Source organism: Caenimonas sp. SL110, assembly GCF_001044395.1.
Lineage (GTDB): Bacteria > Pseudomonadota > Gammaproteobacteria > Burkholderiales > Burkholderiaceae_C > Ramlibacter.
Map to the genome: position 1 here is coordinate 57,672 of NZ_JANU01000031.1, position 56,658 is coordinate 114,329.

At 63.9% G+C, this 56,658-nt stretch carries 54 protein-coding genes (2 of these 54 running past the window's edge); 24 read left to right on the forward strand and 30 right to left on the reverse strand.

The features are described from left to right. A protein-coding gene (locus tag AQ12_RS14720) for a 3-(methylthio)propionyl-CoA ligase (protein WP_048440693.1) crosses the window boundary here: on the reverse strand, window positions 1–813 show its 5' end (the start). 816 nt of this gene lie to the left of the window's left edge; the window shows 813 of its 1,629 coding nt (coding positions 1–813); its start codon is at window positions 811–813; the stop codon falls past the left edge of the window. Window positions 814–1,002: 189 nt separating this feature from the next. On the opposite strand from AQ12_RS14720, the gene AQ12_RS14725 reads away from it, so the two are divergent. Both AQ12_RS14725 and AQ12_RS14730 read left to right on the forward strand, forming a co-directional pair. Beyond that, entirely contained in the window at window positions 1,003–2,469 is a 1,467-nt protein-coding gene (locus AQ12_RS14725) for a YdiU family protein (protein WP_048440694.1), read from the forward strand. A 59-nt stretch (window positions 2,470–2,528) separates the two neighbouring features. After that, complete coding sequence (locus tag AQ12_RS14730) at window positions 2,529–3,572, forward strand: fatty acid desaturase (protein ID WP_048440695.1); 1,044 nt, start codon at window positions 2,529–2,531, stop codon at window positions 3,570–3,572. Here AQ12_RS14730 and AQ12_RS14735 read toward each other — a convergent pair. Genes AQ12_RS14735 through AQ12_RS14750 form a run of 4 tightly spaced genes read right to left on the reverse strand, consistent with a single transcriptional unit; the run spans window position 3,490 to window position 7,883 of the window. Next, entirely contained in the window at window positions 3,490–4,710 is a 1,221-nt protein-coding gene (locus AQ12_RS14735; RefSeq protein ID WP_082151612.1) for a hybrid sensor histidine kinase/response regulator, read from the reverse strand. The genes AQ12_RS14730 and AQ12_RS14735 overlap by 83 nt on opposite strands. Before the next feature lie 13 nt (window positions 4,711–4,723). Continuing rightward, on the reverse strand, window positions 4,724–7,210 hold the full coding sequence (locus tag AQ12_RS14740; RefSeq protein ID WP_161799034.1) for a response regulator: 2,487 nt from the start codon (window positions 7,208–7,210) through the stop codon (window positions 4,724–4,726). 26 nt (window positions 7,211–7,236) lie between these two features. Further along, window positions 7,237–7,653 carry an N-acetyltransferase gene (locus AQ12_RS14745; protein ID WP_238587729.1) on the reverse strand — a complete coding sequence of 139 codons (417 nt, stop codon included), beginning with the start codon at window positions 7,651–7,653 and terminating at the stop codon, window positions 7,237–7,239. Next, window positions 7,584–7,883 carry a hypothetical protein gene (locus tag AQ12_RS14750; RefSeq protein WP_152682818.1) on the reverse strand — a complete coding sequence of 100 codons (300 nt, stop codon included), beginning with the start codon at window positions 7,881–7,883 and terminating at the stop codon, window positions 7,584–7,586. Before AQ12_RS14750 ends, AQ12_RS14745 begins: the two co-directional genes overlap by 70 nt. A gap of 204 nt (window positions 7,884–8,087) precedes the next feature. Here AQ12_RS14750 and msrB point away from each other — a divergent pair, with 204 nt between their 5' ends. From msrB to AQ12_RS14770, 4 genes are read left to right on the forward strand one after another with little or no spacing between them, the layout of a single operon-like run. Then, the gene (gene msrB / locus AQ12_RS14755; protein WP_048440698.1) at window positions 8,088–8,501 is read left to right on the forward strand and encodes a peptide-methionine (R)-S-oxide reductase MsrB; all 414 of its coding nucleotides are present in this window, start codon (window positions 8,088–8,090) and stop codon (window positions 8,499–8,501) included. A 6-nt stretch (window positions 8,502–8,507) separates the two neighbouring features. After that, on the forward strand, window positions 8,508–9,056 hold the full coding sequence (locus AQ12_RS14760) for a septation protein A (protein ID WP_048440699.1): 549 nt from the start codon (window positions 8,508–8,510) through the stop codon (window positions 9,054–9,056). Window positions 9,057–9,070: 14 nt separating this feature from the next. Then, window positions 9,071–9,337 carry a BolA family transcriptional regulator gene (locus AQ12_RS14765; protein WP_048440700.1) on the forward strand — a complete coding sequence of 89 codons (267 nt, stop codon included), beginning with the start codon at window positions 9,071–9,073 and terminating at the stop codon, window positions 9,335–9,337. A 32-nt stretch (window positions 9,338–9,369) separates the two neighbouring features. Further along, window positions 9,370–10,149 carry a peptidylprolyl isomerase gene (locus AQ12_RS14770; protein ID WP_048440701.1) on the forward strand — a complete coding sequence of 260 codons (780 nt, stop codon included), beginning with the start codon at window positions 9,370–9,372 and terminating at the stop codon, window positions 10,147–10,149. Window positions 10,150–10,212: 63 nt separating this feature from the next. Here the strand turns inward: AQ12_RS14770 and AQ12_RS14775 are convergent, their stop codons facing one another. Further along, on the reverse strand, window positions 10,213–10,983 hold the full coding sequence (locus AQ12_RS14775; RefSeq protein ID WP_048440702.1) for a DUF1624 domain-containing protein: 771 nt from the start codon (window positions 10,981–10,983) through the stop codon (window positions 10,213–10,215). A gap of 408 nt (window positions 10,984–11,391) precedes the next feature. Here AQ12_RS14775 and AQ12_RS14780 point away from each other — a divergent pair, with 408 nt between their 5' ends. Next, complete coding sequence (locus AQ12_RS14780; protein WP_048440888.1) at window positions 11,392–12,132, forward strand: ABC transporter substrate-binding protein; 741 nt, start codon at window positions 11,392–11,394, stop codon at window positions 12,130–12,132. 20 nt (window positions 12,133–12,152) lie between these two features. On the opposite strand, the gene purL is transcribed toward AQ12_RS14780, so the two are convergent. Further along, window positions 12,153–16,325: a phosphoribosylformylglycinamidine synthase gene (gene purL / locus AQ12_RS14785; protein WP_048440703.1), complete on the reverse strand. Its 4,173-nt coding sequence runs from the start codon at window positions 16,323–16,325 to the stop codon at window positions 12,153–12,155. A 113-nt stretch (window positions 16,326–16,438) separates the two neighbouring features. Here purL and map point away from each other — a divergent pair, with 113 nt between their 5' ends. Then, window positions 16,439–17,242, forward strand: a complete 804-nt coding sequence (gene map, locus AQ12_RS14790; RefSeq protein ID WP_048440704.1) for a type I methionyl aminopeptidase — start codon at window positions 16,439–16,441, stop codon at window positions 17,240–17,242. Between the two features lie 19 nt (window positions 17,243–17,261). Continuing rightward, window positions 17,262–19,856 carry a [protein-PII] uridylyltransferase gene (locus AQ12_RS14795; protein ID WP_048440705.1) on the forward strand — a complete coding sequence of 865 codons (2,595 nt, stop codon included), beginning with the start codon at window positions 17,262–17,264 and terminating at the stop codon, window positions 19,854–19,856. Here AQ12_RS14795 and AQ12_RS14800 read toward each other — a convergent pair. Continuing rightward, window positions 19,853–20,551, reverse strand: a complete 699-nt coding sequence (locus AQ12_RS14800; RefSeq protein ID WP_048440706.1) for a methyltransferase — start codon at window positions 20,549–20,551, stop codon at window positions 19,853–19,855. The genes AQ12_RS14795 and AQ12_RS14800 overlap by 4 nt on opposite strands. A 145-nt stretch (window positions 20,552–20,696) precedes the next feature. Between AQ12_RS14800 and AQ12_RS14805 the strand changes: the two genes are divergently transcribed. Beyond that, window positions 20,697–20,921, forward strand: coding sequence for a transcriptional regulator (locus tag AQ12_RS14805; protein ID WP_048440707.1), 225 nt, complete (start codon window positions 20,697–20,699; stop codon window positions 20,919–20,921). Then, window positions 20,918–21,310, forward strand: coding sequence for a type II toxin-antitoxin system death-on-curing family toxin (locus tag AQ12_RS14810; RefSeq protein WP_048440708.1), 393 nt, complete (start codon window positions 20,918–20,920; stop codon window positions 21,308–21,310). Before AQ12_RS14805 ends, AQ12_RS14810 begins: the two co-directional genes overlap by 4 nt. 28 nt (window positions 21,311–21,338) lie before the next feature. On the opposite strand, the gene def is transcribed toward AQ12_RS14810, so the two are convergent. Beyond that, on the reverse strand, window positions 21,339–21,884 hold the full coding sequence (def, locus tag AQ12_RS14815; protein ID WP_048440889.1) for a peptide deformylase: 546 nt from the start codon (window positions 21,882–21,884) through the stop codon (window positions 21,339–21,341). Between the two features lie 53 nt (window positions 21,885–21,937). Between def and AQ12_RS23020 the strand changes: the two genes are divergently transcribed. Next, window positions 21,938–22,237: a hypothetical protein gene (locus tag AQ12_RS23020; protein WP_161799035.1), complete on the forward strand. Its 300-nt coding sequence runs from the start codon at window positions 21,938–21,940 to the stop codon at window positions 22,235–22,237. A 65-nt stretch (window positions 22,238–22,302) separates the two neighbouring features. Here the strand turns inward: AQ12_RS23020 and AQ12_RS14825 are convergent, their stop codons facing one another. The 4 genes from AQ12_RS14825 to smc are packed head-to-tail and all read right to left on the reverse strand — an operon-like array spanning window position 22,303 to window position 29,250. Further along, a complete protein-coding gene (locus tag AQ12_RS14825; protein WP_202967509.1) occupies window positions 22,303–22,617 on the reverse strand; it encodes a hypothetical protein in 315 nt (104 codons plus the stop codon). Between the two features lie 44 nt (window positions 22,618–22,661). After that, entirely contained in the window at window positions 22,662–24,722 is a 2,061-nt protein-coding gene (gene ligA / locus AQ12_RS14830; RefSeq protein ID WP_048440710.1) for an NAD-dependent DNA ligase LigA, read from the reverse strand. Beyond that, window positions 24,719–25,738, reverse strand: coding sequence for a cell division protein ZipA C-terminal FtsZ-binding domain-containing protein (locus AQ12_RS14835; RefSeq protein WP_048440711.1), 1,020 nt, complete (start codon window positions 25,736–25,738; stop codon window positions 24,719–24,721). The genes ligA and AQ12_RS14835 overlap by 4 nt, the downstream gene beginning before the upstream one ends. Continuing rightward, on the reverse strand, window positions 25,735–29,250 hold the full coding sequence (gene smc / locus AQ12_RS14840) for a chromosome segregation protein SMC (protein ID WP_048440712.1): 3,516 nt from the start codon (window positions 29,248–29,250) through the stop codon (window positions 25,735–25,737). The genes AQ12_RS14835 and smc overlap by 4 nt, the downstream gene beginning before the upstream one ends. Window positions 29,251–29,344: 94 nt before the next feature. On the opposite strand from smc, the gene dapC reads away from it, so the two are divergent. The 9 genes from dapC (at window position 29,345) to AQ12_RS14885 (ending at window position 39,928) form a co-directional block, all read left to right on the forward strand. After that, complete coding sequence (gene dapC / locus AQ12_RS14845; RefSeq protein WP_048440713.1) at window positions 29,345–30,556, forward strand: succinyldiaminopimelate transaminase; 1,212 nt, start codon at window positions 29,345–29,347, stop codon at window positions 30,554–30,556. Between the two features lie 23 nt (window positions 30,557–30,579). After that, window positions 30,580–31,404 carry a 2,3,4,5-tetrahydropyridine-2,6-dicarboxylate N-succinyltransferase gene (dapD, locus tag AQ12_RS14850; protein ID WP_048440714.1) on the forward strand — a complete coding sequence of 275 codons (825 nt, stop codon included), beginning with the start codon at window positions 30,580–30,582 and terminating at the stop codon, window positions 31,402–31,404. Between the two features lie 27 nt (window positions 31,405–31,431). Next, on the forward strand, window positions 31,432–32,589 hold the full coding sequence (locus AQ12_RS14855; protein WP_048440715.1) for a PilT/PilU family type 4a pilus ATPase: 1,158 nt from the start codon (window positions 31,432–31,434) through the stop codon (window positions 32,587–32,589). Further along, window positions 32,586–33,731 (forward strand): succinyl-diaminopimelate desuccinylase, encoded by a 1,146-nt coding sequence (gene dapE, locus AQ12_RS14860; protein ID WP_048440716.1) that lies wholly within the window; start codon window positions 32,586–32,588, stop codon window positions 33,729–33,731. Before AQ12_RS14855 ends, dapE begins: the two co-directional genes overlap by 4 nt. Further along, window positions 33,728–34,603 carry a 50S ribosomal protein L3 N(5)-glutamine methyltransferase gene (gene prmB, locus AQ12_RS14865; protein WP_048440717.1) on the forward strand — a complete coding sequence of 292 codons (876 nt, stop codon included), beginning with the start codon at window positions 33,728–33,730 and terminating at the stop codon, window positions 34,601–34,603. The genes dapE and prmB overlap by 4 nt, the downstream gene beginning before the upstream one ends. A gap of 108 nt (window positions 34,604–34,711) precedes the next feature. Next, window positions 34,712–35,959: a cystathionine gamma-synthase family protein gene (locus tag AQ12_RS14870; RefSeq protein ID WP_048440718.1), complete on the forward strand. Its 1,248-nt coding sequence runs from the start codon at window positions 34,712–34,714 to the stop codon at window positions 35,957–35,959. Further along, complete coding sequence (locus AQ12_RS14875) at window positions 35,956–37,908, forward strand: ABC-F family ATP-binding cassette domain-containing protein (RefSeq protein ID WP_048440719.1); 1,953 nt, start codon at window positions 35,956–35,958, stop codon at window positions 37,906–37,908. The genes AQ12_RS14870 and AQ12_RS14875 overlap by 4 nt, the downstream gene beginning before the upstream one ends. A gap of 19 nt (window positions 37,909–37,927) precedes the next feature. After that, window positions 37,928–38,425 (forward strand): hypothetical protein, encoded by a 498-nt coding sequence (locus AQ12_RS14880; protein WP_048440720.1) that lies wholly within the window; start codon window positions 37,928–37,930, stop codon window positions 38,423–38,425. Between the two features lie 48 nt (window positions 38,426–38,473). Further along, window positions 38,474–39,928 (forward strand): class I adenylate-forming enzyme family protein, encoded by a 1,455-nt coding sequence (locus AQ12_RS14885; RefSeq protein ID WP_048440721.1) that lies wholly within the window; start codon window positions 38,474–38,476, stop codon window positions 39,926–39,928. Between the two features lie 6 nt (window positions 39,929–39,934). On the opposite strand, the gene AQ12_RS14890 is transcribed toward AQ12_RS14885, so the two are convergent. The 16 genes from AQ12_RS14890 to AQ12_RS14965 all read right to left on the reverse strand — a co-directional run bounded on the left by AQ12_RS14890 (window position 39,935) and on the right by AQ12_RS14965 (window position 53,607). Beyond that, window positions 39,935–40,189 (reverse strand): hypothetical protein, encoded by a 255-nt coding sequence (locus AQ12_RS14890; RefSeq protein WP_048440722.1) that lies wholly within the window; start codon window positions 40,187–40,189, stop codon window positions 39,935–39,937. A gap of 36 nt (window positions 40,190–40,225) precedes the next feature. Further along, window positions 40,226–40,468, reverse strand: a complete 243-nt coding sequence (locus tag AQ12_RS14895) for a hypothetical protein (protein WP_048440723.1) — start codon at window positions 40,466–40,468, stop codon at window positions 40,226–40,228. Further along, window positions 40,465–41,358: a LytR C-terminal domain-containing protein gene (locus AQ12_RS22205; protein WP_053076751.1), complete on the reverse strand. Its 894-nt coding sequence runs from the start codon at window positions 41,356–41,358 to the stop codon at window positions 40,465–40,467. The genes AQ12_RS14895 and AQ12_RS22205 overlap by 4 nt, the downstream gene beginning before the upstream one ends. Before the next feature lie 19 nt (window positions 41,359–41,377). Beyond that, a complete protein-coding gene (locus AQ12_RS14905) occupies window positions 41,378–42,322 on the reverse strand; it encodes a type II secretion system F family protein (protein WP_048440724.1) in 945 nt (314 codons plus the stop codon). Window positions 42,323–42,338: 16 nt separating this feature from the next. Further along, window positions 42,339–43,310, reverse strand: a complete 972-nt coding sequence (locus AQ12_RS14910) for a type II secretion system F family protein (RefSeq protein WP_048440725.1) — start codon at window positions 43,308–43,310, stop codon at window positions 42,339–42,341. Between the two features lie 2 nt (window positions 43,311–43,312). After that, the gene (locus tag AQ12_RS14915) at window positions 43,313–44,671 is read right to left on the reverse strand and encodes a CpaF family protein (protein WP_048440726.1); all 1,359 of its coding nucleotides are present in this window, start codon (window positions 44,669–44,671) and stop codon (window positions 43,313–43,315) included. A gap of 28 nt (window positions 44,672–44,699) precedes the next feature. Further along, complete coding sequence (locus tag AQ12_RS14920; protein ID WP_048440727.1) at window positions 44,700–45,866, reverse strand: AAA family ATPase; 1,167 nt, start codon at window positions 45,864–45,866, stop codon at window positions 44,700–44,702. A gap of 22 nt (window positions 45,867–45,888) precedes the next feature. Beyond that, window positions 45,889–46,326 carry a TadE/TadG family type IV pilus assembly protein gene (locus AQ12_RS14925; RefSeq protein ID WP_048440728.1) on the reverse strand — a complete coding sequence of 146 codons (438 nt, stop codon included), beginning with the start codon at window positions 46,324–46,326 and terminating at the stop codon, window positions 45,889–45,891. Beyond that, window positions 46,323–46,763 carry a TadE/TadG family type IV pilus assembly protein gene (locus AQ12_RS14930; protein WP_048440729.1) on the reverse strand — a complete coding sequence of 147 codons (441 nt, stop codon included), beginning with the start codon at window positions 46,761–46,763 and terminating at the stop codon, window positions 46,323–46,325. The genes AQ12_RS14925 and AQ12_RS14930 overlap by 4 nt, the downstream gene beginning before the upstream one ends. Continuing rightward, window positions 46,760–48,040: a pilus assembly protein TadG-related protein gene (locus AQ12_RS14935; protein ID WP_161799036.1), complete on the reverse strand. Its 1,281-nt coding sequence runs from the start codon at window positions 48,038–48,040 to the stop codon at window positions 46,760–46,762. Before AQ12_RS14935 ends, AQ12_RS14930 begins: the two co-directional genes overlap by 4 nt. A gap of 16 nt (window positions 48,041–48,056) precedes the next feature. Then, window positions 48,057–48,344, reverse strand: coding sequence for a hypothetical protein (locus AQ12_RS14940; RefSeq protein WP_048440731.1), 288 nt, complete (start codon window positions 48,342–48,344; stop codon window positions 48,057–48,059). A gap of 32 nt (window positions 48,345–48,376) precedes the next feature. Next, window positions 48,377–49,891 (reverse strand): type II and III secretion system protein family protein, encoded by a 1,515-nt coding sequence (locus AQ12_RS14945; protein WP_082151614.1) that lies wholly within the window; start codon window positions 49,889–49,891, stop codon window positions 48,377–48,379. Between the two features lie 19 nt (window positions 49,892–49,910). Then, window positions 49,911–50,774, reverse strand: a complete 864-nt coding sequence (gene cpaB, locus AQ12_RS14950) for a Flp pilus assembly protein CpaB (RefSeq protein ID WP_048440732.1) — start codon at window positions 50,772–50,774, stop codon at window positions 49,911–49,913. A gap of 20 nt (window positions 50,775–50,794) precedes the next feature. Further along, window positions 50,795–51,334 carry a prepilin peptidase gene (locus tag AQ12_RS14955; RefSeq protein ID WP_048440733.1) on the reverse strand — a complete coding sequence of 180 codons (540 nt, stop codon included), beginning with the start codon at window positions 51,332–51,334 and terminating at the stop codon, window positions 50,795–50,797. Between the two features lie 37 nt (window positions 51,335–51,371). Continuing rightward, a complete protein-coding gene (locus AQ12_RS14960) occupies window positions 51,372–51,593 on the reverse strand; it encodes a Flp family type IVb pilin (protein WP_048440734.1) in 222 nt (73 codons plus the stop codon). A 277-nt stretch (window positions 51,594–51,870) separates the two neighbouring features. Next, window positions 51,871–53,607: an alpha/beta hydrolase gene (locus tag AQ12_RS14965; RefSeq protein WP_048440735.1), complete on the reverse strand. Its 1,737-nt coding sequence runs from the start codon at window positions 53,605–53,607 to the stop codon at window positions 51,871–51,873. A 135-nt stretch (window positions 53,608–53,742) separates the two neighbouring features. On the opposite strand from AQ12_RS14965, the gene AQ12_RS14970 reads away from it, so the two are divergent. Genes AQ12_RS14970 through AQ12_RS14980 form a run of 3 tightly spaced genes read left to right on the forward strand, consistent with a single transcriptional unit; the run spans window position 53,743 to window position 55,750 of the window. Then, window positions 53,743–54,183, forward strand: coding sequence for a universal stress protein (locus AQ12_RS14970; protein WP_048440893.1), 441 nt, complete (start codon window positions 53,743–53,745; stop codon window positions 54,181–54,183). 58 nt (window positions 54,184–54,241) lie between these two features. Then, entirely contained in the window at window positions 54,242–54,436 is a 195-nt protein-coding gene (locus AQ12_RS14975) for a DUF2892 domain-containing protein (RefSeq protein WP_048440736.1), read from the forward strand. A gap of 33 nt (window positions 54,437–54,469) precedes the next feature. After that, complete coding sequence (locus AQ12_RS14980) at window positions 54,470–55,750, forward strand: MgtC/SapB family protein (protein WP_082151615.1); 1,281 nt, start codon at window positions 54,470–54,472, stop codon at window positions 55,748–55,750. Here the strand turns inward: AQ12_RS14980 and AQ12_RS14985 are convergent. Next, window positions 55,691–56,658: the 3' portion of a SulP family inorganic anion transporter gene (locus tag AQ12_RS14985; RefSeq protein WP_082151616.1), read on the reverse strand. 823 nt of this gene lie beyond the right edge of the window; 968 of the gene's 1,791 nt are visible here — the last part of the coding sequence; the start codon falls outside the window, past its right edge; the stop codon is at window positions 55,691–55,693. The genes AQ12_RS14980 and AQ12_RS14985 overlap by 60 nt on opposite strands.

Here is a 56,658-nt window from a genome sequence, read left to right on the forward strand (position 1 = left end):
AGAGACTTTCTCGGACTCCATCAGCTCATAGATCGACTTGCCGTCCATGGCCGGGCCGGGGAACACCAGCTTGCAACCGGTGAGCGCCGCCGAGTAGGGAATGCCCCAGGCATTGACGTGGAACATCGGCACGACCGGCAGCACACAGTCGCGCGCCGACAGGCACATGACGTCAGGCAACGCGGCCGCGTACGCATGCAGGATCGTCGAGCGGTGGCTGTAGAGGGCCGCCTTCGGGTTGCCGGTAGTGCCACTCGTGTAGCACATGCTCGATGCAGAGTTTTCGTCGAACTTTGGCCATTCGTAGGTTGTGGGTTGACCGCCGATCCAGGACTCGTAGGCAACGAGATTGGGGATGCCGCTGTCGGCGGGCAGACGGTCTGCGTCGCACAGCGCCACGTACTGCTTGATGCTCGGGCTACGCGCATGAATCGCCTGCACCAGCGGCAGGAACGTCAGGTCGAAGCACAGGACCTGGTCTTCTGCGTGAGTGGCGATCCAGGCGATCTGGTCGGGGTGCAGGCGCGGGTTGATGGTGTGCAGGACGTGGCCCGAACCGCTGACGCCAAAGTAGAGCTCCAGGTGGCGGTAGCCGTTCCAGGCCAGCGTGGCGACCCGGTCAGAAAACAGCAGGTTGGAAGCGCCCAGGGCGTTGGCGACCTGACGCGATCGCTTGGCCACATCGGCCCAGGTGTAGCGATGGATATCGCCTTCCACGCGTCGCGAGACGATTTCGGCGTCCCCGTGGTGGCGTTCTGCGAACTCGATCAGCGACGAGATCAGCAGGGGTTGGTCTTGCATCAGGCCCAGCATCGTTTGCTCCTATGTTTTTGAAATGCGTTCGCCGGCCATCGTAGCGAGGTTTGCGGTGCATGCCCACCAGATGTCATGCCGGACTCGATCCGGCATCCACCGCGAAGCGGCTACGGCGGTCGAAGTCATGGATTGCGGATCAAGTCCGCAATGACAACCATGCATTGAGCTTGCGGGGACAATTGCGCGATGACACCTACACCCGTGTGGCGCAGCAGCTTTTCCTCGCTGGGTCCGGCGTTCTTTACTGAACTGCAGCCGACCCCGCTTCCCGAGCCCTATCTAGTCTCCGCGAACTCTGCCGTGGCGGACCAGCTGGGTCTTGATCTGAATTGGCTGGCGTCACCTGCAGGCATAGACGCCTTCACCGGCAACGTCGTCATGCCGGGCAGCAGGCCGCTCGCCAGTGTGTACAGCGGTCACCAGTTCGGCGTGTGGGCCGGGCAGCTGGGCGACGGCCGCGCCATCCTGCTGGGCGACCTGCCCTCTGCCGACGGACGGCAAGAGGTTCAACTCAAGGGCAGCGGCCTGACGCCGTACTCGCGCATGGGCGATGGCCGCGCGGTGCTGCGATCGAGCATCCGGGAATACCTGTGTTCCGAGGCGATGCACGGCCTGGGCGTTCCCACGACCCGCGCCCTGTGCGTGACGGGCTCCCCCCAACCCGTCCGGCGCGAAGAAATTGAAACGGCTGCCGTGGTCGCACGCGTGGCGCCCAGCTTTGTGCGCTTCGGTCACTTCGAGCATTTCGCGGCCAGGGGCCAGACTGCAGAACTCAAGCAGCTCGCGGATTTCGTCATCGACGGCTACTACCCGCAGTGCCGCACATCCGATCGCTACCACGGCAATCCGTATGCAGCATTGCTCGAAGCAGTGACCGCGCGCACGGCGGCGATGGTGGCGCAATGGCAGGCCGTCGGCTTTTGCCACGGCGTGATGAACACCGACAACATGAGCATCCTGGGCCTGACGATCGACTATGGCCCCTTCCAGTTCCTGGATGGGTTCGATCCCGGACACATCTGCAATCACAGCGACGAGCAGGGCCGATACGCGTTCAACCGGCAGCCCAACGTCGCTTACTGGAATCTGTTTTGCCTGGGCCAGGCGCTGCTGCCGTTGATCGGGGAGCAAGACGATGCGCTGGCGGCGCTTGAGACTTACAAGACTGTTTTTCCCCATGAGCTGCAAGCTTGCATGCTCGCCAAGCTGGGCCTGACGGATGCCCGCGAAGGCGACCGCGAACTGATTGAAAACACGCTGCAGCTGCTTGCGAAAAATCGCACCGACTTCACGATCTTCTGGCGCCGGCTGTCGCGCTTCGTCGAGGGAGCAGCCGTCGATACGGTGCGCGACCTGTTCCTGGAACCGAAGGATTTCGACGCGTGGCTGCCGCAATACCTGGACCGTCTGCCGGGCGACCGCGCGGCGATGACTGCCATTGCCGCAGCGATGCTGCGCACCAATCCCAAATTCATCTTGCGCAACCACCTCGCCGAAATCGCCATCCGGCAGGCCAAGCTCAAGGATTTTTCCGAAGTCGAGGCCTTGCTGGCTGTCTTGCAGGCGCCCTTTGATGAACATCCCGCGCATGAGGACAAGGCTGGCTTTCCGCCTGACTGGGCTTCGCAGATCGAGATCAGTTGTTCGTCGTGATGGCCATACGAAATTGGCTGATCGGATTTGCCTGACTCTGGGATATTCTTGAAGAGCCCATGACAGAGTCTGCAAAATCCCCCTCCCTCCACGCCCCCACTGCGGATTCGCAACCGCGTGAACTCCAGCTTCGCACAGCACGCGCCGCAATTGCGAAGACCCTGGGCGCCGACCAGCTCGCGAAGCTGCATGTAGAGAACCTGGCACTGGACCTCGCCGCGATCTTCGGCTCGATCGCCCTCTTCCTGCTTCTGGCTTGGCAGCTCGCAACGGGTTCTGCCAGTTCCGTGCTCTGGTGGCTGTGCCTGGCGCTGCAGGGCAACCTGATCGTGGTGATGGGCATCATCAACCATGACGTGTTCGTGCACCGCAAGCGGCTGCCCACGCCATGGCGCTGGATCGTGTCTTCGATGCTGGCCTGGCCTGCCCAGTTGCGCGCGTCGGTGTACGAAAGCCAGCACATGGCGCATCACAGGGGCCTGGGCACTGACAACGACACCGAGATGCACAAGCATGGGCTCGATTCGGCCATGCGGCGCGTGTTCTACGCCACACCGGCACTGCTCGTTTTTCGGGCGCTGTTCTACCGGGGGGTTTACGCCAAACCGCCAGCCAGGGCAGTCCACGGCGGCGACCAACGCGTGCGTATTGAAAGGAACACGCGATTCGTGCTCATCGGTCTGTCGCTGTTGACGCTTGCGTTTGACTGGCGCTTGCTGGTGCTGGGTTACCTGCTGCCCTTGCTGGTGGTGTCACCCATGATCAACACACTTCGCATCGTGCTCGAACACTTCGACCTGGATGCGCGCAACCCTTTTTGGGTCGGGACGTTCTATCGCACCGGCTTCATCACGCGTCCGATGTTCTGGTGGGGTGCGGGCGATTGCCACATGGTCCACCACTTCTACGCCAATATTCCCTTCTACCGGATGCCGGCGGCGCTGCGCCTGTTCCGGCCCATCCTGCAACGCGAAGGCGTGTACGAGCACCGGTCACTCGCGCCGCTGCTCGCCGACTGGTTCAAGGCGTCCCGGGGACACTGGTCCTTGCCAGCACACGCGCAGGAACAGGCGAATCGTCGGGCGCAGACGGCGGCGCCCTGAAGTACAGCGAGACCACTGTTCCGCTGCCGAGGTCAGACGACACTTCGACGCTTCCGTTGATCGACTCCATCACCCGGCGGCAAAACATGAGACCCATGCCGTTGCCACCCGAGCTGGCGCGTGAAGTGACCGGTTCACGCAGCAGCCGGCTGAGGATTTCGGGCGGAATCCCGGGGCCGTTGTCCTGGAAGCGGATCCACCTGGGCCGTGCCACATCGTTGCCCGTGCCGACGATGATCTTGAGCCTGTGCGAGCTTCCATGCTGGCCCCGCAGGGCGATCAAGGCATTCTTGGCGAGCGTGCACAGCACCAGGTACAAGAGATCGCGACGGCCGTCCAGCACAAAGTCGCCGACGATTTCGCTGGTGACCCAGCTGCGCTCGTCGTCCTCAAACGGAAACTCATCGAGTAGCGCTTCAACCAGGCCACGCGCACTCACTGTCTGGGGGACGGCTCCGGGGTAGGCATCCCTTGCGGACTGCACGAAGGTTGAAACCAGTGACTGGCAATAGAGCGCGCGTCGTTCGGCGCGCTCCAGGGCGGCCATCAACTGCCCCGGTTCGTCCTCGGTGAAACGCGCGACGCCGGCCTTGTCGCCATCTTCCGGCGGCAGGTAGCGCGCCGCCACACTGGCCACGCTGCCCCTGACGGTTGCAAGCGGTGTATTGAGCTCGTGCGCGAGAAAGCCCAGGGTCTCGCGAAGCGCAGCCGCGCGGCGCTCGTTGGTGGAGCGCTCCGTTTTTTGCGTGCGGTACAGGTCCATCGCTTCGAGCACGGCTTCCCGGGTCACGTCGTCGGTCAGCGGTTTTTCCAGGATTCGCATCACCCTGCCCTGGTTGATGGCGGCGATGGCAACATCGCGTTCGGCGTAGGCAGTTGCGAGCAAGCGGATGATGTGGCGGTGCTCGCGCTGCACCACACGCAATAGCTTCATGCCGTCGCGCTCGGGCATGCGAAAGTCAGTGACCAGCACTGCAAACTCGCGTTCGCCCGCAGCAAGGATCTCGAGCGCCTCGGTAACCCCCGAGGCCGTCACGACGTCAAATTCGTCTGCGAACACCCGCGCGAAAATCTTGCGGGTGAATTCCTCATCGTCAACGAAGAGAACGGAAAGTGATTTGTCGGCGGCTACTGGCATGGGCTGCTGGACTCTACCCGATGGCTGCGGCTCCCTGAGCTCGCAGCCACTCACGCAGTGCCGTGTTGCTGGTTTCGGTGAGTTCTCCCAGATGCGTGACCCACAGGTCTTCCGCCGGCCACTGGCCGGTCTCGCGAAGCGCCACGTACAGTTCGCGTGCGTAGCGGTGAAGCGACTTGGCTCCGCCCTCGCCGCTCATGCCGACCAGTGAATGCATGGCATCGAGCGCAGCCTGCATGTCGCGCGCGTCGCTGGCGCGGCGCACCTGGCCCACGAGAGCCATGCTTCGCGGCACGAAGTCATCGACGAGTTCGGCCAGCATGCCCAGCCGGAGGTAGTTCGCAAGACGGCCCTCGTCCAGCAGCACAGGCTCCTGCGCCTGGGCATGGACGACCGGTGCCGCCGAAGCCGTCCGCAATCCGAGTAGCTGCGCCAGCTTCGACTGCAAGGCTGCCTGATCGACGGGCTTGGTGATGAAGTCGGATATGCCAGCTGCGCTGCCCTCGGCAATGACCTGCGGTCCGGCATAGCCGGTGATGGCAATGATGGGAATGCGCCTTTCGCCCGCAGCGCCGGACCGGATCGCACGGGCGGTTTCCATGCCGCCCATGCGCGGCATCTGCAGGTCCAGCAAGACCGCATCGACCGTGCCGCCTTGCGACAGGAGCGCGAGCACTGCTTCGCCGTCGCTGGCTTCAATTACCGTCGCTCCCAGGTGTCTGAGCGTTCCCGCCACGCTCATGCGGTTGTAGGCGTTGTCGTCCGCCACCAGGATGGTGCGGTCGTGCAGGGAACCAGCCATGCGCTCGGGAGCGGATGCGCGCTGGGTCACCGCCAGCTGCAAGGCCTCTATGAACGCCACCGGGTCGGCCGGCTTGGCCACAAAACCGTCGAAACCCGCCTTGGCCGTCTTGACCCGCGCCACGTGCTCTGGTTCTGCCGTGTGGGCGAGCAGGCAGGTGTCGCGGTTCAGAGGAGCGAGCTGGCCACGCACCGATTCGGCAATTTCGTACCCGTCCATGCGCGGCATGTTGAGATCCAGCACGACCATGTCGAACTTTGTTTCGCGCAGCGCCTGCAGCGCCTCGATTCCATCGGCGGCTTCCCGCACCGAGCACATCAGCGACAGCAGCAGCTGGCGGGTAGAGGCGCGAATGCCGGCGTCGTCATCCACCACCAGAACCAGCTTGTTGGCGAACTCCCGCCGTGCCTGCGCAAACACACGCTCGCGCCCGGTTTCGATTTCCTCGCGGCTGACCGGCGGCATCTCCATCACAAAGGAAGTGGTGCCCGGGGCGCAATTGCAGCTGATCTTTCCGCCGATGGCTTCCACGGCGCGACGGCAGTACGCCAGGCCCAGCCCCGTCCCGCTGGACTTGCCGCTGGTGTTGAACGGCTGGAAAAGTTCGGCAAGCGCTTCTGCGGGAATGCCCGGACCCGTGTCGGTCACGCAAATGCGTCCCTCATCGACTTCGAGCCTGACGTGCATACCCGGATAAGCCGGCAGATAGTGCAGAGCATTCTTGAGCAGGTTGAAGAGCACGAACAGGAATGCAGTCTCGTCGGCGCGAAAGACAAAGTCGCGCTTGACCACGACGCTGACGCTGGAGCGCTGCACTTCGTCTTCATAGCCGAATTCGGCGACGGCCTTCCTGCACAGTTCTTCGGCCGATGCATAGCTCAGCCGTTCGGTGTTCAGCGCCTTGGCGTTGACTTCGTCCAGTGTCATCGTGATGACCTGCAGGCCGCGGCGCACGGCGGTCTCGCCCTGCGAGACATGGCGATAGAGCTGCTCGACGCTGTGCGCATCGATGACCTGCTCTTGCGCCCGGGCGCTGGGCAACGGAAGCGATTGGCGTATCTGCTCCAGGCTGTGGCGGACCTGAGCGAGCGGGTTGCGCATTTCGTGTGCGATGGATCCGGCCAGAGACGCGTAGGCCTGCCGAACCCTCTCGGCGGCGCCCTGCTCCAGCGCGAACTTGAAGACGCTGCCACCGATGATGCTGATGAGCAGCAGTGGCAGGCGCATCACGTAATCCATGGGCACGCGAGGCTCCGGGCTCACCATGACGTAGAGCCCCGCCGCCGCCCCGAAACCTGCCAGCAGCATGACGATGAGGTTGCGCCAGTCGGTGAGCAAGAGAAGCATGAAGACGGCCATGAACGTGTTGCCCACGGCACCCGGTCCGCCGCCGTTCATCAGCGAGCTGAAGACAAAGGTCATCGGCAGCGATACCGTCATGACGAAGTACGAAAAATGGAGGTAATACGGCTTGGCCCTGTCAGGCCAGTAGGCGCGCAGCGCCAGCACGGCAAGGATGGCGACATCGAACAGCCGCAGCAGGATGTCGTCGTAGGTGGATGGACTGCGCAGGAACCGCAGCATGTACATCGCGGGCAACCCCACGATGCCAAAGACGATCATGTAGCGCAGCAACAGCGGACTTGGCTGGTGGTAGGCCCTGTAATAGGAAAAGATCCGGCTGAACCAATGAGTCATGGTGGACTTTGTGACAGTGGTGTTCTTCATTGCGTTGCCATCCCTGCGACGCCGAGCGCAATCGCCATGTCGCGGGCGCCACCGCGAATCAGCGTATAGACCTTTGCGGTACCTGGCAGTGGTACATCGCGAGCCAGTACGCTGAAACCGAACCGGCGATAAAGACGACTGAGCGAATGCGTGCACGTGGCCCAGAGCCCATCAACACGAGCCTGGGTGCAGGCGTATTCGAGGGCCAGATTCATGCAGTGACGAAGCGCGTTCACATCACTGCGGTATTCAGGCGCAAGAACCAGCCGGCCTACTTCCCATTCACCTTTCTGGATCGACGGAGCACTGCCACCGGCCTGCGGCAGCAGCTGCTCCGTCAAGGTCAAACCGTAGCCCAGTGGCACGATCCGAATCGTGCCGAGCCGCTCACCATGAAGGTCGAATGCGACCACGATTCCGCACTCGTCTCTTTTTTTTCGAGACACTCGAACAGCGGCCCTGCGGCCGCTCCTGCGCTCTTGTGCACGGAAAGGTCGATCTCGTCGCGCAAATGCATGACCGAAGCAACCTCATCAGGAGGAACGCGAACCAGTTGAACGGCATCCAGAAAAGACTGGGACCCGAAAGGCAGTGCGCCGCCGGCGAATGCCATCGGCCCGGATGAGGTGATTTGTAATTGCATGGCTGCGTACTCCACAGGTTTGAATCAATCGTCACATAATCGCCATACCGGCGTAGCGCCACCCCTGTTAGTTCTGACAGGGGGTCATATACGGCATTTCCCTATAAAGCGGTCCTGCGAGGCATCTCCCGATTCCTCACCAGCACGACACAACTTCACGTGTCGGAACTTTAGCACTAACACTAATCATTTTGTGGCGCACCCATGAGTTACACCATCGAGAAAACCGACGCCGAGTGGAAAGCACTGCTTGCCGAAAAGAATGCCGAGCGCGGCGCATTCGAAGTGACCCGCCACGCAGCGACCGAGCGGCCGTTCACAGGCAAGTACGAGGCGGTCTGGGCTGATGGCAGCTACCACTGCGTTTGCTGCGGCTCCAAGCTGTTCGACTCCACCACCAAGTTCGATGCGGGTTGTGGCTGGCCGAGCTTTTCGCAGGCCGTCCCCGGCTCGATCAAGGAAATCCGCGACACCAGCCACGGCATGGTTCGCGTTGAAACGGTGTGCGCCCAATGCGGTGCGCATCTGGGCCATGTGTTCCCGGACGGTCCCACCGACACGGGCCTGCGCTATTGCATGAACTCCGCGTCTCTCGATTTCAAAGGCCAGGACCGGTAAGAACCCATGAAACTTCTGCTCGATTTCTTCCCGATCATCCTTTTTTTCATTGCGTTCAAGTTTGCGGGTATCTACGTCGCTACAGCCGTGGCCATTGTCGCCACGATCGCGCAGATCGCATGGCTGCGGTACAGCCGCGGCAAGGTCGAACCCATGCAGTGGATCAGCCTGGGGATCATCGTGCTGTTTGGCGGAGCGACCATCATTTCGCAGAACGAGACCTTCATCAAGTGGAAGCCGACCGTGCTCTACTGGCTGATGGCCGCTACGCTCGCCTCGGGACAGCTTTTCTTTCGCAAGAACCTGCTCAAGTCGTTGATGGGTGCGCAGCTTGAACTCCCGGACAACGCATGGCGGGTCATGAACTGGAGCTGGATCGGCTTCTTCACGCTGATGGGGATCATCAACCTCTGGGTGGCGTACAACTTCGACACCGACACGTGGGTCAACTTCAAGCTGTTTGGCGGGCTCGGGCTCATGGCGGTATTCGTGGTGGGCCAGGCGCTGTACCTCGGTCGCTACATGAAGTCTGACGAATCGCCCAAGCAGCCCTGAAGTCAGGCCCAGACATGCCCACCGGAATCACTGCGCAGGCCATCGAGGCCCGCCTTGCGGAACTCCTGGCCCCGACTTCGCTCGAAGTGGTGGATGAAAGTGCCGCTCACGCGGGCCACGCCGGGGCCGACGAGAGCGGATCCGGCACCCACTTCAGGGTGCGTATAGCCTCCCCCCAGTTCGCCGGCATCTCGCGCGTCGCGCGTCATCGCCTTGTGTATGATTCGCTGCGCCAATTCACCGACCAGGGCCTGCACGCGCTCGCGATCGAAATTCTCTGATCCGTTTTACCCATCCCCACAGGGCATTCCCAATGAAGCAAGTCATCCTGTCCGCAGTTGCAGCGGCCGTTCTCAGCGTCGCCGTGCCGGCGTTCGCGCAAAACATCGCCATCGTCAATGGCAAGGCCATCCCCAAGGCGCGAATGGACCAGCTCGCCGCTGAGATCACCCGGACGGGCCGGCCGGTCGGCCCCGAAATGCAGGGCCAGATGCGCGAAGCCGTCATTACCCGCGAAATCTTCATGCAGGAAGCCCAGCGCCGTGGCCTTGACGGCAGCGAAGACTTCAAGGCGCAGCTCGAGCTGGCTCGCCAGAACCTCATGATCCGCGAGCTGTTCATGGAGTATGCAAAGGCGAACCCCGTCACCGAAGCTGAAATCAAGGCCGAGTACGACAAGTTCGCAGCAGCGAACGGCGGCAAGGAATATCGCGCTCGCCACATCCTGGTCGAGAAGGAAGAAGAAGCCAAGGCCATCATTGCTTCGCTCAAGCGCGGCGGCAAGTTTGACGACATCGCCAAGAAGCAGTCCAAGGACCCTGGATCAGGCGCCAACGGCGGCGACCTCGACTGGGCCAATGCCGGCAGCTACGTCCCCGAGTTCTCGGCCGCGCTGGTCAAGCTGAACAAGGGCCAGCTGACGCAAGAGCCGGTCAAGAGCCAGTTCGGCTATCACGTCATTCGCCTGGACGACACGCGCGATGCGCAGCTGCCCAAGTTCGATGAAGTCAAGCCACAGATCGCCCAGCAGTTGCAGCAGCAAAAGCTCAGCAAGTTCCAGGAAGACCTGCGCGGCAAAGCCCGGGTGGAGTGATTCCAGCGTCTGGCTCCCGCATTTGTGCGGTGACCTGAGCAAAGCGGCCTGCGGGCCGCTTTTTTATGGGCCCGCCGGTCGCCCGACAAGCATCAGGACCCCGATCAGCACGGGCTGGTGCAGCATGTACCAGCTCAGGCTCCAGCGGCCCAGCCACGCTAGTGGCGATGCGCCGCGCGCAATGGCGCCGGTCACCCACTGCCTGCGATGGCGCAACAGCCATTGCCCCGTGGCCATCCCCCACCAGATCACGCCTATCCACGGGATGACAGGCACATAGTCTTCGGTGATCGGCTTGCGGCTCACCAGGCCCAGCCAGTTGAAGGCCCTGTCATTGAGGAAGTCGAGCGCAGGCCACACCTGGTGCGCGAACCCGGCGGCGGGCTTCAGTGCCAGGCAGACCGCGCCCGCGATCCAGAGCCAGCGGCCCCAACCGGCTGACAGGCGCACCACGATCAACATCACCGCAATCGCGTGCAACACGCCGAAGTAGATAAAGCTCTTCGGGTACATCCACAGCGATCCCGCCGTGACAAGCAACGCACAGGCTGCCACCTGAGCCCATCGTTTCCAGAACCTCGACCAGCCCTGCCCCTGTTCGACCGCGATCGCCTGCCCGCATCCTGCGCAAAAGAGAAACAGGCTGACGATGAACGTGCGCTGCCAGGTCCACAAAGGATCGGCATAGAAGTTCTGGTGCAGCCAGCCGAAGTGATTCAGGTCGAAGCAGAAATGAAAGACTGTCATCCAGGCAATCGCCACGCCGCGCAGCGCATCGATCCGGTCGTATCGTTGCCGGTGGTCCTGGGCTGGGCGTTGGAGTGCGGCGGGCATGGGCTGCAAGTCTAGAGCTTTCGGTCGCTCGCACTCTCCCGGTTGACGCATGTGCGCCCCCGGGCTCCAATGCAAACCATGCAAGAACAAGTTGTCAAACAAACCGTCTTCCCACCGCAGGTCACGCAGGCGCTAGAGCGCGGAGACCTGATGGGCGCCATCAGGCTGCTTCGCGCCAGCGGCTTCGGCCTAAAGGAAGCAAAAGACGCGCTCGATGCACACGTGCGCGCCACACGACCCGGCGCGACGGACATGAAGCAGCGATTCGATGCGCCCCGGCCAGTGGATGCGACGAAGATCGTCTCGGAACTGTCGCCCGGCCAGGTTCGCAGCATGGGCGAAAGCACCTGGCTGTTGATTGCGATCGTCATCGGGGTGCTGGTTTCGCTCTTGCTCACCGGCTGCGCAATGGCGCCTGCGTCTCAAGGCGTGCCGGCAACAACCGTGGCCCAGATCGCCCCGAGCGGAAAGCTGCGCGCTGCGATCAACTTCGGCAACCCGATCCTGGCTACCAGGGACCCGGTGACCGGTGAGCCCCGCGGCGTCTCGGTTGATCTTTCGCGCGAACTCGGCAAGCGGCTTGGTGTGCCCGTCGAGCTGGTGACGTTTGAAGCAGCAGGTCGCGTGGTCGATGCAGTGAAGAACGCGCAAGTCGATATCGGGTTTGTCGCCATCGATCCGGTGCGCGGCGCGGACATCCTGCAGACGCCGGCCTACGTGATCATCGAAGGCGCGTATCTCGTGCGAGACAACTCGCCGATCCGGCGCAATGAAGAAGTGGACCGTCCGGGCATCCGCATTGCAGTGGGCAATGGCAGCGCCTACGACCTGTATCTCACGCGCGAGTTGAAGAACGCGAAGCTTGCGAAGGCGCAAACCTCGCCGACCGTCGTGGACTACTTTCTTGCCCAGAACCTGGAAGTTGCAGCCGGCGTCAAGCAGCAGCTCCAGGCCGATGCGAAGCGCCTCGCGGGGCTGCGCCTGCTCGACGGCCGCTTCATGGTGATCCAGCAGGCGATGGGCTTGCCGAAAGGCCGTGATGCGGGCGTTGCATACGTCAGCCGGTTCGTGCAAGAGATGAAGGCGTCTGGTTTCGTTGCCGCTGCGCTGGCCCGGCACCGGATCGAAGGCGCGCTGGTCGCGCCCTGATCCACGGGCTCTGCTCTGCCCTAACCCACCCAGCGACGCGCGTTACGCCAGATCTCCATCCACGGACTGAACGCGTTCTTGTCACCGTCGGTCCAGCTCATCTGGATATTGCGGAACACCCGCTCCGGGTGCGGCATGAGCGCGGTGAAGCGGCCGTCTGCCGTGGTCACTGAGGTGAGCCCGCCGGGGCTGCCGTTCGGGTTGAACGGATAGGTCTCGGTCGGCGCGCCGTGGTTGTCGGTGAATCGCATGGCAGCAATCACCTTTGACTGGTCTCCGCGATACGCGAAGTTGGCATAGCCCTCGCCGTGCGCGACGGCGATCGGCGCGCGCAAGCCCGCGAGTCCTGCAAAGAACAGGCTGGGCGACTCCAGCACTTCGACTTGCGACAGGCGCGCCTCATAGCGTTCGCTGCGATTGGTGGTGAATCGCGGCCAGGCCTGCGCACCGGGAATGATGTCCGCGAGTTCCGCCAGCATCTGGCAGCCATTGCAAACGCCCAGGGCGAAAGTGTCTTGGCGGTCGAAGAATGCCTTGAACTGATCGGCCAGCCTGGGGTTGAACATCACGCTGCGAGCCCAACCGATGCCCGCACCCAGCGTATCGCCGTAGCTGAATCCGCCGCAGGCGACGAAGCCCTTGAAGTCTTCGAGCCGGGCACGGCCTGATTGCAGGTCGGTCATGTGCACGTCGTAGGCGTCGAAGCCTGCTTCGGTGAAGGTATAGGCCATCTCGACGTGCGAATTCACGCCTTGTTCGCGCAGGATGGCGATGCGGGGACGGGTGGCGAGGATGGCTGGTGAGGAAACCCCCTCACCCCTGCCCTCTCCCGCGCGCGGGAGAGGGAGAGAGTCTGCATGGCTCCCTCGCCCCTCTGGGGAGAGGGTTGGGGTGAGGGGCAGCCGCACGTGCAGCCCCGGATCCGCCTGATCCCCCGTCGCCGCATGTTCCAGATCCGCCCCCACCGGGTTGTCCCGCTGCTGGCAGATCTTCCAGCTCACGCTGTCCCACACCTGGTGCAGGTCGGCCAGCTTCGCCGAGAACACCACCTTGGTGTCGCGCCACACCTGGACTTCGCCCTTGCCGTTGTCGATCTTCGACGACGCCGGACGGGTCGTGCCCACGAAGTGGCTGTGCTTTGCGAGGCCGTGCGAGCGCAAGACCTGCATGACCTCATTGCGCCCTTCGGTCGGCACTTGCAGCACAACGCCAAGCTCTTCGTTGAACAGCGCCTTGAGCGTCAACTCGTCACGGCGCGGCCCCACCTGCGAGGCCCAGTTCTTGGCGTCGCCGAAATCGGCGCGGCTGTCACTGATGCCATCGCCTTCGGTGATCAGCATGTCCACGTTCAGCGCCACGCCCACATGGCCCGCAAAAGCCATCTCGCATGCCGCCGCAAAGAGGCCGCCGTCACTGCGATCGTGGTACGCCAGGATGCGCCCCTGCGCGCGCAATTCGTTGACTGCATGCACGAGATCGGCGAGGTCTTTGGCCGCGTCGAGGTCCGGCACTTCATTGCCTACCTGCCCCACGACCTGCGACAGGATGCTGCCGCCCATTCGATTGCGGCCCTTGCCCAGGTCGACCAGGACCAGCGTCGTCTCTTGCGTCGCGTTGAGTTGCGGCGTGAGCGTGCCGCGGACATCGGCCAGCGTTGCAAAGGCAGAAACGATCAGGCTGACGGGTGATGTCACCTTCTTTTTGTCATCGCCATGCGACCACTGGGTACGCATCGACAGGCTGTCCTTGCCGACGGGAATAGAGATTCCCAGGGCCGGACACAGTTCCATGCCCACCGTCCGCACGGTCTCGTAGAGCGCGGCGTCTTCACCCGGCTCGCCGCAAGCGGCCATCCAGTTGGCAGAGAGCTTGACACGAGACAAATCAATCGGTGCCGCGAGCAGATTGGTAATGGCTTCAGCCACGGCCATGCGGCCCGATGCCGGCGCATCAATTGCGGCGATGGGCGTGCGTTCGCCCATGCTCATCGCCTCGCCTGCAAAGCCCTTGTAATCGGCCAGCGTGACTGCGCAATCGGCCACCGGCACCTGCCACGGGCCCACCATCTGGTCGCGATGCGACAGGCCGCCCACTGTGCGGTCGCCGATGGTGATGAGGAAGCGCTTGGAGGCCACCGTGGGGTGGCTCAGCACCTGGATCGCCGCGTCCTGCAGCTTGATGCCGGTCAGGTCGAGCGGCTTGAAATCGCGTTGGACGGACTGCACATCGCGGTGCATGCGCGGGGGTTTGCCCAGCAGCACGTTCATCGGCATGTCGACGGGTGGCCGGCCCTCACCCCGACCCTCTCCCCCGAGGGGAGAGGGAGAAGTGGATTCGGACCCTCCGTGCCTGAACGCGGACTCGCTCTCCGACTCCCTCTCCCGCTTGCGGGAGAGGGCTGGGGTGAGGGCCAAATCCACATCGCCAACCACCAGATGGCGCTCCTGCGTTGCAACCCCTACCACCGCAAACGGACACCGCTCCCGCTCGCAAAATGCCTTGAACTGCGCGAGCGACTCCGGCGCGATCGCCATCACGTATCGCTCCTGGCTTTCGTTGCACCAGATCTCTTTCGGCGCAAGACCCGACTCTTCCAGCGGAACACTGCGCAAGTCAAACCGGGCACCTCGCCCCGCATCGTTGCTCAACTCGGGAAACGCGTTGGACAAGCCGCCCGCGCCCACATCGTGGATCGCCAGAATCGGATTGCCCGCGCCCTCGGCCCAGCAATGGTTGATGACTTCCTGCGCACGACGCTCGATCTCGGGATTGCCACGCTGCACCGAATCGAAATCAAGCTCCGCCGCGTTCGCGCCGGTCGCCATCGAGCTGGCAGCGCCACCCCCCATGCCGATCCGCATGCCGGGACCGCCCAGCTGGATCAGCAAGGTGCCTGCGGGAAATTCGATCTTCTTCGTCTGCCCGGCTTCGATGGTGCCCAGGCCGCCCGCAATCATGATCGGCTTGTGATAGCCGCGCATCACGCCGCCGGCCTCCTGCTCATATTCGCGGAAATACCCCAGCAGGTTCGGCCTGCCGAATTCATTGTTGAACGCTGCGCCGCCCAGCGGTCCCTCGGTCATGATCTGCAACGGACTTGCGATGTGCTCGGGCTTGCCACCCACTTCGTCGGACCAGCCGCCCCACAGTTTGGATACCGTGAAGCCCGTCATGCCCGCCTTGGGCTTGGAGCCGCGACCGGTTGCGCCCTCGTCGCGAATCTCGCCGCCCGCGCCAGTCGATGCGCCGGGAAATGGCGAGATCGCCGTGGGATGGTTATGCGTTTCGACCTTCATCAGCACGTGATGAAGCGCCTCGCCCTTTTGATACAGAGCCTTGTCCTGCGCACTGGGCAGGAACCGTTCGACCTGCGAGCCTTCCATGATGGATGCGTTGTCGGAGTACGCGACCACCGTGTACTGCGGATTGAGCTGGTGCGTGTTGCGGATCATGCCGAACATGCTCTTGTCCTGAGGCACACCGTCGATCGTGAACTGCGCGTTGAAAATCTTGTGGCGGCAGTGTTCGCTGTTGGCCTGCGCAAACATCATCAGTTCGACATCGCTCGGGTTGCGCCCGAGGCCAGTGAAGGCATCGACCAGGTATTCGATCTCGTCTTCTGCCAGCGCCAGGCCGAACTGCGTGTTGGCCTTCTCCAGCGCCGCGCGACCGCCGCCCAGCACGTCGACGTGCTCCAGCGGCGCAGCTTCGAGTTCGGTGAACAGTGCGTGCGCAGTTGCGCGGTCCAGCATGGCGCTTTCGGTCATGCGGTCGTGCAGCAGCGCGGCGACGGCTTGCAACTGCGTGGGCTCCAGAGACCCCTTGCTGAAAATCCCGCCTTTGACATGAACCCGGAACTCGGTGATGCGCTCGATACGCTTGAGCGCGATGCCGCAGTTATGGGCGATATCGGTGGCCTTGGAAGCCCACGGCGAGACCGTGCCAAATCGCGGCGTGACCACGATGAGCGCGCCATCGCCGCCTTGCGACGCCGGATCGCCATAGGTCAGCAATGCCGCCAGGCGTGAGGTTTCATCGGGGGAAAGGGGATGATCGGTCGCGACCAGGTGCACGAACCGGGCGCTGATGCCTGCGATGCGGTCATGGACCGCCTGCAGGCGTGGAAGAAGTTGCTGGACTCGAAATTCGCCGAGGGCATTGCCGCCCTCGAACTCGGTAATGTGCAGGGTCACTGTGGGGCCTGTGGGGTCGGGAATTTTGGCACGCGTGGGCCGCTGACTGGGGCTGCGCGTTAACCCTCGAATTGTACCTGCGCGAGATCACGCGCTCTGGGATAATCCCGGCCATGAGTATCACGTACAAGGACGCAGAAGGCGTCCAGGGCATGCGCACCGCCGGACGCCTCGCGTCGGAAGTGCTGGACTACCTCACGCCCCACATCAAACCCGGAATCACCACCCGCGAGATCGACCGTCTGGCGGCCGAGTGCATGAAAAAGCAGGGCAGCGTCTCGGCGACGCTGGGCTACCAGCCGTCAGGCTATCCGCCCTACCCGGCTTCGCTTTGCACTTCGGTCAACCACGTGGTCTGCCACGGCATCCCCAACGACAAGCCGCTCAAGAAGGGCGACATCGTGAACGTCGACGTCACAGTCATCAAGGACGGCTGGTTCGGCGACACCAGCCGCATGTTCATGGTCGGTGAAGTTTCCATCGCGGCCAAGCGCCTGTGCCAGCTCACCTATGACGCCATGTGGCACGGCATCGTGCAGGTCAAGCCCGGCATGCACCTGGGCGACATCGGCGCTTCCATCCAGAAGTTCGCCGAGAGCAATGGCTTTTCGGTGGTGCGCGAATTCTGCGGCCACGGCATCGGCCGCACATTCCACGAAGACCCGCAGGTGCTGCATTACGGCAAGCCCGGCACGCTCGAAGAGCTCAAGCCCGGCATGACCTTCACCATCGAGCCCATGATCAACGCGGGCCGCAAGGAAGTGAAGGAACTGGGCAGCGACGGCTGGACCATCGTCACCAAGGACCACTCGCTGTCCGCCCAATGGGAGCACACGGTGCTGGTGACCGAGACGGGCTACGAGGTCATGACGCTGTCGGCCGGCAGCCCTCCCCCGCCGCCCTTTGTCAACGCGTGATGCCCGGCGCCTGACCTGAATGCATGATCTCGCGGCCCTTCGCGACGACTATCGTGATCGCAAGACCCGGCTGCTGACATCCCTGCAGTCGCTGGGCTCTTCCACACGCGGCATCCGGTCGCTGCTCCAGAAGCTGGCGCATGAGGCCGATGTGACGCTCACGGCGCTTTGGAATGCAGCGCAGTTCCCCGACAGCTTTTCGCTGCTGGGCGTAGGCGGGTTCGGTCGCGGCGAGCTCTTTCCGTATTCGGATGTCGATGTACTGCTGCTGATGCCCGACGGCACCTCGGTCGAAGAAGACCCCGAACTCAAGCGCAAGGTCGAAGGCTTCATCGGCAACTGCTGGGATACGGGACTTGAGATCGGCTCCAGCGTTCGCACCCTGTCCGAATGCATCGCCCAGGCAAAGTCCGATGTCACCGTCCAGACCTCGCTGCTGGAATACCGCCTGATCACCGGCAGCCAGAAACTCTGCGTGGCATTCCAGAAGCAGTTCATGCAGGCGCTGGACCCCAAGGCCTTCTTCGTTGCAAAAACGCTGGAGATGCGCCAGCGCCACACCAAGTTCGAAAACACGCCCTACTCGCTGGAGCCCAATTGCAAGGAGTCGCCCGGCGGGCTGCGCGACCTGCAGGTGATCCTGTGGGTGGCCAGGGCTGCGGGCCTTGGCAAGAGCTGGGACGACCTGGCGCGCAAGGGACTGGCCACGCCCTTCGAGGCACGCCAGATCAAGCGAAACGAGGCGGTTCTCAACCTGATCCGCGCCCGCCTGCACCTGATCGCGCACCGACGCGAAGACCGGCTGGTGTTCGACCTGCAGACGGCCGTAGCAGAGTCCTTCGGCTACACCACCAAATTCAACCCGGACACCGGGCGAGTCACGGCTCGTGCCAGTGAGGCGCTGATGAAGCGGTTCTACTGGGCTGCCAAGGCGGTCACGCAGCTCAACCAGATCCTGCTGCTCAACATCGAAGAGCGCCTGAACCCGAGCACGCACGCGCCGCAGCCAATCAACGAACGTTTCCTGAACAAGGCCGGCATGGTCGAAGTCGCGAGCGACGACCTCTACCTGAAAAATCCGCACGCCATCCTGGAGACATTTCTCGTCTACCAGACAACGGTCGGAGTGAAGGGCCTGTCGGCGCGCACCTTGCGGGCGCTCTACAACGCACGCACGGTCATGGACGGCAAGTTCCGCAGCGACCCGGTGAACCACGCGACTTTTCGCAAGATGCTGATGGAGCCCACCGGCATCACGCATGCGATGCGGCTCATGAACCAGACCTCGGTGCTGGGCCGCTACCTGTGGGTGTTCCGGCGCATCGTCGGGCAGATGCAGCACGACCTGTTCCATGTGTACACGGTGGACCAGCACATCCTGATGGTGCTGCGCAATGTGCGGCGCTTCTTCATCCCCGAGCACGCGCACGAATACACGTTCTGCTCGCAGCTCGCGGCCGGATGGGACAAGCCGTACATCCTGTATATCGCCGCTCTTTTTCACGACATTGCCAAGGGACGCGGTGGCGATCACTCGGAGCTGGGCGCGCGCGAGGTGCGCCAGTTTTGCAAGCAACACGACATCGCAGCCGAAGACTGCAAGCTCATCGAATTTCTGGTGCGCGAACACCTGACCATGAGCCGCATCGCCCAGAAAGAAGACTTGAGCAACCCGGACGTCATCGCCGCATTCGCCAAACGCGTGGGCAATGAGCGCTACCTCACGGCGCTGTACCTGCTCACGGTGGCCGACATCCGCGGCACCAGCCCCAAGGTCTGGAACGCGTGGAAGGGCAAGCTGCTCGAAGACCTCTACCGCTACACCCTGCGCACGCTGGGCGGACGCGCACCCGACCGCGACGCCGAGATCGAATCACGCAAGCGCGAATCGCTGGTGCAGCTGGCGCTGTACGCGCTGCCGTTCGAGGGCCACAAGAAGCTCTGGGACTCACTGGACGTGGGCTACTTCATGCGCCACGACGCGTCAGACATCGTCTGGCACACGCGCCACCTGGCGCGGTTTGCCGGCCAGTCGAAGGTCATCGTTCGCGCACGCCTGTCGCCGGTGGGTGAAGGCTTGCAGATCCTGGTTTACACCCCGGACCAGAGCGACCTGTTTGCACGTATTTGCGGGTACTTCGACCAGGCGGGCTTCAGCATTCTTGACGCCAAGGTTCACACGACCAACAACGGCTACGCGCTCGACACCTTCCAGGTCGTGAGCTCCATGCTGCCCGAACACAACCGCGAACTGGTGTCGATGGTCGAATCAGACCTGCAGCACACGATAGAAAAAGCCGGCCCCTTGCCAGCGCCGAGCCGCGGCCGGGTGTCACGCCGGGTACGCAGCTTTCCGATCACGCCACGCGTGCATCTGGCGCCTGACGAGAAGGCGCAAAAGTGGCTGCTCTCGATTTCCGCGAGCGATCGCGTCGGCCTGCTCTACTCGGTTGCGCGCGTACTGGCCCGGCACAACATCAACCTGCAACTGGCCAAGGTATCGACGCTGGGCGAACGGGTGGAAGACACCTTCCTGGTCGATGGTCCCGAGCTGCAGCAAAACAAGCGGCAGATCCAGATCGAGACGGAACTGCTGGAAGCGCTCAACGCCTAAAGGCCGAAGGACGTGCGCCGGTAGTTGTGCAAGCGGCCCTTGTAAGGACCACCGTCTGCAGGGAGCGAAGTCACGCGCTGCTCCGAATGCGCATATCCCAGCACTGCCATCTTGCGGCTGAAGGGTGACTGGTTTCCGCGATCGGGGTCTGCGATCAGCACTTCGACCGTCGCAGCCGAGTGCCGGTCGATGAACTGCGACAGCACCTCGGGTTGATCGCGGTCATAGAGGACATCGCTGCCGATGATCACGTCGAACAGACCCAGGGCAGGATTGGCACGGCCCCAGTTCGCCAGCTCGTACTTCATGGGCAGCATGCCGTTGAGCTTGAGGTTCTCGATCAGGAACTCGCCTGCGAGCGGATGGCAGTCGCTGGCTGTGATGTTGCCGCCTCTTCTGTGGACGATCAAGCTGGCCAACGCCAGCCCACAGCCGAGTTCGAGCACGCGGCGTCCGTCAAGCTCAAACGTCTGCATCGCCAGCGAAAGCACGCGGCCCGTCGGCCAGATCAGGCCAAAAAGCGGCCACTGCGCATCCGAGATTCCCTGCATCGCCGCTTCGCCCAGCGGGTCGTAGTACTGCTGGCGATCGAGCAGCGAACGCACTTGCAGATTGGCTCCAGCGCCGCTGACGGTTTGTTGCTTGACGAGGTAGCCGACCGGGATCGCAGGCGGGGGGATGGGAGGCGGTGACATGCAGGTAACTTCCTGCGTGCATCACGCCTGGGGGAACGAAGGGTTGCGGCGAACCCTGTGGAGCCAGTGTACGGTACCTGTGGCGCTTGATCCGGGTCAGCGCTCATCATAGTATTACACTTGTAATTACAAAATTGAGCAGACCATGTACACATTGAAGTTGACCCAGGTAGGAAATTCGGTCGGAGCCGTGTTTCCAAAGGACTTGCTTGCCAAACTGGAACTGGCAAAAGGAGACGAGCTGTACTTGACGGACACACCAGACGGATTTCGGATCACCAAACACAACCCGGAATTCGAGCAGCAGATGACTGTGGCGCGCGAGATCATGAAACGGCGTCGCGCGGTCTTGCGAGAACTCGCCAAGTGAGGCGATGGATCTGGCTGAACCGTGAAGTCATCCTGGCCGTCCATGGTGCCCAGCTCGCTGAGCATGGCGGCGCGGCGGGCGTGCGCGACATCCACCTGTTTCTGTCCGCACTGACGCGCCCTGAAAACCTTGCGGCCTACGGTAAGCCTGATGCAGCCGACCTGGCCGCCGCTTATGGATACGGGCTATCGCGAAACCACGCATTCATCGACGGAAACAAGCGCACCGGCTACGTGGCCGCCGAATTGTTCCTTGAGCTCAATGGGTTTTCGCTGACAGCGCAGGACGCGGACGCTGCGCTCACCATGCTGGCCGTTTCCGCAGGGGACATCACGGAACCGGAATTCGCCGCCTGGCTGCGCATGCATCTCGTTGACCTGGCCGCCTGAATACGGTGCGGTCCTCGGCGCGTGAAAGCTAGTCGTCTTCGCCCGCATCCAGCCCAGGAAACAGCACTTCAGTAAACCCAAACTGCGTGAAGTCGCGCACCCGCATCGGGTAGAGCTTGCCAATCAGATGATCGCACTCATGCTGCACGACGCGTGCATGGAATCCATCCACCGTGCGGTCAATCGGGTCGCCGTACTGATCGAAGCCTGTGTAGCGAATCTTCGACCAGCGCGGAACCACGCCTCGCAAACCGGGCACCGAGAGACATCCCTCCCAGCCGTCTTCTTCGGCATCTCCGATGGGCGTGATCTCCGGATTGAGAAGCACCGTGCGCGGGACGAGGGGCGCATCAGGGTAGCGAGGATTGGGCGCATCGGTGCCGAAGATCACGAGTTGCAGATCAACACCGATCTGCGGGGCTGCGAGTCCGGCCCCATTGACCGCGCGCATCGTGTCGAACATGTCCGAGACGAGCAGGTGAATGGCGTCGGAGTCGAAGTCGCCTTCTGGCACCGGTGGTGCGACGCGCAAGAGGCGCGCATCGCCCATTTTCAGGATTTCACGGACTGTCATTTCGCCATTGTGGCCGCTTTCCACGCTGCGGCTGCCCGATGAACGAGACTCGCGTGAAGCACGCCGAGCTTGGGGTTCTCGCCAAAAGGTCGGTGCGGCGCAGGCTTGAACCAGGCGTTGTTGAAATCGAGTTCAACGGCATCCCGCAAGCAGAATTTGGTGTCCGATTGGAGCCCGGCCATGCGATATGCGGCGGTGTCCGCGATGCCGACAACAAACTCACCGGCGCGCAAGCTAGTGAGCTTCTGACTCGTACCGTAGGCCACCCGCACGCGCAACTTGCCCGGATCAATTTCGCGGACTTCCAGGACAAGCGCTGGCCTGGGCTTTGGGCCAGGCTCAAGACCGGGTAAATGGGGGAAATGGCACCAGACGATGTCGCCGGCCAGGGGCTCCTGCCACCAGACTCTCGCGTTCGTCAAAACAACGTGGATTTCAACTTGCCCTGGCCGGGCACACCGCCGGCCTTGCGAATGGCACCGAGCTGCTTTTGGGTCAGCGGGCCATCGTCAAGCTCGTACTTGGGAAGCACCTCATCGGCCAGCTTGCGAAGGGCGTAATGCAAAACCTCCGACTCGCGCTCGTAGCCGAGCTGTCGTGCAATCTGCGTGAGCGTATCGCGGCTCACGCCCGTGGCCGAATCTTCGCGAAATCTCATCAGGAGCGCGGCGCCCTTTGGAGCGGGCTGCGCCGAGGCCTTGCCTGGTGAGCGACGACTGGAGGAATGCTGCATCGAGCCACTTTAGCACATGATATCGAATTGATATCAACCGGCCGTCACCCAGCCAAAAGCACCCGCAAGCCATCCTCGTCCAGCACGGTGACGCCCAACTCGCGCGCCTTGTCCAGCTTGCTGCCCGCCTCGGCCCCGGCGACGACGTAGTCGGTCTTCTTGCTGACCGAGCCCGCGACCTTGGCTCCTGCGGCTTCGAGCATGTCCTTGGCCTGGTCACGCGACAGCGTCGGCAGCGTTCCGGTCAGAACAATGGTCTTGCCTGCCAGCGGCTTGGGTGCGCGTGCTTCGGGCTCGCCCTCCTCCCAGGTCACACCGCAAGAGCGCAGCTGTTCCACCACTTCACGGTTGTGCGGCTGCCGGAAAAACGTGTGCACGCTTTCGGCGACGATGGGGCCGACATCAGGCACTTCAAGCAGCTGTTCGACGCTGGCGTCCATGATCGAATCGAGCTTGCCGAAGTGGCGAGCCAGTTCCTTGGCCGTGGTCTCACCCACGTGCCGAACGCCCAGGCCGTAGAGAAAGCGCGGCAGGGTTGTCTGTTTCGATTTTTCCAGCGCTGCCAGTACGTTCTGGGCGGACTTTTCTGCCATGCGGTCGAGCGCGACGACGTTGGCAAGGCCCAGCCGGTACAGATCGGGCAGCGTGCTGATCACCTTTGCTTCCACCATCTGATCGACCAGCTTCTCACCCAGGCCATCGATGTCCACCGCCCGGCGCTGCGCAAAATGCAGGATCGCCTGCTTGCGCTGCGCGCCGCAAAAAAGTCCCCCCGTGCAGCGGTAGTCGGCCTCGCCCTCTTCGCGGACGGCATCGGAGCCGCAGACCGGGCAGATGCGCGGCATGGTGAACTGCAATGCATCATGGTGCCTCTTCTCAGGCACCACGGCGACCACTTCTGGAATCACGTCACCGGCCCGTCGCACGATCACCGTGTCGCCCACGCGCACGTCCTTGCGCCTGGCCTCGTCCTCGTTATGCAGCGTGGCATTGGTCACCGTCACGCCGCCGACGAACACAGGTGCCAGCTTTGCAACAGGGGTGAGCTTGCCGGTACGCCCGACCTGCACATCGATGGCTTGGACAGTGGTCAACTGTTCCTGCGCGGGGTACTTGTGCGCCACCGCCCATCGTGGCTCGCGCGAAACGAATCCCAGTTGCCTCTGCAGCGCCAGGCTGTTGACCTTGTAGACCACGCCGTCGATGTCGAAAGGCAGGCTGTCCCTGTCCTTGCCGATCGCCTGGTGAAACGCAATCAGCTCATCGGCGCCGGTCGCAATCTGCGTGCGATCGGAAACCGGGAAGCCCCATGAGCGCAATGTCATCAGGATCTCGAAGTGCGTCTCGAATGTGGGGCCACCTGCCTCCGGCGCGCTGATCTCGCCCAACCCATAGGCAAAGAAACTGAGCGGCCGTTGCCGCGCGATCGCAGGATCCAGCTGCCTGACAGCACCTGCTGCCGCATTGCGCGGGTTTACGAATGTTTTTTCGCCTTTTGCACCTTTGGCGATCTTCTCGCGCTGCGATTCGTTGAGCTTTTCGAAATCGCCGCGGCTCATGTAGACCTCGCCCCGCACTTCGAGCACCGGCGGCGCGTCTTTCGGCAGACGCAAAGGGACCTGCCCGATGGTTCGAATGTTCTGCGTGACCTCTTCGCCGATCTCGCCATCGCCTCGGGTGGCAGCCTGCACCAGCACGCCGTTTTCATAACGGATGTTCATGGCGAGGCCGTCGAACTTGAGCTCCCCCACGTACTCGACTGGTGGGTCCGACTCAGCCAGGCCCAACTCGCGGCGAACACGTGCGTCAAAACTGTGCGCGCCGCTCGCCTCGATGTCGGTCTCAGTGCGGATCGACAACATCGGCACCTTGTGACGCACCCTGGCAAAGCCATCCAGCGGCTTGCCGCCGACCCGCTGGGTCGGCGAATCGGGCGAGGCCAGTTCGGGGTGCTGGGCCTCCAACTCCTGCAGTTCGCGAAAGAGCTTGTCGTACTCGGCGTCCGGCAGCTGCGGATCGTCGAGCACGTAATAGCGATGGGCGTGGTGGTGCAGCAGCTCGCGCAGCGCGTCGATGCGCTCGCGGACCTGGACAGGCGCGCTCATGAAAACAGCCGGCGAGCCTGCGGTGAGCCAGCCGAGAGGTCGCGAGCGTCGAGCGTGTCGTAGAGCTTTTCGAGGTCCGCGCCGATCACGTCCAGGCCTTCGGAGCGGATCACCTGACCGTTGTCATCGGTGATCGTCCCTTCCATCGAAGCAGCCAGCGCAATCGCGGCGTCACGCATCCTGACGAAGGGCTGCTCGCTGCGATGGACATGCGGCACGTCCAAGCTCAGTGTCAGTTCGCGCAAGGCCGATTGCGCAGGGTCATCAGCCATGGCGGCCTGCGTGTCGAACGACAAACCCAGCACCGGCGGCGCTCCGGCGCCAGTCGCAGGCAGCACCATCCTGCCGGGAATTGCACCGGCCACGAAGCCCAGCCGCGAGGCGTACTGCTGAACGTAGCCGGGGCTCCAGGCCGCATTCTTTGCGCGCAAGGTAAAGCCGAGTTGCGCGTCGTGCTCGGAAGCGAACTGGTCCAGCTCACGAGCGCGAGCGACCTCATCGAGCATTTCGGGGATCTCCGCCACGCCGTTGACAGCATCGGCGAAGGCCTGGACCTTGACCACGAATTCGGAATACTCGATCTCGTTGAGCGCGCCCGTACGGTTGGCCAGCTGCACACCCGCCTGAAAGGACGAATAGCGCTGGCCCGCGCGTGGCACTTCCCACTGGCCCGTCGCCTCGTTCAAGCCTTCGATGGCGAACGGCTTGCTGCCCGCGCGACGGGTGGAAGGCATGGCAGCGAGCGCCGCATCGCCAGACACCGGGCCTTCGAGCGCGATGGTGGTGAGCGCATCAATCAGCGCATCGAGTCCGGGCTTCTTCTCGGGCAACAGCATTTCAGGTTCGACATCGAACACCGGGTCCTGCCGGGGATGCAGTTCGGAAGGTTCGGTCTGCACATCGAACACCTCCGGCTGGCGGGGCGTGTTCTTGCGTGAGGACCAGGTGTTCCACGCGACCAGTGCGGCAAGCACCAGCCCGCCAAGGATTGCAAGGCCGATCGTGAAACTGCTCAAGCCGCCTCCACCATTGAAACTGCTGCGTCCATATCCACCGCAACGATACGCGAGACGCCCTGCTCCTGCATGGTCACACCGATGAGCTGCTCTGCCATTTCCATCGCGATCTTGTTGTGGCTGATGAACAGGAACTGCGTCTCGCGGCTCATGGCCGTGACGAGCTTGGCATAGCGTTCGGTGTTCGCGTCGTCCAGCGGCGCGTCCACCTCATCGAGCAGACAGAACGGCGCAGGATTGAGCTGGAAGATCGCGAACACGAGCGCAATCGCCGTGAGCGCCTTCTCACCGCCCGAGAGCAGGTGAATCGTCTGGTTCTTCTTGCCGGGCGGCTGTGCCAGCACCTGCACACCCGAATCGAGAATCTCGTCGCCGGTCATCACCAGCCGCGCATTGCCGCCACCGAAGAGCTCGGGGAACATGCGCCCGAAGTGCTCATTGACGATCTTGAAGGTGCCGCCGAGCAGCTCGCGCGTTTCGCCGTCGATCTTGCGGATCGCGTCTTCCAGCGTGGCCATGGCTTCGTTCAGGTCGGCCGATTGCGCGTCGAGGAACTGCTTGCGCTCGCGCGCCGTCGTCAACTCGTCCAGCGCTGCCAGATTCACCGCGCCCAGCGCAGCGATCTCGCGGTGCAGGCGGTCGATATCGCCCTGCATGCCTGACAGGCGCACCTTGCCGTCTTCGAGCGACTTGGCCACCGCTTCCAGGTCGGCCTGTGCGTCGGTGAGCAACTGCGTGTACTGCTCGAAGCCCAGCCGCGCGGCCTGTTCTTTCAGCTGAAATTCGGTGATGCGCTGGCGCAGCGGATCAAGCTCGCGCTCCAGTTGCAGGCGGCGCTCGTCGCTGGCACGCAGCTTGGCCGTCAGGTCGTCGTATTCGCTGCGCTTGGCACCCAGCGATTGTTCGCGCTCCAGCTTCAATGCCAACGCGGATTGCAGGCCCGCTTGCGCCGCTGCATCGGTCAGACGCAAGAGTTCACTCTGCGCGCGACCTTCTTCTTCGGAGATGGAAAGGGCCTGCTGGTCGGCTGTTTCGATGGCGCGCTGCAGCTCGGCCTTGCGTGACTCCACAGAGCGCAACGCGTAGGCGGCTTCCTGCGCCTGCCGCTCCAGGCTGCGGTGCTGTTCGCGAGCCTCGGCCAGCTTGCGCTCGGCCTCGATCACGCGTTCGTCGAGTTGCGCATGCCGCTCCTGGCTGTCGGCCAGCTGCATGTCGAGTTCTTCAAAACGACCCTCTGCTGTAACGCGGCGCTCCTGAAGCTCTTCGAGCAGCGCATCGACCTCGGCCATGTCGCCCGCGATCTGGTCGCTGCGTGCCCGGGTCTGCTCGGCTAGTTGCGTGAGGCGCAGCGTCTCGACCTGCAATTCATGCGCCCTGCCCTGCGTCTCGGCCGCTTCACGGCGCGCGGTGACCAGGCGCTGTGACGCATCGGTGTAAGCGGCCTCGGCACGAATCAAAGCCGACCGCGCTTCCTCCGAGATCAGCGTCTGCGCACGCAGCTGCTTTTCAAGGTTCTCGATTTCCTGCTGGCGCGCCAGCAATCCGGCCTGTTCGGAATCCTGCGCGTAGAAGCTCACGCTATGCGGGGTTACCGCATGGCCGCTCTTGACATAGATCACTTCACCGGCGGCCAGCTTGTCGCGCGCGGCAAGCGCATCTTCAAATGATGGCGCCGTGTAGCAGCCATGCAGCCAATCAGCCAGCAGCGCCTTCTGGCCCGCGTCGTTCAGTCGCAAAAGATCCGCAAGACGCGGCAGCGGCCCATTCGGCTCGGGCACTCCCGCCTGCGGAGGGCTGTAGAACGCGAGCTTGGCCGGTGGCGCGTCATTGCCAAACGCGCGAACCATGTCCAGGCGCGAAACCTCCAGCGAGTTCATCCGCTCACGCATGGCGGCTTCGAGCGCGCTTTCCCAGCCTTGCTCGATGTGGATGCGGCTCCACAGGCCCTGCAACCCGTCCAGGCCGTGCTTGGCCAACCAGGGTTTCAGCTTGCCATCGGTCTTGACCTTTTCCTGCAGCGCCTTGAGCGCTTCCATGCGGGCGGACAGGTCAGCCTGCTTCTGGCCCTCTGAATTGACAGCCTGCTGGCGCGTGCGACGGTCGTCGTCGAGCTGCGGAACCTGCTCCTGCAACTCGTGCAGGCGCGCGTCGGCGGTCTCGAAGGCCTCCTGTGAAGCGGCCAGCTGGGTGCGCAGGTTTTCAAGCCGCACTTCGTCGGGCGCTGCCAGCGCGTTGCGATCGGTCTGCAGGCGTTCGCGGCGCTGGGTGAGCTGGCGCGATTGTTCTTCGATGTTTCGCTGGTCGGCGGCCAGCACCTGTATCTGCTGCTGCACCTGGGTGACACTGCCGCGCTGCTCATTGGCGGCTGCCTGCGCAGAGCGCAGCGCGTCTTCCAGGTCAGGCATCTGGCCGGCCTGGTCCTCGACCTGGGCCGCGAGAAGAATCGACCGCTCTTCGGTCTCGATGCCTTGTCCGGCCAGCTGCTCGGACTCGGCCAGCGCCGCGTCCCGGCGGCCGGCCCATTGCTCCGTCTGCTCTTTCAGCTGCGCAAGGCGTTGTTCGACACGCTGACGGCCTTCGACCACGAAGCGGATTTCGCCTTCGAGGCGGCCCACTTCGGCGCTGGCTTCATAAAGCTGGCCCTGCGCCTGGTTGACCTGGTCACCTGCGGCGTAGTGCGCCTGGCGAATCGTTTCGAGTTCGCTTTCGATTCGGCGCAAATCGGCGACGCGCGATTCAAGATCGTTGACCGACTTCTCGGCATCGGCCTTGACCTTGGCCTGGTCGGCTTCGCTTTCTGTGCGTTTGAGGAACCACTGCTGGTGCTGCTTGAGCGTGACCTGCGACTGCAGCGTGTTGTACGTCTGCGCGACTTCAGCCTGCTTTTCGAGCTTGTCGAGGTTGGAGTTCAGCTCGCGAAGGATGTCCTCGACCCGCGTCAGGTTCTCGCGCGTGTCCGACAGGCGGTTTTCCGTCTCGCGGCGGCGCTCCTTGTACTTGGAAACGCCGGCAGCTTCTTCGAGGAAAAGGCGCAACTCTTCCGGCTTGGATTCGATGATCCGGCTGATCGTGCCCTGGCCGATGATGGCGTAGGCACGGGGCCCGAGGCCGGTGCCCAGGAACACGTCCTGCACATCGCGGCGGCGCACCGGCTGGTTGTTGATGTAGTAACTGGACGTGCCGTCGCGGGTCAGCACGCGCTTGACGGCGATTTCGGCGAATTGGGCCCACTGGCCGCCTGCGCGGTGGTCGGCGTTGTCGAAGACCAGCTCCACGGATGAGCGCGATGACGGCTTGCGGGTGGTGGTGCCGTTGAAGATCACGTCCTGCATCGACTCGCCACGCAGCTCGCTCGCGCGCGACTCGCCCAGCACCCAGCGCACGGCGTCCATGATGTTGGACTTGCCGCACCCATTGGGCCCGACCACGCCCACCAGCTGGCCCGGCAACATGAAATTGGTGGGTTCCGCGAAGGATTTGAACCCGGATAACTTGATCGAATTGAGACGCACTGGCCTGCCCGCTGTTCTGACTGTGGGGATGATAGCGGCAAGGCGTGGCGGCTCTGTATCAAACGCCGGGGCGTCTTTACCGATAATGCCCGCTATGAACCCGTTGCTATCCCGCCTGCAGCCCTACCCTTTCGAGCGGCTGCGCCAGCTTTTCGTGGGTGTCACGCCCAACCCTTCGTATCGGCCCATCAGCCTGGGCATTGGCGAGCCCAAGCACCCGACGCCGGAATTCATCAAGACCGCGTTGACCAGCTCATTGGGAGGCCTGGCCGTCTACCCCGGCACTGCCGGCGAACCCAAGCTGCGGGACTCGTTCCGAAAATGGCTGCAGACGCGCTATGGCCTCATGGCCGTGGACGCCAATACGCAGATGCTGCCGGTGAACGGCACCCGCGAGGCGCTGTTTGCCTTTGCCCAGACCGTCATCGACCCGACCAAAGACGCCATCGTCGTCTGCCCCAACCCGTTCTATCAAATCTATGAGGGCGCGGCCTTTCTCTCGGGCGCGCAGCCGTACTACGCGCCCAGCGATCCGAAACGCAATTTCGCCGTCGACTGGGACAGCGTGCCCAACGCCGTCTGGGAGAAAACCCAGCTGATCTTCGTCTGCTCGCCGGGCAACCCGACCGGCGCGGTGATGCCGCTGGACGAGTGGAAAAAACTGTTCGCCCTGTCCGACAAATACGGCTTCGTCATCGCCTCGGACGAGTGCTACAGCGAGATCTATTTCCGCGATGAGCCGCCTCTGGGAGGCCTGGAAGCCGCACACAAGCTGGGCCGCAGCGACTTCCGCCGCCTGATCTCGTTTACCAGCCTGTCCAAGCGAAGCAATGTGCCGGGCCTGCGCTCTGGTTTCGTCGCAGGCGACTCGGCCTACATCAAGCAGTTCTTGCTGTACCGCACTTATCACGGCAGCGCGATGAGCCCTATCGTGCAGGCGGCCAGCATCGCGGCCTGGGGCGACGAGAAGCACGTCGTTGAAAACCGGGCCATGTACCGCGCCAAATTCGCCGAGGTGACGCCACTGCTGGCCGACGTGCTCGACGTCAAGCTGCCCGACGCCGGCTTCTACCTGTGGGCCGCCGTACCGCAAACCCACAAGGGCAGCGAGCCTGCCGATGTCGAGTTCGCCCGCGAGCTATACGCTCAATACAATGTCACGGTGCTGCCGGGCAGCTACCTCGCTCGCGAGAGTGATGGGTTCAATCCCGGCAGCGGTCGCATCCGCATGGCCCTGGTGGCCGAGACCGCGGAATGCGTGGAAGCCGCGCAGCGCATCGTCCAGTTCGTCAAGTCCCGTTCGTAACAGATCCATCTCAGATCCATTTCATGACCCAACAGATCCAGAAAATCATCGAAGACGCGTGGGAAAACCGCGCCAGCCTGTCCGCCGCCTCGGCCCCGAAGGAAGTCGTCGACGCCGTCGAACACGTCATCGCCGAAATGAACAACGGCCACTTGCGCGTTGCAACGCGTGAGAGCGTGGGCCAATGGACGGTGCACCAGTGGATCAAGAAGGCCGTGCTGCTGTCGTTCCGCCTGAAAGACAACGAAGTGATCCGCGCCGGTGACCTGGGCTTCTACGACAAGGTGCAGACCAAGTTTGCGCACCTGTCGCCCGAGGAAATGGCCGCGACCGGCGTTCGCGTGGTGCCGCCCGCCGTGGCGCGCCGTGGCAGCTACATCGCCAAGGGCGCGATCCTCATGCCCAGCTACGTGAACATCGGCGCGTACGTCGATGAGGGCACGATGGTCGATACCTGGGCTACCGTCGGCAGCTGCGCACAGATCGGCAAGGGCGTGCACCTGTCGGGCGGCGTGGGCATCGGCGGCGTGCTGGAGCCGATCCAGGCGGGCCCCACCATCATCGAAGACAACTGCTTCATCGGTGCCCGCTCTGAAGTGGTCGAAGGCGTCATCATCGAAGAGAACTCGGTTCTGTCGATGGGCGTGTACATCGGCCAGAGCACCAAGATCTATGACCGCGAGACCGGCACCGTGACCTATGGCCGTGTGCCTGCGGGTTCGGTGGTGGTGTCGGGCAACCTGCCCAGCGCCGACGGCAAGTACAGCCTGTACTGCGCCGTGATCGTGAAAAAGGTGGACGCCAGGACGCGTGCCAAGACCAGCCTCAACGACCTGCTGCGCGACTGATCCATACCAACCAACTGAGGGGCCTTCATGTCGACGATGGAACGGATTCTTCGCCTGATGAGCGAAAAAAAGGCGTCGGATGTTTACCTGTCGGCCCACGCACCGGCGCTGATCAAGATCAACGGGCAATGCCTGCCGATCAACAACCAGCTGCTGCCGCCCGACGCCCCCATCGCGTTGCTGGGCGAAGTGCTGCCTGCTGCCCGCATCGAGGAGCTCGAAGAGACCGGTGAGCTGAACATGGCCCACGCCATTGAAGGCGTGGGCAATTTCCGGATTTCAGCGATGCGCCAGCGCGGCACCTACGCTGCCGTCATCCGCTACATCACCACCGACATTCCGGCGCTCGCGTCGCTGTCGGTGCCCATGATCCTGGGCGACCTCATCATGGACAAGCGCGGCTTGCTGCTGATGGTCGGCGCGACGGGCGCGGGCAAGAGCACGACGCTCGCTTCGATGATGGATTACCGCAACGAAAAGGTCTCGGGCCACATCCTCACGATCGAAGACCCAGTGGAGTTTCTTTTCAAGAACAAGAAATCGGTGGTGAACCAGCGCGAAGTCGGCAGCGACACCCAGTCGATGCAGACAGCGCTGAAGAATGCGTTGCGGCAGGCGCCAGACGTGATTCTGGTGGGCGAAATCCGCGACCGCGAAACCATGTCGGCCGCCATCGCCTACGCGCAATCCGGCCACCTGTGCCTGGCCACCATGCACGCCAACAACAGCTATCAGGCGCTGAACCGCATCTTGTCGTTTTATCCCGTCGAGGTACGCCCGACCATGCTGGGCGACCTGGCCGCCGCGTTGCGGGCGGTGGTGTCGCAGCGCCTCTTGCGCACGGTGCACGGTTCGCGCGCGCCTGCGGTGGAAGTCATGCTCAACACCAAGCTCATCGCCGAGCTCATCGAAAAGGGCGACTTCTCCGGCGTGAAAGAGGCGATGGAAAAGTCGATGGCCGAAGGCTCGCAAACGTTCGAGCAGGACATCGCGCGCCTGATCATCGACGGCACGGTGGACAAGAAAGAGGGCCTGGCCTACGCCGATTCGCCAACCAACCTTCAGTGGCGTCTGCAAAACGACTTCGCGGGCAAGGACATGGAACGCGCCGAAGACGGTGCATCCGATGAAGACCTGGCCGACGAACCGTCATTCACCGAAATCACGCTGGATGTGAAACATTGAAAGCCCTGCACCTCGCCGAACAGCTGATCTCCCGCCGCTCCGTCACGCCTGACGACGGCGGCTGCCAGGAGATCCTCGCCGCACGCCTGAAGCCGCTGGGTTTCGTGTGCGAAACGATTGAAAGCGGCCCGGCCGATTTCCGCGTGACCAACCTCTGGGCCAAGCGCGCCGGTCGTGGTGAGCAGACGGTGGTTTTCGCGGGGCACACCGATGTGGTGCCGACCGGACCGCTGGAGCAATGGACCAGCGACCCGTTCACACCGACGCATCGGGGTGGCCGGCTTTACGGTCGCGGCGCAGCCGACATGAAGACCTCCATCGCCGCATTCACCGTGGCCGTCGAGGAGTTTCTGGCCGCCAATCCCGACCCTTCGCTGACGGTCGCCTTGCTCATCACCAGTGACGAAGAAGGCCCGAGCGTCGACGGCACCGTGGTGGTGTGCGAACAGCTCAAGGCGCGAAATGAACGCCTGGATTACTGCATCGTCGGCGAGCCTACCTCGGTGGAAAAGCTCGGCGACATGATCAAGAACGGCCGCCGCGGCAGCATGAGCGGCAAGCTCACCGTCAAGGGCGTGCAGGGCCACATCGCCTATCCGCAACTGGCGAAAAATCCGATTCACCTCGCGCTGCCAGCCCTTGCCGAACTCGCGACGATCGAATGGGATTGGGGCAACGATTTCTTTCCGCCCACCAGCTTCCAGATGAGCAACATCCACGGCGGCACCGGCGCGGGCAACGTCATTCCGGGTGCGGTGGTCATCGATTTCAACTTCCGCTATTCGAGCGAATCGACGCCCGAGAGCCTGAAGAAACTCACGCATGAAGTGCTGGACCGGCACGGCCTTGAATACACGCTGGACTGGGTGGTTGGCGGATACCCGTTCCTCACCACGCCGGGCGAACTCGTGACTGCGGTGCAGGACGCGATCCGCAGCGAGACCGGGCTGGAAACCGAGCTTTCCACCACCGGTGGCACGAGTGACGGCCGATTCATCTCGCGCATCTGCAAGCAGGTGATCGAGTTCGGGCCGATCAACGCCAGCATCCACAAGATCGACGAATACGTGCCAGTGGACCAGATCGAGCCGCTGAAAAACGTCTATCGCCGCGTCCTGGAAAACCTCGACAAGCTCGCATGACCTTGATGGAACTCATCGAGGCGAGCGCCGCGCGTCTTGAGCAGGCTGGCGTTGCTTTCGGTCACGGCACCGACAACGCTTTCGATGAAGCCGCATGGCTGGTGCTGTGGCAGCTTGGGATGCCGCTTGATGAACTCGACGAGGTGGCCGACATGTCCATCTCGCCCGAGCAAAGCGACAGCGTGCACGAACTGATCGGCGAGCGCATCTCCACCCGCAAGCCCGCGGCCTATCTCACCCGCGAGGCATGGCTGCAGGGCGTGCCGTTCTACATCGACGAACGCGCCATCGTGCCGCGCAGCTTCATCGCCGAATTGCTGGTCGAAGGCGACATTGATCCGTGGTTGAGTGACGAGCGCACGAAGCGCGTGCTGGATCTGTGCACCGGCAACGGCAGCCTGGCGGTGCTGGCCGCCCTCACCTATCCCGGCGTCATGGTCGATGCCGCCGACATTTCCTCCGATGCGCTGGCCGTTGCGCGCATCAATGTGGACAAGCATGAATTGCAGGAGCGTGTTCGCCTGATCGAATCGGACGGCTTGCAAGCGGTTCAAGGCCCCTACGACCTGATCCTGTGCAACCCGCCCTATGTAAATGCGCAGAGCATGTCCGACCTGCCTGCCGAATACCGCGCGGAGCCTGAACTGGCGCTGGCCGGCGGCGCGGACGGCATGGATTTCATCCGCCAACTGCTGCGCGATGCCCCTGCGTGCATGTCGGATGAGGCGGTGCTGGTGCTGGAGATCGGCAACGAGCGCGATCATTTTGAAGCCGCGTTCCCCCGGCTGGAAGTGGTGTGGCTGGAGACGGGCGCAGGCGACGACCAGGTCTTGCTGGTGACGAGAAGAGATTTGCTGTCATTGCGTGCCTGACCCGCAATCCATCTGGGCAAACTTAATTGGGGTCAGATTCCAATTAATTTCCCAGTCCGACATGACATCCGAGGCTAGGGAAAACCCACATCCGCGACAATAGAGCCCATGCCTTCCGACATCACAACAAAAATCCTCCACTCCGACCGCCTCGCCGGTGTGGAGCACGGCGCTGTTCTCAAGCCCCTGCACATCGCCACCGCCTACGGTTACGCCACCGCAGCCGAACTCACCGAGGTCTTCCAGGGCACGCGCTCGGGCCATGTCTATGGCCGCCAGGGCAACCCGACCTCGCAAGCGCTTGAAACCAAGATCACGCTGATGGAAGACGCCGTCGGCACGGTGTCGTTTGCCACCGGCATGGCTGCCATCTGCTCGGCCATGATGGCGTTGCTGCGCAAGGGCGATCACGTCATTGCGAGCCGATTCCTCTTTGGCAACACGGCCAGCTGGATGAACACGCTGCAGCAGATGGGCTGCGAGGTCACGCTCGTCGATGCAACCGATGCCGCCAACGTTGAGGCTGCCATCACCCCCGCCACGCGCATCGTGTTCGTCGAAACCATCGCCAATCCGCGCACCCAGATCGCCGACCTCGAAGGTATAGGCCGGGTCTGCAAGGACAAGGGCCTGGTCTTCATCGTCGACAGCACCATGACCACGCCCGCCCTGTTCCGCCCCAAAGCCGTCGGCGCATCGCTGGTCGTGCATTCGCTCTCCAAGTCGATTTGCGGCCACGGCAACGCATTAGGCGGATCGATTTCCGACACCGGCGTGTTCGTCTGGACCAGCTACCCGCACATCCTGCCAGCCTACAAAAAGGGCGAGCCCAAGACCTGGGGCCTGCTGCAAATCCGAAAGAAGGGCCTGCGCGACATTGGCGCGACCCTGAGCGCAGAGCACGCCCACCGTATCGCCGCCGGCGCGGAAACGCTGGGCCTGCGAATCGAACGCGCCTGCAGCAATGCGCGTGCGCTCGCGGCATTCCTTGAAAAGCAGCCGCTGGTCTCCAAAGTGCATTACCCCGGCCTTGCCAGCCACGCCCAGCACGAGCGGGCCAAAGCCCTTTTCAAGGACTTCGGCGCGCTCCTGAGTTTTGAAACCGTCGATGGTGTCGATCCCTTCGATGTGCTCGATGGCTTGAAGCTCGTGATCAAGTCCAGCCACCTGGGCGACAACCGCACATCTGCCCTGCCCGTCGCGCGCACGATCTTCTGGGAGATGGGCGCGGAGCAACGCAAGAGCATGGAGATTGCCGATTCGCTGATCCGCGTGTCGGTCGGCATCGAAGCCGAGGCCGACCTGCTCGAAGATTTCGGCAATGCGCTGGCCACGCTCGGCGGCAAACGCTCATGATTTCCCTTCGCAACGTGATCCTTCGCCGCAGCGCGAAGGTCCTGCTCGATCGCGTCTCCACCACCATCAACCCCGGCGAAAAAGTCGGCCTGGTTGGTCGCAACGGTGCGGGCAAATCGAGCCTCTTCGGCCTGCTCAATGGCACGCTGCATGAAGACGGCGGTGATTTTTCGGTGCCCTCGCAGTGGCGCATGAGCCAGGTCGAGCAGAACATGCCCGAGACCTCGGATTCAGCCACTGACTTCGTGCTCGGCGGCGACGCGCTGCTGGGCAGCCTGCGCGAGGCGCTCAAGCAGGCCGAGATCCGCCACGACGCGGATCCCGACGATCACGACATCGGCATGGAGATTGCGCACCTGCACTCCGACCTGGCAGATGCCGGCGAGCACGACGCGATTCCGCGTGCGCAGGCGCTCATCCTGGGCTTGGGCTTCCAGACCACCGAGCTCGAAGAGCCGGTGAACAGTTTTTCGGGCGGCTGGCGCATGCGCTTGCAGCTCGCCCGCGCGCTGATGGCCCCATCGGACCTGCTGCTGCTGGACGAGCCCACCAACCACCTGGACCTCGACGCGCTGGTCTGGCTGGAAGCATGGCTCAAGCGCTATGCCGGCACGCTGATCGTCATCAGCCACGACCGCGAATTTCTGGACGCGGTCACCGACGTCACCATGCACATCGAGCGCCAGCAGCTCACGCGCTACGGCGGCAACTACAGCGCGTTTGAAACGCTGCGCGCAGAGCAGCTCGCGTTGCAGCAAGGCGCGTACTCCAAGCAGAAGGAAAAGATCGCCCACCTGCAGAAGTTCATCGACCGTTTCAAGGCCAAGGCTTCCAAGGCCAAGCAGGCGCAAAGCCGGGTCAAGGCACTGGAGCGCATGGAGAAGATCGCGCCCGTGCTGGCCGATGCAGACTTCACCTTCGAGTTCAAGGAGCCGGCGAACCTGCCCAACCCAATGCTCGCGATCACCGATGGCGAGTTTGGCTACGGCGACAGGACCATCCTGCGCAACGTCTCCAAATCGGTGCTGGCCGGCCAGCGTATCGGCATCCTGGGTGCCAACGGCCAGGGCAAATCGACACTGGTCAAGACCATCGCTCGCGACATCCCGGCGCTGGGCGGCACGATCACCGAGGGCAAGGGCCTGAACATCGGCTACTTCGCGCAGCAGGAGCTGGACGTGCTCAAGCCCGCCGACACGCCGCTCGAACACATGTTCGCGCTGGCACGCAAGCTCGGGCCGGGCTCTGGCGAATCGGGCCGCGAGCAGGACCTGCGCAATTTCCTGGGCACGTTCAACTTCACCGGTGACATGGTCAAGCAGGCCGTGGGCACCATGAGCGGCGGCGAAAAGGCCCGGCTCGTGCTGGCCATGATCGTGTGGCAACGCCCCAACCTCTTGCTGCTGGACGAGCCGACCAACCACCTGGACCTGGCCACGCGCGAGGCGCTGTCGATGGCGCTCAACGAGTTCGAAGGCACGGTCATGCTGGTCAGCCACGACCGCGCCCTGCTGCGCGCCGTGTGCGACGAGTTCTGGATGGTCGGACGCGGCAAGGTCACGCCGTTCGATGGCGACCTGGACGACTACCAGCAGTACCTGCTCGACGAAGCCAAGCGCGTGCGCGAGGCCGTGAAGCTCGAAGCCAACAAGCCGCAAGCGCCGATTATTTCTGCTGAAGAGCAGCGGCGTCTCGAAGCACAGGCCAGGCAGCAGGCAGCCGCCCTTTCCAAACCGCTCAAGCGCGACCTGGAACAGGCTGAAAAGCGCATGGCGGCACTGACGTCAGAAAAGGAAAAGCTGGAAGCGCAGCTGTCCGAGCCCATGGCTGCGGCAGACCTGGCGAAGTCCGGCAAGCGCCTGAAGCTCGTCACCGATGAGCTTGCATCGCTCGAGGAGCGCTGGATGGCGCTGTCCGGCGAAATAGAAGCGCTTGAAACGGCGCGCTGAAAGCCTCACATTCAGGGCTATGCCCACATCGCTACAGCTCGCCGCCGGCAACCCGATTCTTTCTGACGCCGTGCGGCGTGCTCGAAAGCTGCTCAACAAGCGCGCCATGGTGGGCGCTGCGGCCAGTGCGGTGCCCATCCCCGGTCTTGACTGGGCAGTCGATGCCGCCCTCCTGTCGCGCCTGATCCCCGCGATCAATGCCCAGTTCGGCCTTACGCCAGCGCAGCTGGACAAGTTGCCCGCCCACAAGCGCGAGCAGGTTCAAAAAGCGGTCGCCACCGTCGGCTCCGTCATGGTGGGCAAGCTCGTCACCCGCGACCTCGTGATCCGCATGGCGCAGGCCGCCGGCAAGCGCATCACCATCAAGCAGGCATCCAAGTACGTTCCGTTTGCAGGACAGGCGGTCGCCGCGATCATGGGCTACGCAGCCATTCGCTACCTGGGCGAGGAACACATCAAGGATTGCGTGAAAGTCGCGCTCTCGGCGCAGCTGGCACTGCCTGCACCCAAGGCTTGAGCCGCTGGGCAAGCAGGACAGCCGGGCGCGTGGCGTATAACCTCGGGCATGCCCAACAAGACCGTTCCCTCCCCCTACGCTGCAATCTCCGCCCGCTGCGCCGCCACGCCGGACGCGCTGGCGGTCATCACCCCACAACACCAGGTCACGTACCGGCAGTTCTGCCGGGACATCGAGACCGCGACACGCCTTCTGCAGGCGCTGAAACTGCCGACCGACAGCCGTGTGGGCGTGGTCACGGCCGGGATGTACCTGCACTGGGTCGTGACCATCTCGCTGTTTCGTCTCGGGCTGCTGGCCACGAGTTGCGCGCCAGCCAGCCTGCCCATCCTCAAACCCACTGTGGTCATCACCGATTCGGGTATTTCGCATCCCGGTGCCAGGGCGGTGAACATCAGCCGCGAGTGGCTGCAATCGGACGCCGCAGGCCTGCCAGCCTTTGAAGACTCGCTGCACGAGCCTGATGCACCCGGCCGCATCGTCTTGTCGTCGGGGACCACGGGTGTGTCCAAGCTCGCTCTGTTCACCAACCAGGAGTTCGCAGAGCGCCTGAGTGCGGTCTGCGCAGACTACGCCTACACGCCGCAAACCCGCGAGCAGTGCCTGATGGGCGTGACGTCCGTAGGCGGAATTGTCTGGCCGCTGGGCTGCTGGATGACGGGGGGCACGATGCTGCTTTCTCCGCTCACGCCGGACAAGATACTGGCGCAATTCCTGCGCGACAAACCCACCATGATGTACGCCTCGCCCGCACAGCTCGAGGCATTGCTCAGCACCTTGCCGCCGGGCTTCAAACGCCGCGATGATCTGGTGATGTACGTTGCCGGAAGCGTGCTGTCCGATGCGCTCAATCGCCGAACGCGCGAGCGGCTGACAAGCAATCTGGTCCTGGTCTATGGCTCGACCGAAATCGGCACCGCCACACTGGCACCCGCATCGGATGCAGATGGCAAACCGGGCCTGACCGGCTACGCCCATCCGCCGGTGCAGATTGAAATCGTGGACCACGAAGGACAGCCTGTGCCCGCAGGCGAACTGGGCGAAGTACGGATGCGCAACCTGGGTCAGATCCACCGCTATCTCGACGACGAGGTCGAGACGGAATTGACGTTTCGCGGTGGCTGGTTCCACCCTGGCGATCTGGGCATGCTGGAGGCCAATGGCGCTCTCTACATCAAGGGACGCGTGCGCGAGGTGATGAATTTCGGCGGACTGAAGGTATCCCCGGCTGCCATCGATGAGTTACTGGCAGGCGCGCCGGGCGTGACGGACCTGGCTGCGTTCGCGGCTGAGGCAAACGGCCGAACGAGGCCTGCTGTCGCGGTGGTGGCGGGTGCTCAATTCGATGAGGCAGCCGAAGGAAAATTGAGGGAGCGTTGCCGTCAGGCGATGCCCTCGCTGCCCAAGCTCGCCATCATGCGCGTGGCAAGCATTCCGCGAAACGAGATGGGCAAGATCCAGCGCGTCGAACTCTCGCGCCAGTTTGCAGCGAAGCTCGCTTAGTGAAAGCTAGATCAGCGTGAGCTTTTCTTCGGTCAGGATGGGCTGGAATTCGGTATCGCTCAGCCGGTTGCAGAAGATGCCGTTGCTCCAGAACTGGTTGGGCGGGTTCACGGCCCATTCGGACCACTCGCCCCCTACACCGCGGGTGCGGACGTAGGCAATGCATTCCTCGATGGTGCGTTCACTGCCATCGAGGGCGCGGGCCTTCATCGTGTTGATGACTTCCCGCTTGTTTTCGCGCTTTTTGATATTGAGATCCATGGCGCGATTCTAGTCTCGCGCCACCGTCTCCAAGCCTCACTTCTTCGCCGGATCGACCTGCGCCTGGGCAGGTGCCGGCGCAGCCACGGCTGCTGTGCTGCGCGACCTCAGCTCCTCGATCTTCTTGTTGAGCGTCAGCACCTGCGACTGCGTGCCCACAATGACGATGTGCGTGCGATAGATGCTCGCGAAGGCCACGACCAGTGCCAGCAGCGCGACGATCATGGCCGATACGGTCCAGATCGGAAGATTCTCGGTTTCGATGAGGTGTGTGTTCATGAGTGGCTCCTTGTGGTGGATGAAATGGCAATAGCGCCTTGAGAAAAATCCTTGCCCAGCAGCACGCGAACGCGCGCGTCCCGCTTCAGCGATGCCACCGCAACCAGCGGCAGCGGCGTCGCGAGCTTCGCGTTGATATCGCGCGCGAGCCGTTCGCCGCCTGCGACGTACTGGATGCGTGAGACAGCGACGCCATAGGGCTTGTCGTTGGCAAAACGTGCCTGCGCGTCATCCTGGCGGACCGCGCTCCAGACGCGCCTTGCGAGACCGGGCGCACCGTGACCGTTGGCGATCTCGATGCGCTGCGTCGGCGCAGGGCTCACCGAAACAACAGGCACTGGCGGCGCAGGCATTGGTGGCGCAGGCACGGCCGCCAGCGCCGGGGCCTGCGCTGGCATCTTGACCGTCGCCAGTGCGCTCGCCAGGTTCGAGGCGATGCCCGCATTGCCCGGCTCGAGTTCGCGCGCGCGTTCGTAGGACGCGATGGCCTCGGCAGCCCGACCCTCGCGCATCAGGTGGTAGCCCAGGTTGTTGTGGACGCGCGCAGCCTGCGGATCGGCCTTGATCGCGAGGCGAAACGACTGCTCGGCCAGCGCGGCGCGGCCATGCAGCGAATAGATCACGCCCAGCGCATTGAGCGCGTCCACATGCGTGGGCTGCGCATCAAGCGCGCGGCGATACGTATCTTCTGCCTGCTCGAAGCGCTGCTGTCCCTGGAGGTAGCGGCCCGTTCGATAGAGCGTGTCGGCGTCCATGCCGTGGCGCACCGACTCGACCGGGCGCACGAACGGTGCGGTCGCCTGCTGCTGCGGCGGCGCCGCGCAGCCAATCACAGTGACGGCGGCAGCAACGGCGGCTGCAGCGGCGGCAGTGGTTCTGATGGTCAACATGGAAACCTCCGTGAAGTGCTTACTGCCCCGCCAGACGCGGAATCAGGATGCGATAGACGCTGATCACGGCCGGGCCGAGCAGCACGGTGAGCAACGCAGGAAAAACGCAAAAAATCAGCGGCACCAGCAACTTGACGGGCAGCTTGGCCGCCGCTTCCTCGGCGATGAGGCGCCGCTTGTTGCGCAGCGATCCGGAGTGCACGCGCAGCGACTCGGAGACGCTGGTGCCGAACCGGTCGGCCTGCACGAGCATCGAGGTCAACGCATCAATGTCTTCCAGCGCCACCCGCAGTGCCAGGCTGCGCAGGGCATCGGCACGTGACGCACCGGCGCGCAGTTCCAGGCTGACCAGGTGGAACTCCTCGGACAGGGCCGGACTCTCCAGCGCCATCTCGCGTCCCACCCTGTCGATGGCTGCGTCCATGCCCAGACCCGACTCGACGCACACGCGCATCAGGTCCAGCGCGTCCGGGAACGCTTCGAACAGCTCGCGCTGGCGGCGGCTGATCATGTGGGCCAGGGCTGCATTGGGCAGGTAGTAGCCGATGCCGGCCAGCAGCAGCAGCGAGACCAGCAGCGGTGTCGTGGTCAGCTTTGCGCCTGAAAACCAGAGCACAACCATCAGCAGCACCGGCAATGCAAACGTGAGCAGTGTCTTCGCGCCGAAATAAACCACAGGTGCGGCCACGCCGCGCAGGCCAGCGTTGTAGAAGCGCACGCGCAGCGGCGTTTTCTCCCATGCCTGCTGCGGCAAGGAGGCTCGCGCCAGCGGCTGGAGCAGGCGCGCAAGCACCTTGGGCAAGCCGTCGAAAACGCCCTGGGCGCTGGCCTGGGTGGGACCGTCGGCCAGTGCATCCACGCGTCGCTGCACCGTGCTGGGCACCAGTTGCCGGATGGCAACCCACGTGATGGCGACGACCACCGCAAAGACCAGCACGAGAAACAGGGAATGTGAAAAGCTCATGTTGTGTCTCCTCGTGTCAGATGCGGATCTTCACCATCCGCCACATCCACCAGATGCCCAGCGCCATCAGGGCCAGTGCAACGCTGACCATGCGAACGCCCAGTGGGTCGGTCCACAGTGAAGCGATGAACTGGCGGTTGACGAAGGTGATGGCCAGTGCCAGCACAAACGGCAGCAGCGAAAGAATCCACGCAGAGATGCGGCCCTCGGCCGACAGCACGCGCACCGCCCCCACCAGCTTCTGGCGATCGCGGATCAAGGTCGAGATCGAGCCCAGGATTTCCGCAAGATTGCCGCCGGTGTCGCGCTGTATCAGCACGGCGACGACGAAAAAGCGCAAGTCGCTACTGGCCACGCGCGAGGCGAGGTTGCCCAGCGCCTGGTCCAATGGAATGCCGAAATTGATCTCGTCGAACACCGCGAGAAATTCCTGCGCGATCGGCTGCGGTCCCTCGGTGCCGACCAGGCGCAGCGCGCTGGTGAATGCATGGCCCGCCTGCATCGCCCGCGCAATCAGGTCCAGCGCATCGGGCAGCTGCTGATCGATCTGCCGCATGCGAGCCAGCCGCATGCGCTGCGCATAGCCAATCCACACAATCGCAGGCACGACGGCTGCGGCTATCACCACCACCAGCGGCAGGCCCGCCAGAGCAGCTACCGCGCCACCCGCAACCATCAGCACCACGGTCACCAGGAGAAAAGCCGCGACCGTGATGCCCATCCCCGACTGCAGCAGGAACCGGTCCATCACATGCACGCGCGGCAGCAAGAGCAGCATTCGCTCGACCGCGGGCACGCCGCTCAGCAGGCGCTTGCGCAGCAGCGGCGCATCCACGGCGCTGTCACCGGCCGAGAGCACCTGCAGGCGACGCTCGATGCGGCGGGCCTCGGGGCCGCGATAGGCATTCCAGGTGAGGTACAGGCCTTCGAGCAGCATGACCACCGCCAGAAAGCCGAGCACCACAAAGAGCAGGAAGGTGGTGTCCATGATCAGACTGCCCCTTGCTGCGGGTCGAACAGGTCGTCGGGCAAGGCGATGCCGCGAGTGCGCAGGCGCTGCGCGAATTTGGGCCGGATGCCCGTGGCGCGAAACCGCCCCTGCACAGTGCCGTCAGGCGCGACGCCGGTCTGGTCGAACAGGAAGATCTCCTGCATGGTCACCACGTCGCCTTCCATGCCCGAAATTTCCTGCAGGCTGGTGATCTTGCGTTTGCCATCCGACAGGCGCGCAGTCTGGATCACCACCGACAGCGCGGAGCTGATCTGCTGGCGCATGGTGCGGGGCGCCGCCTGCATGCCCGTCATGCCGAGCATGTGCTCCAGGCGGGTGAGCGCGTCGCGTGCAGAGTTGGCATGGATCGTGGTCATGGAGCCGTCATGGCCTGTGTTCATGGCCTGCAGCATGTCCAGCACTTCAGCGCCACGAACTTCGCCCACGATGATGCGGTCAGGCCGCATGCGCAGGCTGTTGCGCACCAGCGCGCGCTGGTTGATCTCGCCCTTGCCCTCGATGTTGGGGGGCCGCGTTTCCAGGCGCACCACATGGGGCTGCTGCAACTGCAGTTCAGCGGCATCTTCGATGGTGATGATTCGCTCATTGGGCGGGATCGCCGAAGACACCACGTTCAGCAGCGTGGTCTTGCCGCTGCCGGTGCCGCCCGAGATCAGCAGGTTCACCCTGCCCTTGACCAGACCCGCGATCAGGTCGGCCATCTCGGCTGTGAGCGTGCCGAATCCGATCATGTCCTGCATCGTGTAGGGCACGACTGCAAAGCGGCGTATCGACAGCACCGGTCCGTCGATGGCCAGCGGCGCGATGATGGCATTCACACGCGAACCGTCGGGCAGTCGCGCATCCACCATCGGGCTGGATTCATCGATGCGCCTGCCGATGCGCGAGACGATCTTGTCGATGATGCGCATGAGGTGCTGGTCGCTGTCAAAGCGCACGTCGGTGAGCTCCAGCCGTCCGCGCCGTTCCACGTAGACCTTGTTCGCACCGTTGACCAGGATGTCGGACACCGTCGGGTCCGCCAGCAACGGCTCGATCGGGCCCAGGCCCATCATCTCGTTCTGGATCGACTCCACGATCTGGTGGCGCTCGGTGTCGTTGAGCGCCGCGCGGTCTTCGTCCAGCAGGCGCTCGGCCAGGGTCGTGAGCTCCTGGCGAAGACGCTCGGGCGTCATGTTCTCCATGGTGCGCAGGTCGACCTGCCGCAAGATCTCGGAGTGGATGCGGGCCTTGATCTGCGCAGCCGCTCGCGTTGGCGGGGCGGCGCGCGCGGCCTGCGCGGATGCAGCGGCTGCGTTGTCGGTCTGCCTCTGTTCCAGGGTGTCGCGCAGTGTCATGTTGGTTCCTCTTTGAGTTCTCGCTGGCTCATTCACCGAGCAGGCGGCCGACCCAGCCGGCAGGTCCGCGCGCGATGTGTTTCCCGCCCAGGGATTCGGCGATTTCGCGCAAGCCCCTGGCCACCGCGCCATGCGGATGCAGCGTGGTGAGGGCAACGCCGGTGTTCACCGCCTGCGCCACGTCGGTAAAACTGTCGGGCAGCACATGAGACACCGGCAGGCCCACCACTTTTTCGACCTGTTCCAGGTCGATCGCGCCATCCTTGCGATAGCGGTTCACCACGATCCTGATCTTGCTGTCCGGGTAGCCCAGCGAACGCAGGATGCGCAGCAGCCTGCGTGCATCGCGCATGAACGGAATCATGTTTTCCATCACGAGATAGATGGTGTCGGCGTGGTCCAGTCCCTTCATCGATGGCGCGTCGAGCACGCGCTCGACGTCCAGCACCACGAAGTCGTAGATGTGCGCCGCCAGATCGACCACCCGCTCGATCTGCGCGCCGGTGATCGACAGCGCGTCCTCTGCCTCTTCGGGCGCGGCCAGCAGGTCAAAATGCGGCGCCACCTGCGTCATGCTCGCAGCCAGAAGGCGCGCATCGAGCCGGTCGACCTGGCGCGCCAGGTCCGCCAGGTTGGACTTGCCGGGGCGATCGGTCATGAAGTAACACGCATCGCCGTACTGCAGGTTCAGGTCGATCAGCGCCGTGGACTTGCCCTGCTCCGCCGCCAGCATGTAGGCGACATTGGTCGCGACAAACGTCGCGCCGCTGCCGCCCTTGCAGGAGATGAAGGCAACCACGCGGCCACGCCGACCTGCGGGCTCGTCGGGCTTGCGCTGGTTGAGCCGGCTGAGCGCAGCCGCGAATTCGGCAGCGGCCGGTTGCGCAGGCAGCACTTCGCGAACGCCGGCCCGCATCGCGGCGATCAGCAGATCGGAGTCGCGGTTGCCGCTCAGCATGACGACCGCCAGCGCAGGCCGCGCCTGCGTCAGCCGCGCCAGGAAGTCGAGGTCACCCTGAGGCGCCCGCCCGCTGTCGATCACCAGCAGGTCCACTGCTTCGTCGGGTACAAGCGTCTGCAGCGCCTCGCCGGGCTTGCGAACGATGGCATGCGCGACCTGGTGGCCGGCAGCCTGGACGGCGCGGCCCAGCTCGTCGAGCAGGCCCTGGCTTGCGCAGATCAGGATGGCTTTCATGGGGGATGGCTCGATTTCTGGCTTAGCCGCCGCCCAGCGCCTCGACCGGGAAGGTCGTCGCGAACGAAGGCATGGTGATGGTTTCGGGCAGCAGGCTCATGGCCGGCTGGAACAGGATGAACGCGGGCCGGTAGGTGTAGGCAATGCGCACCCGCACGAACTGGCAGGTGCCGCGGATGCAGATGCCGTTGCCGAAAGTGACGCCATTGACGGAGTAGTCGAGCTCGACGTTGGCCTCCTGCAGTTCGCCGGCCATCATGGTGTTCATCGCGCCCAGCACTGCCGCCTTGTCGCCGACCGCCGAGATCGCAGCCATTCGAGCGCCAACACGCGTGGCCTCGGTGGCCGAGTTCCATTTGAAGATCGCGCGGCCCAGTTCAATCAGGCCGAACAGCAGCAGCAACAGCACGGTCACCACCAGCGCGAACTCCACGGCGACAGCTCCACGAGACCGCTTCATGAGGCCCCCTGCCGCATCGTGCTCGAGATGTCGCCGAACCGCATCGCATCCACCGGCATGGACGTGAGCGTCGAAAACGGATAGCCCGAGATGGTCACTGTCACCAGGTCGATGGAGCCGTGTCCGGTAGGCACGGCGGATTCGTAGGCGATCGCGACCATGCCGGTTTCCAGCCCCGCCAAGAGCGGATCGCCGCCGCAGCTGGTGTTGCCGTGCACAGCCAGGCAACGCGCCTGCGCATTGACCTCATTGCGCTGGTGCATCGAGAGGTAACGCGATGCATTGCGCACGGACTTGACCAGCGCGTTGTAGTGGTAGAACGCGCGGCCCAGCTCGACCATGCCGAAAGCCATGATGACGAGCGGGATCAGCAGCACCGCCAGTTCGACCGAGGCGACACCGCGAATCGAGCGAGATGGATTTGCGGCCTGTTTCATCGCACTAGCGCCGGCACAGGCGGGCCGAAGTTGCCCGGGATTCCCGAGGTGGCGCACGCGCCCTTGCTGAGCAGCCCGCGGAATTCGAGCTGGACGTCTGTTGTCGGATCGTTGATCGGCGAGAGCATGAAAGCGCAGGCGTAGTCGATCACATCCATGTTCTTCTTGTTGGGCGCCCAGCCGCTGCAACTGATGACGGGCACGAACACCATGCGCCTGTCCTGTCCCTTGGTTCCATGCAGCGCCCGGTCCAGCGGCGAAGGATTGCCCGGCAGCACGGAAGGCTTGCCGTTGTCGTCGAGCAGTGCCGTGGGGTTGTACGGGTCGTGCGTGGTGTTCTTGCGCGTCACATAGTCGGGATACGCGTTCTGTGGCGCGGCCTGCGGCCAGCTGCCCGGCAGCGTGTTGCCCTTGTTGTCCAGGCGGTTGCCGGTGTAGGCCCAACCGGTGCGGTCCGGCGGGTACAGGTCGATGTCGTTCCAGCGCCCCGAGTACAAGCCGAAGCGGGTGTTCCACGCCTGCGCCGTGCCGCCCGAAATGCCGGGTTCCACATCGACCAGTGCCGGTCCTACGTCGCACATGCCCTGCCCGGCCAGCACCTCACCCAGGTCAGAGGAGCCCTGCCCCGAGAAGCGGACCCAGTCGTAATTGCCCTGCACGGCGGATCCGGATGCCAGCCGCCCCGTGTACCAGGTGCCAGTGGTGAACCCGAGGTTGGGCGTGGACGATGTGACAGCGCTGCACACGGCAACGGGGATGGCGCAAGGGCCTTGCCCTCCCACCGTGCGCGCGACGGCCTGCGCGCTGAGATTCCAGTCGGTCAGACCGGCGACGCCCATGAACCAGAGCGCAACGCTCTTCACGTTGCTTTCGCGCGGTGCGCAACGCACGTACTTGGTGGTGGCTGTGATCTCGCGGCGATAGGTTCCGTCCAGGGTTTCACTGAATGTGACGTCGGCTTCCTGGATGCCAGCGCCTTCTGCCCGAAGGCTGACTGCCTGCAGGTCGATGCTGTGGCGGTTGCCGGCCGTGCGGCCTGCCGCCGTGGCGCGCTCGAGTGCGCCGACGCCCAGGTCGTTGAGCTCGCGCGCCGCGCTGAGGGCGCACGAATCGGCGGCGTTTTGCAGCTCCGACTTGGTCACATAGAGGTGGCCGAGATCCAGCACCAGGCCCAGCATCAGGACCAGCACGACCAGCGAGAACGCGACGACCACGGCGATCGCGCCACGCTCGCCGCGAGCAGCGCGCCATGAACGCTGTGCCGATGGTCTGGTCATGCGCATGCGAAGCGCCTTATTGCGAACCGCCGCCCGAGCCGCCAGACCCGATGCCGATGTTCAGCACATTCACCGGTGGCGGCGGAACGTCGAACGACTTCTGATAGCGGTCGATCGCCGACTTGGCCGCCTGGCCGTCGGATCGAAGGGCCGGACGCGCACGCGAAGGCGCATCAGGATCGACGACCTGGGCAGCGCGCGCGCCGATCAGCGCCTGCCCAAAGTTTGCATCGACAGCTGTGGTCGGCACTGCACAACCAGCGGCCAGCACCGAAGCCGCGCCCAGGAGGATGAAGACTCGCATGTTGATTCCTTGAATGTGTGAGGACCGGCCGTTCACTTGAGCTGGAAGCCGCCCGGCTGCGCAGGCGCTGCAGGTGGGGCAGCCGGTGCAGGTGGGGGCACGCGCGTCCTGCCCTCGCCTTCCATCCGCCCGCCGAGCAGGAAGTCCGATCGCGATGGCGGCACGAAGCTGTCGGTGGGCATTGCATAGTTCGCAGGCAGGGGTTTGACCAGGCGCGGCGTGACGATGAACATCAGCTCGGAGCGGTCGGTCTGGAATTCGCTGCTGCGAAACAGCGCTCCGAGCACGGGCAACTCGCCGAGCATGGGCAAGGCCTTGATGCTCTCGGTGACGTTGTTCTTGATCAGCCCGCCGATCGCAAAGCTCTCGCCGTCACGCAGCTGCACGGTGGTGGAGGCGCGACGCGTGGTGATGGTGGGCAAGATGCTGGTCTGGCCGCCGAGCGTGGTGATCGGCGTCCCGATCTGCGACAGCTCGGAGACTTCCGGCGTCACGCGCAGGTTGATGCGTCCGCCCTCCAGCAGCGTGGGCGTGAAGCGAAGGCCGACGCCGAACTCTTTTTCTTCCAGCGTGACGCCGCTGCCACCCGAGCTGTTGCTTTGCGGCACCGGGATGTAGATTCGGCCGCCGGCCAGGAACGCGCCTTCCTGTCCGCTCATCGCCATGATGGTGGGCTCGGCCAGGATCTTGACCAGGCCGTTCTTGACTTCTGCGTCCAGCGAGATGGCAGTGCGTCCGTTGGCTCGGGTGCCTGTGACCGAGTTGGCCGCGCCGCTCAGCAGCTGGGTCAGCAGCGTGAAGCTTGTGTTGCCGCTGGTGCGCGTGAGGTCGAACTCCACGCCGAGCTTGTCGATCAGTGTCTTGGAAACTTCCGCGACCTTGACTTCGAGCATGACCTGCTGCGAGCCCTCCACCGATAGCAGGTTGATCACCTTCTTGCCGCCGCTGTACACCTCGGCCAGCGAGACCAGCCGCTGCACTCGCATAGGGTCGCTCACGCTTCCCGAAAGCACCACCGAATCACCGAGGGACTCGACGGTGATTGCCAGCTCTCCGGGCACCAGTTCAGCCAGGCGGGTCTTGAGCGTGGCCGTGTCCAGTCCGACCAGCACGTCCATGATGGTTGTGCGGCCGGACTTGGTCCAGACGAACACATTGGTCGAGCCGGACTTGCGCCCGAGCAGGTACACCTCGCGCGGGTTGATCAGCATCACATCGGCGATCTCGGGATTGCCGATGGACAGGCGCGTGGCATCGCCCGGCAACCGCACCACCGCTGATTTACCTACGGTCAGGCGCATTGCAGGCGCGACCTCGGTGGGCGCGGTGAATTGCGCGCTCTGCGGACCGACGGAAATGGACACCGGTGCCTTTGCCGCTTCAGCGGCAGCAGGCGCGGTTGCAGGCGCAGCCGCCGATGCCGCCTTGGCGGGCTTCGGTACAGCCTGCGCGGCAGCGCTGGTCGCGCCAAGCAGTGATGCGCAGGCAAGGGCTGCAAGAACCGCGGTGCCGCGGCGCGCAAAGATGGGTTGTTGGCAGGTGTTCATCGTGTGCTCGGTGTGGGCGTCATTCGACGGATTTCTTCAGGCCGCGGATCACTTCCAGCTTGTCTTCGGCCGGTTTGGGCGGCGTTTCGACAGCGACCGCCTTGCGCACCGGGCGTGGCGCTACAACGGCCGGGCGGGCTGCAACCGCCGGCGCTGCTGGCGCCGCGTTCGCGACAACCGCAGTCACCACGGACTTGCCATTGAGCAGGTCGCTCTTGCGGGCCCCGGCGGTGGCCGACGAGCCCTTGTCGAGCTGGCTGCGCAGCACAAGCGACAGCGAGCCGATGCTGCGGGCGAGGTCAATCTGTTCGGCCTGCTGCGGTGTCACCTGCAAGGTCACCGCGTTCACGACGCGCGGCTTGCTGTCACCGGTGCTCACGTCCTGGGCGACGGCCAGCACGAGGATGCGTTCGAGCACGATCTTGGAAACCGGACGATTCGCATCGTCGGGCGTATTGACCATCACATCGACGTAATTGCCCGGCAGCGCAAAACCGCCGACACCGACGATCTCGTTGACCTTGACCGTGATGGCGCGCGTGCCCTGTTCAAGCACGGCGGAAAGCCCGCCCTTCTCGCCGGGATTCGCGAGCTTGGTCGCGACGATGGGCTCGCCGCGCAGCACCTGCGTGTTGAGCACGCGGTCCTGCACCTTGGCGACCGTGTCGAAGGGCTCCTTGAGTGCCGCGCCAGCGGGCCAGTCCACCACCTGGACCATATCGGGACGCAGGCGCGTGCCGACCTCCAGGTCGCGCGCGGCAACCACCACCTGCGCGGTGGCGACGCTGGCCTGCATGGCGACCCATCGGGCGGCGATGGCCACGGCGATGGCGCCGACGATCACCGACACCAGGATGACAAGCAGCGGTCTTGTGTTTTTCATGGGGAGTTCCAGTTCGGCTCTTATCTGGCGTTGACGAGCCAGCTATGCACGATCGCGCCAGTGGCGATCGCCAGGGCATAAGGAATACGGGCCCGCACGGTGGGCAGCGAGTCCGCGCGCGGCAGCCTGCGAGCGCCTATGTCGGCCATCACAAGGATGAGAGCAGTGCGCAGGTTGCGAAACACGGCGCCGGATTGGCGCAGGTACAGCGCATAGGCAATGGACAGCACGCCCCCGGCGACCAGCGTCAGCAGCACCACACCGACTGCGCCCGGAAAGCCCGCAAACGCACCCGTCGCTGCCATCAGCTTGACGTCGCCTGCGCCGGTGACGCGCATCAGGTACATCGGCAACAGCGCCGCGAATCCGGTCGCCATGCCGGCGAGCGCATGACCCGGACCGATACCGCCCGGCGCCATCGACAGGCCCAGCGCCGCCGCACAGCCCGCCAGCACAACGCTGTTGGGAATGCGGCGGTAGCGTGCATCGCTCCAGGCCGCAGCTGCCAGCATGGCGCCGGCGGCTGCGAACGAAAGCCAGTGGAACAGATCGGAGGGCACGGTGAGGCTCGGTGGAGGTTGCGTATGCCGACGAATCTCAGGGCGTCGTCGGCGTCGTGGCCGTGGCCTTCCACTTGCAATCGGCGCTCTTCGGATCAGCGATGCACTTGGCGATGTCGTTGAAGAGCGTGTTGATGTTGGTGCCGAGCAGCGATGCGCCGGCAATGATCACGACCGAGATCAGAGCCGCGAGCAGCCCGTATTCGATGGCGGTGGCGCCGCTCTCGTCGGCGGCGAATTCGGTGATGAAAGATTTCATGTGAAGGCTCCGGTTGGTTGCTTTGACCCGTCCACATCGGCCGGGCGTTGCGACACTCGGCAAAAAGCACTTGTGTCTGTTGGTAACTTTGAAACAAAGCCCAAAGAAAAACTTTGATATTTGTCATGTGGATGAGATACATCGCCCACCTGAAGTGGCGCGTGCATTGACACTCGTCAACATGAAAAGCGCGCGAGCGACAACGCGCGCAGGTGCGCGCAAGCGCTCTACGCGGTATGCGCGCGAGATGTGGGCAAGATGTGCCCGATGCGGCGAATTACTTTTGCAGCACGTAGCTGCCTGGCGCAGGCACGGGCAAACCGTCCTGCACCACCGACGTGACGGCCCTGGCTTTCACTCGCCGCGTCGAATGCTGCGCGAGCCACTGCGTCCACGCGGGCCACCACGAACCGTGCTCGGGCTGCGCACCCCTGCGCCATTCATCCGGGTCGGCAGGTGCCTTCATCGCGGCGTGCGATGACAGGTAGTAGCCTGCGGCAGCATCAGCCATCGGACCCGAAGGCGGACTCACGATGCCCATGTTGTGCCCACCGGAAGCCAGCGCCATCGTCACCGGCGAATGCACCAGCCCATGAACCTTGTAGACCGACTTCCACGGCGCCACATGATCGCGCTGCGTGGCCGCGACGAACATGGGCACGTCGATCGCATCGAGCCGCACGGTCTGCCCCAGGGCCTTGTAACGGCCCTCGGCCAGGTCGTTGTGCAGGAACAGGCTGCGCAGGTATTGGCTGTGCATGCGCGCAGGCAGCCGTGTCGCGTCGGCGTTCCACGCACGCATGGCCGTCATCGGGCTTTGCGCGCCCATCAGGTATTCGTGCACGAGCTTGGACCACACGAGGTCCTTGGAGTTGATCAGCTGGAACGCGCCCGCCATCTGCCGGCCGTCGAGATAGCCGTGCTCGGCCATCAGGCCTTCCAGGAAAGCGATCTGGCTCTCGTCGATGAACAGGCCCAGCTCGCCGGGCTCATGAAAGTCGGTCTGCGCGGCCAGCAGCGTCACGCTCGCCAACGGGTTCGCCTTGTCCGCGCCCAGGAGCGCAGCAGCGATTGCCAGCAGCGTGCCGCCCAGGCAGTAACCCATCGCGTGCACGCGCATGCGCGGCACCATGCGTCGCACGGCGTCGATCGCATCCATCACGCCGAGTTGCAGGTAGTCGTCCATGCCCAGGTCGCGATCTGCGCTGACGGGGTTTCTCCACGACACCATGAACACCGTATGGCCCTGCGACACCAGGTATTCGACCAGCGAGTCGCCGGGCGTCAGGTCCAGGATGTAGAACTTCATGATCCACGACGGAATAACGAGCACCGGCTCTGCAAAGACCGTCGGCGTTGCGGGTTCGTACTGGATCAGCTCGATCAGTGAATTGCGAAACACCACTTTGCCCGGCGTCAACGCAGTGCCCTTGCCCGGCACGAATGCCTGGGCGCCCCGCGCGGGACCATCGGTCATCACGGTGACGGCGTCACTCGCCCAGTTGGCAGCGCCTTCGACCAGGTTGGCCCCGCCGCGGCGCATCGTCTCGGCCAGCACCTGCGGGTTGGTAGCGACAAAGTTCGAGGGCGACCAGATGTCCAGCCACTGCCTTGTTGCAAATGCGGCGACGTCTTCGTGGTGGCGCGACACGCCGCTCACGCCGGTCATGGCTTCCTGCCACCACTGCTGCTGCAACAGGAAGCCCTGGGCCATGATATTGAATGGCGGCTTGCTCCACGGCGCAGGATCAAAACGCTTGTCGTTGCCTGCGGGTGCCACGCATGGCGAGCAGTCGGCGCCCCACACGCGCTGCGCGTAGTTTTGCCAGGCGACTGATTTGCGCAACGCACTGCCTGCCAAAGCGCTCTGGTGCGAGGGAGAGGCCATGAAGTGCGCGAGCCAGTCGGCATACGCGAGCGAGAGCGCCGACGGCGAAATGCCGTGGGCCAGGCGCGCGAGCCAGAGTTTCAGCGGCAGGTCGAGAGGGTCGGGTCCGTATTCGTTGGAGCGCATCGTTGGGAAAGGATAAGGACGCCGGCCAGCGCGACGCTTGACGTGCATCAACCTGCACGGCGTTTGATCCGCGTCAAGTGATCCATGCCCCGCCTGCCCGACCATGCAGGCTACTTCAACCAAACGGAGACAGCCATGTTCAAGCGCATTCTGGTGCCGGTCGACGGCAGTGCGACTTCCCGCAAAGCCCTCACGCAGGCCCTGCAGCTCGCACGCGAACAGGGGTCCAGCGTGAGGTTGCTGCACGCAATCGACGAACTCGTCTACGTCAATACCTACAGCTACAGCCCGGAGCTCATGGAAGAAGTTCGCACCGCCGCAGCGAAGGTGCTGGGCGACGCGCTGGAGATGGCGAAGTCCGCTGGCGTCGCGGCCGACACGCAACTGGTCGACCAGCCTGCGCAACGCCTGGGCGCGACCGTTACCAAGGAAGCCGCAGACTGGGGCGCCGACCTGATCGTGCTGGGCACGCACGGCCGCCGGGGCATCAGCCGCCTGGTCATGGGCAGCGGCGCCGACCAGATCCTGCGCGAAGCGACGGTGCCTGTGCTCACCATACGCGGCGACGACTCCTGAAGTACCCTGCCCTTTCCGCCATTTTTGCCATTTCAACAACCTCGATCGGAACCTGCTCATGAAAGTCAACGAAGGCACCCTGGACCGCAGCGTGCGAGTCATTGCCGGCATCGCGCTGATCGCGATGGCGTATATGGGCACGATCGGTGCCTGGGGCTACATCGGCATCGTCCCGATCATCACGGGTGCGTTGGGGATGTGCCCGCTGTACAGCCTGCTGGGGATATCGACCTGCCCGATGCCCAAGCGTTGAGGCGCGCGGTGCGCAGCGCCGTTGTGAGCTGCAGTGAATCCATCTGATCTTGACCTGGCGCAGGGCGCGAAGGCACTGGGCGCAGCGCTCGCTGTCGGCCTGATGGTCGGCCTTGAACGTGGCTGGCGTGATCGCGAGCTTCCCGAAGGCGGCCGCGTGGCCGGGCTGCGCACGTTTGCACTCATCGGCCTGCTGGGCGGGCTGCTCGCATTGCTGGGATCGGGCACCGGGCAGCAACTGCTTTTGGCAAGCGGCCTGCTGGCGGTGGTACTGCTCTTTGCGGTGTCGTTTCGCCGTGCCTCCGAGGCTGCGGGTTCGCTCAGCATCACGACCGCCGTCGCCGCCATGGCGACTTTCGGGCTGGGGGCGCTGGCCGCACACGGACACGCCGTGCTGGCGGTGGGCGCTGCGGTTGTCGTGGCACTCCTGCTCGATCTGAAACCCGAGCTGCATCGATGGATGCGGCTGATCCAACCCGACGAGCTCAACGCGATCCTGCAACTGGGTGTGTTGAGCGCGGTGGTGCTGCCGCTGCTGCCCGATGCCGGGTACGGGCCGTACAAGGCACTCAATCCCTATCAACTGTGGCTGGCCGTGGTGCTGGTTGCCGCGTTGTCGCTGTTCGGGCATGCGGCGATGCGTTTGCGCGGCGCACGACAAGGCCTGCTCTGGATGGGACTGTTTGGTGGGCTGGCGTCATCCACTGCGGCGACCCTCGCATTGGCCCGGGCCGCGCGGGCGCACACCGCCATTCAGGGGACCGCAGCCGCTGCGATCATGCTGGCGAGCAGCGTGATGTTCTTTCGCATGGCGGTGCTGGTCGTTGCGCTGCAGCCCGAACTGGCGGCAGGCATAGGCCTGTTGCTCGTGCTGCCGGGGGTCACGGCGCTCATTGCTGCAGCAGCGCTTTGGCGACGCGGTGCAGCACGCGAAACGGCTTCAATCGAAGCGCAGGTGAAAGTATTCGACCTGCCGACGGCATTGGGGTTTGGCGTCGTCCTGGGCATCGTGGCCGTGGCGATTCGGGCTGGCAAGCAAGTCCTGGGAGATGCCGGCATCTACGGCATCGCGTTCATCTCCGGGTTGGCCGATGTGGATGCCATTCTGGTCTCCAGTGTGCAGATGCATGAGCAGGGACAACTCGCAGCGAATGCCGCAACGACTGCCATCTTGCTGGCCGCAGGCGCCAACCTGGTCAGCAAGGCGGCGCTGGCCTTCGGCATTGGCGGCGCAAAGCTGGGATGGCGCGTGCTGTCAGGCTTTGGGGCGATTGCTGTGGTCGGGGCCGTCGGCTACGGCTGGCAGTACGGATAGCCGGGGCGTGCTGCCCTCGCCAGCGAGCAGGCCGATCGCTTCATGCAAGCTCAGAAACGGCTTGTTGACCAGCTGTCCCGGCAAGCTGGTGTGCTTGAGCCGGTCCATCACCGGCCCGCGCACCTCGGCCAGATGCATCTGGATGCCGCGCTCGCGCAGATCGGAGTGAAGGCGCTGTAGCGCCTCGACGGCGGTGAGATCGATGTGGCCTACGGAGGACAGGTCCAGCACCAGGTGACGCACATCACCCAGGCGGGCTATCTCTTCCTCGATACGCCGCACCACCGCCGGAATGTTGGCAAAAAACAGGCTCTCGTCCACGCGCAGCAGCAGCAGTCCGGGGTAGGTCCTGACGGAAAAACGGCGCTCATTGCGAAAGTGTTCGCTTTCACCGACACGGCCCACCACCGCCATGTGCGGACGGCTCGCGCGCCAGAGAAAGGTGCCGATCGACATGGCGACTCCCAGCCCCACGCCTGCCTCCACGCCCAGGCCCAGTACGCCGATGGCAGTGACCAGCCACGCGACAGCGTCTGCCCGGTCGTAGTGCCACGCGTGCCGCAAGGTCGCGATGTCGATGAGACCGACGACGGCCACGATGATGGTGGCGGCAAGCACTGCGAGCGGGAGCCGTTCAAACAGGCCCGTGAGGCCCAGCAGGACCAGCGCCATGAGAGCCGCTGCCACCACGCCCGCGAGCGGGCTGCGAGCGCCCGCAGCGAAGTTGACCCCGCTGCGCGCGAATCCGCCGGTCACCGGAAATCCGCCCGAGAGTGCGCTGGCCAGATTGGCTGCGCCCAGACCCCGCAGTTCGGCGTCGGGGTTGATCCGCTCGCCCCGCTTGATCGCAAGCGACTGCGCAACCGACACGCTCTCGACAAAGCCGATCAGCGCGATCATCACCGCCG

Excerpts from the sequence above, each read along its gene's own strand:
- AQ12_RS14725 (WP_048440694.1), top strand. The coding sequence starts at position 1,003 with ATGACACCTACACCCGTGTGGCGCAGCAGCTTTTCCTCGCTGGGTCCG.
- AQ12_RS14730 (WP_048440695.1), top strand. The coding sequence starts at position 2,529 with ATGACAGAGTCTGCAAAATCCCCCTCCCTCCACGCCCCCACTGCGGAT.
- AQ12_RS14735 (WP_082151612.1), bottom strand. The coding sequence starts at position 4,710 with ATGCCAGTAGCCGCCGACAAATCACTTTCCGTTCTCTTCGTTGACGAT.
- AQ12_RS14740 (WP_161799034.1), bottom strand. The coding sequence starts at position 7,210 with ATGACTCATTGGTTCAGCCGGATCTTTTCCTATTACAGGGCCTACCAC.
- AQ12_RS14750 (WP_152682818.1), bottom strand. The coding sequence starts at position 7,883 with ATGCAATTACAAATCACCTCATCCGGGCCGATGGCATTCGCCGGCGGC.
- msrB (WP_048440698.1), top strand. The coding sequence starts at position 8,088 with ATGAGTTACACCATCGAGAAAACCGACGCCGAGTGGAAAGCACTGCTT.
- AQ12_RS14760 (WP_048440699.1), top strand. The coding sequence starts at position 8,508 with ATGAAACTTCTGCTCGATTTCTTCCCGATCATCCTTTTTTTCATTGCG.
- AQ12_RS14765 (WP_048440700.1), top strand. The coding sequence starts at position 9,071 with ATGCCCACCGGAATCACTGCGCAGGCCATCGAGGCCCGCCTTGCGGAA.
- AQ12_RS14770 (WP_048440701.1), top strand. The coding sequence starts at position 9,370 with ATGAAGCAAGTCATCCTGTCCGCAGTTGCAGCGGCCGTTCTCAGCGTC.
- AQ12_RS14775 (WP_048440702.1), bottom strand. The coding sequence starts at position 10,983 with ATGCCCGCCGCACTCCAACGCCCAGCCCAGGACCACCGGCAACGATAC.
- AQ12_RS14780 (WP_048440888.1), top strand. The coding sequence starts at position 11,392 with ATGGCGCCTGCGTCTCAAGGCGTGCCGGCAACAACCGTGGCCCAGATC.
- map (WP_048440704.1), top strand. The coding sequence starts at position 16,439 with ATGAGTATCACGTACAAGGACGCAGAAGGCGTCCAGGGCATGCGCACC.
- AQ12_RS14795 (WP_048440705.1), top strand. The coding sequence starts at position 17,262 with ATGCATGATCTCGCGGCCCTTCGCGACGACTATCGTGATCGCAAGACC.
- AQ12_RS14800 (WP_048440706.1), bottom strand. The coding sequence starts at position 20,551 with ATGTCACCGCCTCCCATCCCCCCGCCTGCGATCCCGGTCGGCTACCTC.
- AQ12_RS14805 (WP_048440707.1), top strand. The coding sequence starts at position 20,697 with ATGTACACATTGAAGTTGACCCAGGTAGGAAATTCGGTCGGAGCCGTG.
- def (WP_048440889.1), bottom strand. The coding sequence starts at position 21,884 with ATGACAGTCCGTGAAATCCTGAAAATGGGCGATGCGCGCCTCTTGCGC.
- AQ12_RS14825 (WP_202967509.1), bottom strand. The coding sequence starts at position 22,617 with ATGCAGCATTCCTCCAGTCGTCGCTCACCAGGCAAGGCCTCGGCGCAG.
- ligA (WP_048440710.1), bottom strand. The coding sequence starts at position 24,722 with ATGAGCGCGCCTGTCCAGGTCCGCGAGCGCATCGACGCGCTGCGCGAG.
- dapC (WP_048440713.1), top strand. The coding sequence starts at position 29,345 with ATGAACCCGTTGCTATCCCGCCTGCAGCCCTACCCTTTCGAGCGGCTG.
- dapD (WP_048440714.1), top strand. The coding sequence starts at position 30,580 with ATGACCCAACAGATCCAGAAAATCATCGAAGACGCGTGGGAAAACCGC.
- AQ12_RS14855 (WP_048440715.1), top strand. The coding sequence starts at position 31,432 with ATGTCGACGATGGAACGGATTCTTCGCCTGATGAGCGAAAAAAAGGCG.
- prmB (WP_048440717.1), top strand. The coding sequence starts at position 33,728 with ATGACCTTGATGGAACTCATCGAGGCGAGCGCCGCGCGTCTTGAGCAG.
- AQ12_RS14870 (WP_048440718.1), top strand. The coding sequence starts at position 34,712 with ATGCCTTCCGACATCACAACAAAAATCCTCCACTCCGACCGCCTCGCC.
- AQ12_RS14875 (WP_048440719.1), top strand. The coding sequence starts at position 35,956 with ATGATTTCCCTTCGCAACGTGATCCTTCGCCGCAGCGCGAAGGTCCTG.
- AQ12_RS14880 (WP_048440720.1), top strand. The coding sequence starts at position 37,928 with ATGCCCACATCGCTACAGCTCGCCGCCGGCAACCCGATTCTTTCTGAC.
- AQ12_RS14885 (WP_048440721.1), top strand. The coding sequence starts at position 38,474 with ATGCCCAACAAGACCGTTCCCTCCCCCTACGCTGCAATCTCCGCCCGC.
- AQ12_RS14890 (WP_048440722.1), bottom strand. The coding sequence starts at position 40,189 with ATGGATCTCAATATCAAAAAGCGCGAAAACAAGCGGGAAGTCATCAAC.
- AQ12_RS14895 (WP_048440723.1), bottom strand. The coding sequence starts at position 40,468 with ATGAACACACACCTCATCGAAACCGAGAATCTTCCGATCTGGACCGTA.
- AQ12_RS22205 (WP_053076751.1), bottom strand. The coding sequence starts at position 41,358 with ATGTTGACCATCAGAACCACTGCCGCCGCTGCAGCCGCCGTTGCTGCC.
- AQ12_RS14905 (WP_048440724.1), bottom strand. The coding sequence starts at position 42,322 with ATGAGCTTTTCACATTCCCTGTTTCTCGTGCTGGTCTTTGCGGTGGTC.
- AQ12_RS14910 (WP_048440725.1), bottom strand. The coding sequence starts at position 43,310 with ATGGACACCACCTTCCTGCTCTTTGTGGTGCTCGGCTTTCTGGCGGTG.
- AQ12_RS14915 (WP_048440726.1), bottom strand. The coding sequence starts at position 44,671 with ATGACACTGCGCGACACCCTGGAACAGAGGCAGACCGACAACGCAGCC.
- AQ12_RS14920 (WP_048440727.1), bottom strand. The coding sequence starts at position 45,866 with ATGAAAGCCATCCTGATCTGCGCAAGCCAGGGCCTGCTCGACGAGCTG.
- AQ12_RS14925 (WP_048440728.1), bottom strand. The coding sequence starts at position 46,326 with ATGAAGCGGTCTCGTGGAGCTGTCGCCGTGGAGTTCGCGCTGGTGGTG.
- AQ12_RS14930 (WP_048440729.1), bottom strand. The coding sequence starts at position 46,763 with ATGAAACAGGCCGCAAATCCATCTCGCTCGATTCGCGGTGTCGCCTCG.
- AQ12_RS14935 (WP_161799036.1), bottom strand. The coding sequence starts at position 48,040 with ATGACCAGACCATCGGCACAGCGTTCATGGCGCGCTGCTCGCGGCGAG.
- AQ12_RS14940 (WP_048440731.1), bottom strand. The coding sequence starts at position 48,344 with ATGCGAGTCTTCATCCTCCTGGGCGCGGCTTCGGTGCTGGCCGCTGGT.
- AQ12_RS14945 (WP_082151614.1), bottom strand. The coding sequence starts at position 49,891 with ATGAACACCTGCCAACAACCCATCTTTGCGCGCCGCGGCACCGCGGTT.
- cpaB (WP_048440732.1), bottom strand. The coding sequence starts at position 50,774 with ATGAAAAACACAAGACCGCTGCTTGTCATCCTGGTGTCGGTGATCGTC.
- AQ12_RS14960 (WP_048440734.1), bottom strand. The coding sequence starts at position 51,593 with ATGAAATCTTTCATCACCGAATTCGCCGCCGACGAGAGCGGCGCCACC.
- AQ12_RS14965 (WP_048440735.1), bottom strand. The coding sequence starts at position 53,607 with ATGCGCTCCAACGAATACGGACCCGACCCTCTCGACCTGCCGCTGAAA.
- AQ12_RS14970 (WP_048440893.1), top strand. The coding sequence starts at position 53,743 with ATGTTCAAGCGCATTCTGGTGCCGGTCGACGGCAGTGCGACTTCCCGC.
- AQ12_RS14975 (WP_048440736.1), top strand. The coding sequence starts at position 54,242 with ATGAAAGTCAACGAAGGCACCCTGGACCGCAGCGTGCGAGTCATTGCC.